A 42,246-nucleotide genomic window follows, 5' to 3' on the forward strand; every position below is an offset into this window, starting at 1 on the left:
TGGTGGCGTCCAGGGTGGCGGGGGTGCCTACCGGGACGGTGAGCTGGCCGGGGCCGTGACCGACGGGCAGGCCGCCGAGGACCGGCACGCCGAGGTCGCCCAGGCGGTCGGTGAGCACGTCGACGACAGTGGTGTCCCAGCCGTCCGCGCACTCGGTGAACTGGCCGACCGCCACCCCGGCGATCCCGTCCAGCGCGCCGCAGCGGCGCAGGTGGGTGAGCATCCGGTCGATCTTGTACGGCGGCTCCTGCACCTCCTCGACCAGCAGGATCGCCCCGGTCAGGTCGGGCATGTCCGGCGTGCCGATCGACGCGGTGATCAGGCACAGGTTGCCGCCGAGCAGCCGGCCCTCGGCCCGCCCGGGCACCCGCACCGGGTACGTCTCCTCCGCCTCCACCGCCGTCACCGTCACCGGCTCGGTGCTGGTCAGCGCCGCGTGCAGCGACTCCGCCGAGCGGATCGGCGTGCGCTCGTCCCGCCAGGCGGCGCCCGGCCCGTGCACCCCGGCCAGCCGGGCGCCCCGCCACAGCGCGAACTGCAGCGCGGTGATGTCGGAGAACCCGGCCACCACCTTCGGATCCCGGCGTACCGCCGCCATGTCGATCAGGTCGACCACCCGCTGCGCGCCGTAGCCGCCCCGGGTGCAGATCACCCCGCGGATCTCCGGGTCGGCGAACGCCGCGTTCAGGTCCGCGGCCCGCAGCGCGTCGTCGCCGGCCAGGTACCCCCGCCGGGCGTACGCGTTCGGCGCGGGCACCGGCCGCAGCCTCCAGCCGGTGAGCAGCTCGATGCCGCGGGCCACCCGTTCGGGACGGGTCGGCCCGGACGGGGACACCAGCATCACCGCGTCGCCGGGACGCAGGGCCGGTGGGCGCAGGCAGTCGTCAGGCACGAGCGCGAGCCTAGGGCCTGCCGGACCGTGCCCTGTCGGCCGCACCGGTTAGCCTCGACGTCGTGGCGACCGCGCTGGTGATCGAGAACGACCCGACCGACGACCTCCGCCGCCTGGGGGAGTGGCTCACCGAAGGGGGCCTGGAGCTGCGCGTGCTGCGTCCGCACGCCGGCGATCCACTCCCCGCCGACCTGGAGGGCTACGCCGCACTCGTGGTGCTCGGCGGCGACCAGCAGGCGTACCCGCTGTCCGACGGCGCCCCCGGCGCTCCCTGGTTCCCGGCGCTGGAGGGGCTGCTGCGCAAGGCGGTCCGCCGGCGGGTGCCCACGCTGGCGATCTGCCTCGGCGCGCAACTGCTCGCCACCGCGCACGCCGGCCGGGTTGAGCGCAGCCCGTCCGGGCCGGAGATCGGCCCGGCGCTCGTGGGCCGGCGCGACGCCGCCGAGGACGATCCGCTGTTCCGGTACGTGCCACTGATGCCCGACGTGCTCCAGTGGCACGCCGACGAGATCACCGAACTGCCGCACGGCGCGACGCTGCTGGCCGCGTCCACCCGCTACCCGCACCAGGCGTTCCGCCTCGGTGACCGGGCCTGGGGCCTGCAGTTCCACATCGAGTGCGACACCGCGATGATCGCCGAGTGGTCCCGCGACTCGGCCGTGCTGGCCGAGCTGGACTACGACCCGGAGCTGGTGGTGGCCGCCTGCGACCGGGTGATGGCCGACGTCGAGGAGGCGTGGCAGCCGTTCGCGATCCGGTTCGCCGCGCTCGCGCTCGGCGAACTCGGCGACGACAACCCGCGCCGCAGCCTGCCGCTGCTCGGGGCCTGACGGTGACCCGGCCGGCCCGCGGGCGCCTGGCCCGCTACGGATTCGCCGAGGGCGACGGCGCCACCCGCGCCGCCGACCTGCTCGGCCCGGACGGGCTCGCCCTGTGGCGGCCCGACACCCAGGAGCCCGCCGACGAGAACGCCGCCGAGCTGCTCGCCGCGCTGTCCCGGGCCGCCGACCCGGACCTGGCCCTGCGCCAGCTGCACCGGCTGGTCGAGTCCGAGCGGCGCTCCGGCGACGAGGTGGCCGTACGCGACGCCCTGGCCGCCGACCCCGGACTGCGCCGCCGGCTGATCGCGGTGCTCGGCGCGTCCTCCGCGCTCGGCGACCACCTGGTCGCCAACCCCGGGCAGTGGGCGGTGCTGGCGACCGAGCCGGACGGGCTCGCCCCCACCGCGGACGGGCGGCTCGACCTGAGCGTCGCCGCCCGGCTCACCACGATGACCGGCGCGGTCCCGCTGCTGCGGCAGGCGTACCGGCTCGCGCTGCTGCGGATCGCGGCGGCCGACCTGACCGGCGGGCGCGGCCTGGAGCAGACCATGGCGGCGCTGTCCGGGCTGGCCGACGCCACGCTGGCCGCCGCCTACGACATCGCCGCCGACGAGCTGCCCGACGGCACGCCGCGTCCCCGGCTCGCGGTGGTGGCGATGGGCAAGTGCGGTGGCGACGAGCTGAACTACGTCTCCGACGTCGACGTCATCTTCGTCTCCGCGACCGACGACGACCTGCCCGCCGCGACGCAGGTCGCCACCCGGCTGATCCAGATCTGCGGGCTGGTGGCCTGGCCGGTCGACGCGGCGTTGCGTCCCGAGGGCAACCGGGGGCCGCTGGTCCGCACGCTCGCCAGCCACCTCGCCTACTACAAGCGCTGGGCCCGCACCTGGGAGTTCCAGGCGCTGCTCAAGGCCCGCCCGGCGGCCGGCGACCTGGAGCTGGCCAAGGAGTGGATCGACGCGCTGGCCCCACTCGTGTGGACCGCCGCCGAACGCCCCGAGGCGGTCGAGGACGTCCGGTCCATGCGCCGCAAGATCCTCGACAACGTGCCGCCGAAGGAGCTGGAACGCGAGATCAAGCGCGGTCCGGGCGGGCTGCGCGACATCGAGTTCGCCGTCCAGCTGCTCCAGCTCGTGCACGGCCGGGGTGACGAGGCGCTGCGGGTGCCCGGCACCGTACCGGCGCTGCGCGCGCTCGTCGCCGGCGGCTACGTCGGCCGCGCCGACGGGGAGGCGCTGCTGCGCGGCTACCGCTTCCTGCGCGCCGTCGAGCACCGGCTCCAGCTCCAGGCCCTGCGCCGCACCCACACCGTGCCGACCGAACCGGCCGCGCTGCGCTGGCTCGCCGCCGCGCTCGGCTACGCGGCCACGCCGGGCCGCAGCGCCGTCGAGGAGTTCCGCGCCGAGTGGGTCACCCACGCCACCGAGGTACGCCGGCTGCACGCCAAGCTGCTCTACCGGCCGCTGCTGGAATCCGTGGCCCGGGTGCCGGCCGAAGGGCTGCGCCTCACGCCCGAGGCGGCCCGGCACCGGCTGGAGGTGCTCGGCTTCGCCGACCCGGCCGGCGCGCTGCGACACCTCCAGGCGCTCACCGGCGGGGTCAGCCGCACCGCCGCCATCCAGCGCACGCTGCTGCCGGTGCTGCTCGACGAGTTCGCCGACGCCCCCGAGCCGGACCGCGGTCTGCTCAACTACCGGCAGGTCTCCGACAAGCTCGGCAGCACCCCCTGGTACCTGCGCCTGCTACGTGACTCCGGCCCGGTCGCGCGCAGGCTGGCCCGGGTGCTGTCCTCGTCCCGGTACGCGGCCGACATGCTGGCCCGCGAACCGGAGGCGCTGCGGCTGCTCGCCGAGGACAGCGAACTGACCCCGCGTCCACGGGAGACGCTTGTCGAAGGCTTCGCCGCCGCTGCCGCCCGCCACGACGACCCGGTCGAGGCGATCCGGGCGGTCCGCGCGCTGCGCCGCCGGGAACTGGTCCGGATCGCCGCCGCCGACGTGCTCAGCCGCGCCGGTTCGCTCGCCCCGCTCACCCCCCGCCCGGTCGGCGGCGGGGAACGCCGGCCCACGGTGGTGGACGTGACGGCAGTCGGCACCGCGTTGTCGCACGTCGCCGACGCCACGCTGGCCGCCGCGCTGCGCGCCGCCCGTACCGTCCACCCCGGACCGCCCGGCCTGCGCTTCGCGGTGATCGGCATGGGGCGGCTCGGCGGGTACGAGTCGAACTACCTCTCCGACGCCGACGTGCTGTTCGTCTACGACCCGCCGCCCGGGGTGGAGGAGGGCGCGGCGAGCGCTGCCGCACAGGCGATCGCCGAGGAGTTGCGTCGGCTGCTGTCCGCGCCCGCCCCCGATCCGCCGCTGGGCGTCGACGCCGACCTGCGCCCCGAGGGCCGGCAGGGCCCGCTGGTCCGCAGCCTCGCCGCGTACGCCCAGTACTACGCGCGCTGGTCGCGGGTGTGGGAGGCGCAGGCGCTGCTGCGGGCGCGGTTCGTCTGCGGCGACGCCGACCTGGGCGCCGAGTTCGAGGCCATGATCGAGCCGGTGCGCTACCCGGCCGAAGGGCTGAGCCGCGAGCAGGTGGTCGAGATCCGCCGGATCAAGGCGCGGGTGGAGACCGAGCGGCTGCCCCGCGGCGCCGACCCGGCGACCCACACCAAGCTGGGCCGTGGCGGTCTCGCCGACGTCGAGTGGGCGGTGCAGTTGCTCCAGCTCCGGTACGCCGGTCAGGTGCCCGCGCTGCGCGGCACCCGTACGCTCGACGCCCTCGCCGCCGCCCGCGACGCCGGTCTGCTCGACCCCTCCGACGCTGCCGAGCTGGCCGCCGGCTGGACGCTCGCCGCCGAGGTGCGTGACGCGCTGATGCTGGTACGCGGCCGGGCCGGGGACCAGTTGCCCCGGCACGGGGTGGAGCTGGCCGGTGTGGTGCGGCTGCTGGGGCGCGAGGACCAGGGCGAGTTCCTCGACGAGTACCTGCGCACCGGCCGCCACTCCCGCACAGTCGTCCAGCGAATCCTGGAGTCCCCCCTCTAGCCCCCGCCGCCCCTCGGCGTCGATCTTGCACTTGTGGTCCCGACGAAAGGGGCATCTCCGGCTCCCGAGGGGCCGCAACTGCAAGATCGACGGGGATCACGGGGGCGGGTGGGTCAGCTTGTGAGGGTGTAGGTGCCCTCCCGGGGGACCGTTACGGTGGTCCACTTGCCGTCTCGGGTGACTTCGGCGCCGCCGTTGGCGGTGAGCCAGCGGTCGTGGCGTACCCGGATCGGGATCGGGCCGGCGGCGGGGGCGCGGAACGTGATCGAGGCGCCGTCCTGACGGACCAGCTCACCCGGGGCGCCGACGAGCGGGGTGGGCTCCGCCACCGCGTACAGCTTCCAGCGCCGGTCCGACCACACCTCGGTCAGGTACGGCTGGCCCATCTCCACCAGCTTCGCCTCCGACGATCCCACCCAGGAGAACTCGGCGTCGGGCACCGCCACGTACTGCACCGCGTTGTCGGCCAGCCAGTCCCGGTAGGTGATCGGGGTCAGCGGGACGCCGGTGCCGTCCGCGCCGGGCACAGTGGTGAAGAACAGCGCGTTGCGGTCGATGTCGGCCTGCCGCAGCCAGCCCCGGGCCAGCGGTACGTCCCCCATGTGGGCCGCCTCCCAGTAGTTGCGGGTCGGCGGCACCTCCACCCGCCCGGTGAGCCCGCGCCGGGCCAGTTCCACGCGCAGCGGCGTGAAGTACGCCGGGTCGGCCGTCGGATCGTCGGCGCTGCGCAGGTCGGCGGTGACCACCGGCGGCTGCCACCAGCAGACCACCGCCAGCAGAGCGGCCAGCCCGACCGCGCCGACGACCCGGGAGCGCCTACCGGTGGCGCGGAGCCGATCCGAGAGCGGAGCGGGGAGCGTCGCGGCGGCGGCCAGCACCGGCAGCGCGAACATCACCACCAGGCGGGTGGCGTTCAGGCCGACCGGCGTGTGCAGCAGCGCCGACGCGAGCACCCCGGCCGCGGACAGCAGCGCCCCCACCCGCACCGGCCGGTACGCCACGAGCGCCGCCACCACCAGGCCCGTCACCACGGCGTGCACGGTGTCGGCCGTGCTGATGTTCATCCAGCCGCCCTCGCCGAACAACAGCCCGGTCACGGCGAGCGGCGCGGCGGCCGGTACGGCGAGCAGCAGGCCGTCGGCGTACCGGCGGGTCAGCAGCAGCGCGACGCCGGCGAGCCCGACGAAAAGCCCGGCCACCGGGCTGGCCGCCGAAGCGAGCAGCGCGGCGGCACCGGCGGCGACGGCCGCCCAGACGCTCCGGCCACGACCGGGAGCGCCGGGCCCGACCGGCCCGGCACCGGCAACGCCGGGATCGGCCGGCTCGCCGGCGGCATCAGCGTCGGCGGCGAGGCGTGTGCGGCGGGCGGGGATCGTGAGCGCGAGCAGCGCGGCCAAGCCGAACGCGACGCCGAGGGCGTAGGTGACCCGGCCGGAGACCAGGTTGCCGGCGATCGTGACGACGCCCACCAGGCTGCCCAGCAGCGGGCGGGGCACCCGGGTCCGCACCAGCAGGGCGGCGAACGCGGTGGCGGAGGCGAGCAGGGCGAGCGCGCCGGTGACGCGTACCCCGAGCAGCGCCATCAGCGGCGGCGAGACGAGGCTGTAGCCCCACGGGTGCACGCCGCCGTACCAGCGCAGGTCGACCAGGGCGGCCCCGTGCTCGGCGAAGAAGCCGGCGCGGGCGACCTGCGCGGACAGATCCGAGCCGGTCGCCGGCAGGGTGAGGTAGAGCACGGCGAGGACGAGCGCCGACACGGCGGAGACCGCCACCACCCGACCGCCCCGCATGCCCACCTCCTGATCGCGAACCACCGTACTGGCAGCATGTCGGACGTGCCTCACCACCTCTCGCGCTGGATCGGCCTGGCGGGTTCGGTGCTGCTCGCCGTGGCCGCGTTCCTCGGTGGCGCCCTGCCCGACGGCGAGTTGCGTCCCACCCCGGTCAGCATCTGGCAGGGGCCGGACGGGCCGCTGATCATCGGGTTGTGGCTGGTCGGCACCGCGCTGCTGGCGTGGGCCTGGTGGTCGCTGCGGGACCGGGTGCCGTCGTCCCGCTGGGTGCTGGTCACAGTCGCGCTCTGGCTGCTGCCGATGCTGGTCGCGCCGCCGCTGGGCAGCCGCGACGTGTACGCGTACGCCTGCCAGGGCGCCAGCTTCTCGGGCGGGATCAACCCCTACGAGCAGGGCGTGTCAGCGCTGCCCTGCCCCTGGCTGGACACCATCTCCTACATCTGGCGGGACACGCCGGCGCCGTACGGGCCGCTGTTCGTGCTGCTCGCCGGCGCGGTGGTGGAGGCGACCGGCTCGCTGCTCGCCGCCGTCGCGCTGTTCCGGGTGCTCGCCGTGGCCGGGGTGGCGCTCACCGCGTGGGCGCTGCCGGTGCTGGCCCGTCGCTGCGGGGTGCCCCCGCGGCGGGCGCTCTGGCTGGCGCTGGCGAGCCCGCTGGTGCCCGTGCACCTGGTCTCCGGCGCGCACAACGACGCGCTGATGATCGGCTTACTGGTCGCCGGGCTGGCGGTGGTGGCGGCCCGTCCGGGGCGGCCCGGACCACTGCTCGCCGGTGGGGCGCTGCTCGGACTCGCCGCCGCCGTCAAGGTCACCGCGCTGGTCGTGATGCCGTTCGCCGCGCTGGCCGCGATCGTCGGGGCGTACCGGATCAGGACGCTGGTGCGCGACGGGGGGTGGGTCGTCGGCGGCTCGCTCGCGGCGCTCGCCGCGGTGACGGTCGCCTCCGGCCTGGGGCTGGGGTTCATCAGCGGGCTGGAACAGGGCGGGCTGGTGGTGGCCTGGACCTCGCCGCCGACGGCGGTGGGGCAGACCGTCGGCTACCTGCTGGCGCCGTTCGGCGTGCACGTCGACGCGCTGCCGGTGACCCGGGCGATCGGCATGGTCGTGCTGATCGCCGTGCTGATCTGGCTCTGGTTCCGGTCGTTCCGTCGCGGTGAGCCGTTCTGGCACGCCGGGCTGGCGCTGACCGCCACCGTCGCGCTCTCCCCGCTGTTCCACCCCTGGTACTGGCTGTGGCCGCTCGCGGTGCTCGCCGCCACCGCACGCCGCACGCTGTGGTTCTCGATCGTCACGGTGGTGTCGTCGTTCCTGGTGCTGGCCGACGGAACCGGGCTGGCCCGGTACTCCAAGATGCCCGGTGCGCCGCTGATGACCCTGTTCGTGATCGGGCTGGTCGTGTGGTTGGTACGGTCGGCTCGCAAGGGCCGGCAGCCGGTTCCCGTGGACTGAGGAGTGTGCCGGTGAGCGAGCCCGACGGACCCGTCCGGCCGATCGCCGCCGGTCTCGCCCGCTACACCGGCCTCGCCGGGGCCGTGCTGCTCACCGTCGCCGGATGGCTCGGCGGCGCGCTGCCCGGCACGCCCCCGCGCGGCACGCTCGCCACGATCTGGCACGCACCGTACGGGCCGGTGACGCTTGCCTGCTGGCTGGCCGGGACGCTGCTGCTGGTGGGCGCCTGGTGGTCGCTGCGGTGGGGCGCCCCGTCCGGCCGGTGGGCCTACCTGACCGCCGGGCTCTGGTCGCTGCCGCTGCTCGCCGCGCCGCCGATCGGCAGCCGCGACGTCTACTCGTACGCCTGCCAGGGCTGGACCTGGACGCAGGGGCTCAGCCCGTACCGGGTGGGGGTCGCGGCGGCCGGCTGCCCGTGGACCGACTCGGTGTCGCCGATCTGGCGGGACACCCCCGCGCCTTACGGACCGTTCTTCGTGCTGCTGGCCGGGCTCGCAGTCCTCGCCGGTGGCGGCCTGATCGGGACGATCGTGGCGCTGCGGCTGGTCGCGGTGGCCGGCGTGCTCCTGACCGCGCTCTGCCTGCCCGGTCTGGCCCGTGCCGCCGGGGTGCCCACCCGCCGGGCCGCCTGGCTGGTGCTCGCCTGCCCGCTGGTCGGCGTACACCTGGTGGCGGGCGCGCACAACGACGCGCTCGCGCTCGGGCTGCTCCTGCTCGGCCTGCTGGTGCTGGTCCGCCTGCCGGGCAAGCCGCGCGCGCTGCTGGTGGCCGGGGTGCTGCTGGGCCTGGCCGTGGCGGTGAAGGCGGTCGCGGTCGTGGCGCTGCCGTTCGCGGCGCTCGCCGCCGTGCTCGGCCGCTACACCTGGCGGGCGCTGCTGCGCGACGGCGGGCAGCTGGCCGCGTCGGTGCTCGGCACGCTGCTCCTCGTGTCGCTCGCCACCGGCCTCGGGCTGGGCTGGGTCGGAGGGCTCGGCCACAGCGGCGACTCGCAGCAGTGGACCTCCCCGCCGACCGCGATCGGGTTCGTCGTCGACTACGCCGGTGAGCTGGCCGGGCAGCGGCCGGCGGCGGTACCGGTGGTCCGGGCGGTCGCGCTGGTGCTGCTGGCCGGGACGCTCGTCGCGCTCTGGTGGTGGGCGTGGACGACGCTGCGCCGGCTCAACGACACCCGGCAGCGGGTGGCCCGGCTGACGTCGGCCCGGCCCCGGGTGGCGCTGCTCGGCGCGGGCCTGGCGCTCGCCGCCACAGTGCTGCTCGCCCCGGTCTTCCACCCCTGGTACGCGATCTGGCCGCTGACAGTGCTCGCGGTCGCGGCGGTGCCGCTGGCCCGGCAGGTCTGGTTCGTGGCCCCCTGCGCGGTGGCCTCGCTGCTCACGCTGCCGGACGGATCCAACCTGGCCCGGTTCAGCAAGGCGCCGGGCGCGGTGCTGATGACGGTGCTGGTGGTGGTCGTCGCGATCGTCGGTGTCCGGGCCGCGTTGCGTCGCCGCACTGCGTGAAACGGCCGGGGCCGGCTCCGCTATCGCGGAGCCGGCCCCGGCCGGTGCTGACGTACGTGCTCAGCAGTCGAAGTACATCGCGAACTCGTGCGGGGTCGGGCGCAGACGCACCGGGTCGACCTCGTTGGCCCGCTTCCAGTCGACCCAGGTGGAGATCAGGTCGGGCGTGAACACGCCGCCGTCGAGCAGGTAGTCGTGGTCGGCCTCCAGCGCGTTGAGCACCTCCGGCAGCGAACCCGGAACCTGCTTGACGTCGCCCCACTCCTCCGGCGGGAGGTCGTAGAGGTCCTTGTCGATCGGCGCCGGCGGCTCGATCTTGTTCTTGATGCCGTCCAGGCCGGCCATCATCATGGCCGAGAACGCCAGGTACGGGTTGCTCGACGGGTCCGGCACCCGGAACTCGACGCGCTTGGCCTTCGGGTTGCTGCCGGTGACCGGGATGCGGGTGCAGGCGGAGCGGTTGCGCTGCGAGTAGACCAGGTTCACCGGGGCCTCGAAGCCCGGCACCAGACGACGGTAGGAGTTCACCGTCGGGTTGGTGAAGGCGAGCAGCGACGGGGCGTGGTGCAGCAGGCCGCCGATGTACCAGCGGGCGGTGTCGGACAGCCCGGCGTAGCCGGTCTCGTCGTAGAACAGCGGCTCGCCGCCACGCCACAGGCTCTGGTGGGTGTGCATGCCGGAACCGTTGTCACCGAACAGCGGCTTGGGCATGAACGTGGCGGTCTTGCCGGCGGCCCAGGTCTCGTTCTTGACGATGTACTTGAACAGCTGGAGCTGGTCGGCGGCGTGCAGCAGCGTCGAGAACTTGTAGTTGATCTCCGACTGGCCGGCGGTGCCGACCTCGTGGTGCGAGCGCTCGACGGTGAAGCCGCCGTCGACGAGGCGCCGCACGATCCGGTCGCGCAGGTCGGCGTAGTGGTCCACCGGCGGCACCGGGAAGTAGCCGCCCTTGTAGGCGGTCTTGTAACCGCGGTTGCCGCCCTCCTCGATCCGGCCGCTGTTCCAGGCGCCCTCGATCGAGTCGATGTAGTAGAACGACTGGTGCGCCGACGTCTCGTGGCGGATGGAGTCGAAGATGTAGAACTCCGCCTCCGCGCCGAAGTACGCGGTGTCCGCGATGCCGCTGGCGGCGAGGTACGCCTCGGCCTTCTTCGCGACGTTGCGCGGGTCGCGGGAGTAGGCCTCGCGGGTGAACGGGTCGTGGATGAAGAAGTTCAGCGCGAGCGTCTTCTGGGCCCGGAACGGGTCGATGAAGGCGGTGGCGACGTCCGGCAGCAGGAGCATGTCGGACTCGTGGATGGCCTGGAAGCCGCGGATCGAGGATCCGTCGAAGGCGAGGCCGTCGGTGAAGACGCTGTCGTCGAACGACTCGACCGGCAGGTTGAAGTGCTGCATCACGCCGGGCAGGTCACAGAAACGTACGTCGACGAACTTCACGTCCTCGTTGGCGAGGTATCGCAGGAGTTCCTCGGAATTGGCGAACACACGTCCTCCTGGCAGGTCCACTCCGGTAGCTGGCTACTGGCGACGCTATGGCCGGGGGGTTGCCCGGCCGTGTCTCGTCTGTTTCCGCCGTGTTACGTCGCTTGCGGAGCGTCATCCCGGCACGCTCTGATGCTGAATGTCGTATTTTTCGTCAGGGGTCGCGGCGGCGCTACCCTGGCCGCTGTGACCGATACCGCCGCCACACCGGTGCCGCCCGCCACCGACCCCGCCTTCACCCCGCCCAGTCTCGGCCGCCGCTTCGGCGCCCTGATCATCGACTGGGTGCTGTGCCTGATGGTCGCCCGGGCCTTCTCCGACCCGGTCCGCGACGGCTGGCCGCCGGTCCTGGTGCTGATCCTGGAGTACGGCTTCTTCATCGGCCTGTTCGCCCAGACCCCCGGCATGTACCTGACCCGGCTGCGCTGCGTGTCCTGGGCCGACGGCGGCCGGATCGGGCTGCTCCGGGGCCTGCTGCGCGGCCTCCTGCTGGCCCTCGTGGTGCCGGCCCTGCTGATGGACGAGCATCGGCGCGGCCTGCACGACCGGCTCTCCGGGTCGGTCGTCACCGACGCCCCGCGCCGCTGACCCGCACGAAGAAGGAGCCGGCCCCGCACGGGAACCGGCTCCTTCTCGCGTACGCCGAAGGTCAGCGACCCCGGGTCTGCCGGAACGCGCCGCGCGCCGGCCGCATGTTCTTCGGGATCGCGCCCTTGGGCATCTGCGGCCGCGCGGTGAGCGCCTTGAGCCGCTTGTCGAGCGCGTTGACGTCCTTCGGGGACAGGGCGCGGGGCAGCCGCATCAACGTCATCCGCAGCTTGCGGACCGGCAGCTCACCCTCGCCCTGCCCGATCACGTAGTCGTGCAGCGGAGCGGTGCCGATCACCTTCGCCAGGCGGCGCTTCTCCTGGCCGAGCAGGCCGCGTACGCGCTGCGGGTTGCCCTCGGCCAGCAGGATCACGCCCTGCCGGCCCACCACCAGGTGCACCATGTCCATCTGGGTGGTGGAGCTGACCGCCGGGGTGACCCGCCAGTCGCCGCGCATGCTCTCCATGATCTGCGCCGCCGCGCCCGGCTGCCCCTCGGCGGCGTTCATCATCGCCTTGTTGGAGCGCAGGTTGAGCACGATCAGCACGGCGAGCAGGGCGAGCAGGATGCCGATCGGCAGCCAGATCCAGCCCCAGGCGATCACCGCGACCACGGTGAGCGCGAGCGGGATCAGCACCGCCGCCGCGGTCAGCGGCGCGAACCACTTGTCCTGCTTGGCGGTGAACCGGAACACCATCCCGATCTGCTTCAGCCGCTGGCCGAACGAGACCTTCTCCTGGGGCTTTGCCATACCGCAGAGTCTAGTGGTCGGCGCACATCACGTTGATCCGTGGCCGCCTCTTCCGCCGAGGGCTGAGTACCTTACGGCCGCGCCGCCCCGAACCGGCCCGCCGGTAAGGAGGCCGGACGGGCGAAGATCAGGCGGCGTACCCATGCCCCGGGGGCACCTTCGCTTGGAGAGTCGATCTCGACAGGGAACGACACCGCACGACAAGGGAGATCCGAGATGTTCGGTAACGACGCTGACTTCATCCTCAGCATCCACCGCAGCCACGCCGCCGAGTTGCAGGCCGACGCCGCACAGGACCGGCTCGCCCGGTCGCTGCCACGCCGGCACCCGCGCGGCTGGCTCAGCCGCCGGCAGCACAGCGCCCGCACCACCGACGCCCGCCGGTGACCGCACCGGCGGCCGTCGCCGGACTCGCCGGTGCGGCCGGTGCCGGGTTCGTTGGCACAGCCGGTGCCCTGGGGGGACTCGCCGGTCCGGCCGTCCCCGGGATCGTGGGCGCGGCCGGTGCCGCAGGGGAACTCGCCGGTCCGGCCGTCACGGGGGCGGCCGGACCGGCGGCAACGCGCCGCCCGATCGGCCCGGTCGGGCCGTCGGGGGCGCGTGGCATGCTCGACGGCGTGACCGTACGCGCCGCCAGCACCGTCCTCGTCGGCCGCCGGACCGAGCTGACCGCACTCGGCGACGCGCTGACCCGGTCCCGGTCCGGCGAGCCGGCGACGGTGCTCGTCGGCGGCGAGGCGGGTGTCGGCAAGACCCGGCTGCTGGAGGAGTTCGGCACGCAGGTGGACGCCGCCGGCGCGCGCCTGCTCGTCGGCCAGTGCCTGGAGCTGGGCGAGGCCGGCCTGCCGTTCGCCCCGTTCGCCGCCGCGCTGCGCGACGTGCTGCGCCACGACGGGCCGGCCGCCTTCGCCGGCTACGAGGCGGAGTTCGCCCGGCTGCTGCCGGAACTGGCCCGGATGCCGGCAGGCGTCGCCGCGCCCGCCGGGCCGGCCCTCGCCGACACCCCGCGCGGCTACCTGTTCGACCTGGTCGCCGACCTGTTCCGGCGGATCGCCGAGGAACGCCCGCTGGTGCTGGTGATCGAGGACCTGCACTGGGCCGACCGGTCCACCCGCGATCTGATCGGCTTCCTGGTGCGGGCCGCCCGCGCCACCCGCCTGCTCGTGGTCTGCACGTACCGCACCGACGAGCTGCACCGCGGGCACCCGCTGCGGCCGTTCCTCGCCGAGCTGGACCGGGTCCGCGGCGTGGACCGGATCGAGCTGGGCCGCCTCGACCGCGACGGCACCGCCGCCGTGCTGGCCGACCTCCTCGGCGCCGAGCAGTTCGCCCGGACCGTCGACGACGTGCACGAACGCACCCAGGGCAATCCGTTCTTCATCGAGGAGCTGGCCGCCGCCGGTGGCCCGGTCGGCTGCGCGACCATCCCGGAGACGCTGCGCGACCTGCTGCTGGCCCGCGTCGACCGGCTGCCCGAGCCGGCCCAGCGGGTGCTGCGGATCGCCGCCGCCGGGGGCACCCGCTTCGCCCATCAGCTCCTCGCCGAGGTGGCCGGCCTGCCCGAGGCCGAACTGGAGGACGCGCTGCGCGCCGCCGTCGCCGGGCAGCTCGTGGTGGCCGACCCGGACGGCGACTACGAGTTCCGGCACGCGCTGGTCCGCGAGGCCGTGCACGACGACCTGCTGCCCGGCGAGCACGCGCGGCTGCACGCCCGGTACGCCGCCGCGATCGAGGCCCAACCCCACCTGGTCGCCGCCGGTCGCGCGCCGGCCGAGATCGCCCACCACTGGTACGCGGCGCACGACCACCCGCGCGCGCTCACCACGGCCCGGGTTGCCGCCGAGGCGGCGGCCGAACGGTACGCGTACGCCGAGCAGAGCCGCCTGCTGGAGCGCGTCCTCGAACTGTGGGAGCAGGTGCCCGACGCCGCCGACCGGCTCGGCATGGACCACCTGCGGGTGCTGGAGGACACGCTCACCGCCGCGGTCACCGCCGGTGACCTCAGCCGGGCGCTCACGCTCACCCGGGCCGCGCTGGCCGAGGTCGACCCCGGCGCCGAGCCGCTGCGCGCCGCCCGCCTGCTCGACCATCGCGGCCGGCTGTTCGCGCTGCTCGGCAAGAGCGACGGCGCGGCCGAGCTGCGCGAGGCGTACCGGCTGGCGGCCGGCGCCCCCGACGGCCCGGAACGGTTCGCCGTGCTGGCCGACATCGCGTCGCACCTGATGAAGGTCGACCCGCGTGAGGCCGCCTCGGTCGCCGCCGAAGCCGCGGCCGGCGCGTCCGAGGTCGGCACCGACCTGGTGCTGCTGCCCACCCGGATCGCCCTGCTGCACCGCCTCGACGGCACCCCGGAGCGCGGGCTGGCCGAGCTGCGCGGGGTCGAGGCGCGGGCCCGCGCCGCCGGTGACTCGTGGGCCCTGGTCAGCGCGCTGGTGTTCATCTCCGACGTGCTCTACGAACTGGGCCGCTACGACGAGTCCGAACAGGCAGCCGCGGCCGGGGTGAGCGAGGCGCGCCGGGTCGGCATCAGCCGCTCGATCGGGGCGTACCTGCTGTCGAACCGGGCCGAGGCGCTGATCGCGCTGGGCCGCTGGGACGAGGCGGACGCCACCTGCGCCGAGGCGGCCCGGATCGACCCGCCCGGCGTGTCCGGGCTGCACTGGCTGCAACTGCGCGCCGGGCTCCACCTGGCCCGCGCCCACCCCGGCGCCGACGAGGTCGTCGGGCGGGCGCTGGCGTTCCTCAGCCGGCCCTACCTCTGGCCGAACCACCGGCTGCCGCTGCACGAGCTGCGCGTGGAGGCCGCGCTCGCCGCCGACGACAAGCTGGAGGCGGTACGCGCGGCGCGCGCCGCCCTGGCCGACGCGCACCTGGCCGACCTGCCGCGCGAGGGCTGGCCGGTGCTGAACGCGCTGGCGCGTACCGCCGCGACGACCGGGGACGCGACGCTGGCCGCCGAGGTGTCGGCGGTTGCCGCCGCGCTGCCCGCCCGGTACCCGGCGGAGCGCGCCCACGCGGCGCACGTCACCGCCGTCCTGACCGGGCTCGGGCCCGCCGGTCCCGCCGAGGCGCTCGCCGGGTGGCGGGAGGCCGTGGCGGCGTGGCGGGCAGCCGGGCAGCCGTACCCGCTGGGCCGGGCGCTGCTCGGGCTGGCCGAGGCGGCCGCCGCGGCGGGCGAGCGGGACGAGGTCGCCGCCGCGGTACGCGAGACGGCCGAGCTGGCCGCTCGGCTGGGCGCCACCCGGCTGGGCGAGCAGGCGGCGACGCTGGCCCGCCGGGTCGGGCTGCGGGGCACCGGGCGACCCGGGCCGGACCTGCTGACCAGCCGGGAGCAGGAGGTGTTGCGGCTGGTCGCCGAGGGGCACAGCAACAGCCGGATCGCCGAGCGGCTGTTCATCTCGCCGAAGACGGCGAGCGTGCACGTGTCCCGGATCATCGCCAAGCTCGACGTGACCAACCGGGTGGAGGCCGCCGCGCTGGCCCACCGCCTCGGCCTGCTCGACGCTTCGCCGCCCGCCCCGGCACAGCGCCGCGCCCGGTAGCTCGCCGCGCCGCGTCTGCGTCAGCGGCGCGGCAGGTAGATCTGCCAGCCGGCCACCGTGACCACGTCGAGCGCACCGGATTCGGTGCCGAGGCGTTCGTCCAGCCGCGCGGCCAGCGGCGAATCGGCCGGTGCCACCCACGCCGCGTCCGGGTCGGCCGCCACCGCCCGCCGGTACGCGGGCAGCCTGTCGAAACCCGGCGTCAGGTCGTCGTCGACCACAGCACAGACCACGTTCTCGCCGGTCGCGTAGGTGAGCCGGTTGCACGTCCAGTAGCCGCCGCGTACGTGCCGGACGTCGAGCGCGCCGAGCGTGTCCACGAGCGATCGGTGCCGGTCGGCCTCGGCATGCACGGCGGGCGCCGCCCGGATCAGGTCCACAGTGGCCGCCGCGCCGGTGCCGAGCACGCCCGCGAGCACCACCACCGCCGCGATCCCCGCCACCCGGGCCGTCGGCCGGCGAGCGGCCCGCCACAGTGGCCAGAGCAGGGCCGGTACGGCGACCGCCAGGCACGACAGGTAACGGCTGCTCTCGATCGGCGTCTGCCCGGCCGCGTTGCTCACCGCGTACGCGGCCAGCACCCCCGTCGCGCCGCCGAGCAGCGCCAGCCGCACCCCGGCCGACACCCGCTCCGCCGAACCCGGACGGCCGGAAGCGCGGCGCAGGGTGTGCCACGCGGCGAGCGCGGCGAGCACCAGCAGCACCGGGAACGCGACGGCCCACCAGAGCTGCCAGGTGGCACACCGGCCGGGGGAGCAGAAACCCATTGCCAGCGGCGGTCCGAGGACCAGCCCGCCGTGCAGCCGGTCCGCCCAGTCCGCGGCAGCGCCGGAGCCACCCGCCGCCAGCACCGCGGTGACCGGGTTGCGGCCGTGCCGGATGCTGTCCACGAGCATCGGCGCCGCGCCCAGCAGCAGCGCGCCGGCCAGCACGAACCCGGCCCGGCCGGCCAGTTCCCGCCGGCGCCACGCCACGAGCAGCGCGCCGAGCGTCAGCACGTACGGCAGGATCAGCGGGTCAACCCACAGCAGCACCCCGGCGATCAGTCCCCAGGCCGCCCAGCGGGGCAGCCGCGTGCCCGGCCCGGTCACGCAGAGCCCGATCGTGAGCAGCGCCAGCGCCGTGCCGGCCGGGTTCAGCTCCGGATAGCCGCCGCCGGCGATGAGCTGGTTCTTCACCACCCGGTCGGAGCCGAGCGCCAGCACGGCGACGACGAGCAGGGCGTACCAGCGGTCACCGCCGAGCCGCCGGGTCAGCCGCCAGGACAGCAGCAGGAACAACGCGTACAGCGCCAGCGTGGGCAGCCGCAGCACGAGCACCGACGGCCCGGCGAGCGCGACCAGCGGCGCGGCCAGGTACGCCTCCAGCGTGCCCATGTACGCCTGGCCGTAGAACCAGACCGGGAAGCCGTCGCCGCGGACGATGTGCAGGGCGGCCAGCCCCATCGTCGCCTCGTCGCTGTTGGTGGGCGGGACGTCGGCGAACAGCAGCGCCAGCCGGTAGCCCACCCCGGCGAACCCGACGAGCAGGGCGAGCAGCGTCGGCAACGGCAGCCGCCGGGGCGTACGAGGGCGCACGGCTTCGCGTGGCTCCTCGCGTACCCCGGCGGTCATGCCTGTGATCATGGCATCCGGCGGGCGGCCGGCGGCGGGTGACGCGGTGGTCGGCCGGCCTCAGCCGGCGACGGTGACCTCCCGGCGGGCGTCGAGCGCCTGCTGGTAGAGACGGCCCGCGCGGTACGACGAGCGGACCAGCGGGCCGCTCATCACGCCCGCGAAGCCGATCTCCTCGGCCTCCTCGCGCAGCTCGACGAACTCCTCCGGCTTGACCCAGCGGGTCACCGGGTGGTGCCGGGGGGAGGGACGCAGGTACTGCGTGATGGTGATCAGTTCGCAGCCGGCCTCGTGCAGGTCGCGCAGCGCCTGGGACACCTCGGCGCGCTCCTCGCCCATGCCCAGGATCAGGTTGCTCTTGGTGACCAGGCCGTCGGCCCGCGCCTGGCGGATCACGTCCAGCGAACGCTCGTAGCGGAACGCCGGGCGGATCCGCTTGAAGATGCGCGGCACGGTCTCCACGTTGTGCGCCAGCACCTCGGGCCGCGAGCCGAAGACCTCGGCGAGCTGCTCCGGCACGGCGTTGAAGTCGGGGATCAGCAGCTCGACACCGCAGCCGGACTGCAGCGCGTGGATCTGCCGGACCGTCTCGGCGTAGAGCCAGGCCCCGCCGTCGGGCAGGTCGTCGCGGGCGACACCGGTGATGGTCGCGTAGCGCAGGCCCATCGCGGCGACGGACTCGGCGACGCGCCGCGGCTCGTCGGCGTCGAACTCGGCCGGCTTGCCGGTGTCGATCTGACAGAAGTCGCAGCGCCGGGTGCACTGGTCACCACCGATGAGGAAGGTGGCCTCCCGGTCCTCCCAGCACTCGTAGATGTTGGGGCAGCCGGCCTCCTGGCACACGGTGTGCAGCCCTTCGCGCGAGACGAGCCCGCGCAACTGGGTGTACTCCGGGCCCATCTTGGCCTTGACCTTGATCCACGGCGGCTTGCGCTCGATCGGCGTCTCGGCGTTGCGCGCCTCGATCCGCAGCATCCGCCGCCCCTCCGGGGCGACAGTCGCGGTGCGCGCTGCCTGCTCAGTCGTCGGCGCGGATTGCTCGATCGTCACAAAACCGAGCGTACGCCGGTCGGCGGCGGTCGATGAACGGCGGGCGACGGCCGTCACGCCGGAATCGCTGTGACACCGGACACCAGGGGCGAAAAAACCCGGTCACAGTGCGGCACGCGCGGTGCTAGCGTGCCGGGCAGAGCTGTGACGGAGCCGAGTAACGGACCGATCCCGCCAGTCGAGAGAGCCGCCGGTTGCTGCGAGGCGGTCTGGCGCCGGTTCGTGAAGACCCTCCCGAGCTGCGGGAAGAACGGCGTGTCGCGCCCAGTAGAGCCCGCCCGGCCGGCCCCGGTGAAAAGGCGTCGAACGAGGCTCCCGCCCTGGCGGGGGCGAAGGTGTGGTGGCACCGCGAGGTTCCCGCTCGCCCACACCTCCCTGGGGATCGCGTTGCGATTGGTCAAGGAGGTAGTCGTCGTGCAACGCATCCTGTCCACCCAACTCCCCGCCCATGTGGGCGCCACCGTGCGGCTCGCCGGCTGGGTCCACCGCCGCCGGCTGCTCAAGTCGGTGGCCTTCCTGATCCTCCGTGACGCCGCCGGGCTCGCCCAGGTGGTGGTCGCCGTGCCCGCCGTGCGGGAGCAGGTCGAGGCGCTCACCGAGGAGACGGTCGTCGAGGTGGTCGGCACGGTGGTCGCGAACCCCACCGCGCCCGCCGGGGTCGAGGTCGTCGAGCCGACGGTACGTCCGCTCGGGCCACCCGCCGTCGCGCCCCCGTTCGACCTGTACCGGCCGGCGCTCACCGCCACCCTGCCCACTCAGCTCGACCACGCGGCGACCGCGTTGCGGCACCCGAGCCGATCCGCCGCGCTGCGGATCTCGGCGGCGGCCGTGTCCGGCTTCCGGGCCACCCTCGACGAGCAGGGGTTCGTCGAGGTGCACACGCCGAAGGTGGTCGCCTCGTCGACCGAGAGCGGGGCGAACGTGTTCGCGCTGGACTGGTTCGGGCGGCCCGCCTACCTGGCCCAGTCGCCGCAGTTCTACAAGCAGCTCATGGTCGGCGTCTTCGAACGGGTCTACGAGGTGGGGCCGGTGTTTCGCGCTGAGCCGCACGACACGGTGCGCCACCTGGCCCAGTACACGTCGCTCGACGTCGAGCTGGGCTTCGTGACCGACCACCGGGACGTGATGGCGGTGCTGCGGGGCACCCTGGCCGGGATGGTGGCGACAGTCGCCGAGCGGGTCGGCGGTGCGCTGGCCACGCTCGGCGTGACGGTGCCGGAGGTGCCGGCCGAGATTCCGGCGGTGCACTTCACCGACGCGCTGAAGATCGCCGGAGCGCCGGCCGACGAACCCGACCTGGCGCCGGCGCACGAGCGGGCGCTGGGGGAGTGGGCGCTTCGGGAGCACGACAGCGACTTCCTCTTCGTCACCGGCTACCCGATGGCGAAGCGCCCCTTCTACACCCACCCGGACCCGGCCCGGCCCGCGTACTCGAACGGTTTCGACCTGCTGTTCCGGGGCGTGGAGCTGGTGACCGGCGGGCAGCGGCTGCACCGGCACGCCGACTACCTGGCCGCCCTGGCGGCGCGGGGCGAGCCGGTCGAGCCGTACGCCGGGTACGTGGACGCGTTCCGGCACGGCATGCCGCCGCACGGCGGTTTCGCGATCGGGCTGGAGCGGTTCGTCGCGCGGCTCACGGGCGCGGCGAACGTCCGGGAGGTGACCGCCTTCCCGCGCGACCTGCACCGCCTCACGCCCTGACGGCTGCGGCCGGTACGGCTTGCTCCGTGCCGGCCCGCGGCGGCGGACTTCCTCTCTGCCGGTCCCGGTCCCGGTCCCGGCGTCGGGCACGGGCTCGCCAGAGCCGTCGGTCGAGCCGCCGCCCTCCGCAGCCGACCCAGGTTGGCCACTGAGAGTTATGAGGAGCCCTGCAGCCTTGTGATCACGATCGGTGATGGGGCATCCGGAGTCGTCGAGATGCCCTTTACGCCGACGAATCTCGCTGAGCAGGGGTTATGGCGTATGGCCCTCGGTGGGGAGAGAAGGGTGTCTGCGCACTTTGCTCTGCAGCCACGAGCGCAACGATCAACCGGGAGTGACCGTCGCGGATCCGGCTGCAGAGCAAAGTCGGCATGAGGTCACATGCCACGGACACGGCTCTGTTACTTACCGTGACCGATGGCGAGGCGGTTCCGGGCGGGCGACGACCCGCACCGGTCGGCCACCGCGCACCGAGCGGATGCGCGGTGGCCGGGGGCGGGAGGCGAGGGGACGAGGAGCGGTCAGGCCGGACCGAGCAGATCCCAGGGGTTGCCGGCGATGTCGCGGAAGACCGCGACCCGGCCGTACGGCTCGGTGCGGGGCGGCCGGACGAACTCGACGCCCGCGTCGGCCATCCGCCGATACACCGCCTCGAAGTCGTCGACCTGGAGGAAGAAGCCCACCCGGCCGTGGGTCTGGTCGCCCACCGCACCTGCCTGGTGCTCGCCGTCGGCGCGGGCCAGCAGCAGGCCCGTGCCTCCACCCGGTGGGCGTACCACGACCCAGCGCTTGGGACGGCCGTCGTTGGTCAGCGACGGGCTGTCCTCCGCCAGCTCGAAGCCGAGCACCTCGGTGAAGAACGCGACGGCCGGGTCGTACTCGGCCACGACGAGTGTGACCAGGTCGAGCCGCACCGGCCTCAGACCCGCGTCAGCGTCGGCAGGTGCCGCTCGACCACGGGCAGCACGTCGGCGACTGAAATCGGCTGGCCCAGCTCGGCGGTCAGCGAGGTGACCCCGGCGTCGCGGATGCCGCAGGGCACGATCCGGTCGAAGAAGCCCAGGTCGCAGTCGCAGTTGATGGAGAAGCCGTGCAGCGTGACGCCGCGGGCCACCCGGATGCCGATCGCGGCCACCTTGCAGGCCGGGCCCCGGTCGTCCTCCGGCACCCACACGCCGCTGCGCCCCTCGACCCGGCCGGCGGCCAGCCCGAACTCGGCGCAGACGTCGATCAGAAGCTGCTCGGTGCGCCGGACGTACGCGACCACGTCGACCGGGTCGGTCAGCCGGACGATCGGGTAGCCGACGAGCTGCCCCGGGCCGTGCCAGGTGATCTTGCCGCCGCGGTCCACGTCCACCACCGGGGTGCCGTCCATCGGCCGGTCCCACGGCTCGGTGCGCTTGCCGGCGGTGTAGACGCTGGGGTGCTCCAGCAGCAGCACGGTATCGCCCTGCTCGCCGGCCACCACCGCCTCGTGCAGCCGGCGCTGCTCGTCCCAGGCGGCCTGGTAGTCGAGCAGGCCGGCGCGGACGGCGGTCAGCCCGGAAGTCGTCACGCTCACCCGTCCAGCCTAGTCCCGCCCTCCGGGAACCGGACCCGTGAGCCTCGTCGCCATCGCACCGCTGCGACGATCACTCCGGCACCCGCCACAGCCAGACGTCCTCGACCCGCTCGGGCGGGCCGAGCAACGCGGTGGCGGTGCGACGCAGCGCCTCCTCGTCGACGTCGAACTTGGCGCCGTGCACGCGGTCCGGCAGTACGACCGCCTGCACCCCCCAGTAGCGGAGGTCCGCCCGGGACTCGCGGATGCTGCCGTCGGTGATGATCGGCACCAGCCCGGTCCGGCCGGCCTGGTCCATCAGCGAGTCGAAGGTGCGCGGCACCGGGCCGATCCGGCCCCGGCCCTCCGGGCCGCCCGGCCCGAGGAAGAACCCGGAGGGGATCCGGAACTCGCCCTGCCGGTTCGCCAGCGCGTACGCCTGCCAGCGCTGCCCGTCCGGGTAGACGTCAACGGTCAGCGGCAGCGGGGTCAGCACCCCGTCGGGCGGGACGTAGCGCTGCCAGGCACCGCTGGTGATGAACGCCGGGATCGGCTCGCGGACGCTGGTCAGCAGCGGGGTCGGCACCAGCGGCAGCAACGCGGCGACGAAGCCGAGCGTCCAGGCGAGCCCGGTCACCCGGTGCCGTGGCGGCCGGGCGCGCAGCGTGTCGATCGCGTACGCCAGCAGCAGGCCGATGACCGGCGCGACGACGAGCGCCAGCCGGGACGGCAGCGCCGCGTTGATCACCGGCAGGTTGTCCAGCACCCCGAACGGCAGCGTCTGGTCGAAGCGGCGGCCGTTCCACTTGACAGTCGGCCCCCACGACAGCACCGCGAAGACCACGGCGGTCACCCCGAGCGCCGCGAGCGTGGCCCGGAACGCGCGGTCCGCGCGCCACCACAGCAGCGCGAAGCACGCGACGGCGAGCAGGAGCAGCGGTACGCCGAAGAACGAGTTCTCCTCGGTCGGGTTGGGCGCCAGGGAGGTGCCCCAGCCGGCCCAGCCGGCCAGCGACCGGCGCGGGTACGACCCGTACGCGGCGATGTCCTCGGAGTGGATCAGCGGGTCGAACCCGGTGCCGTGGAACCGTTGCGGTCCGAGGAAGTGCAGCCAGAGCGGGTACGCCAGCAGCACCCCGGCGACGAGCGCTGTCACGCCCAGCCCGGCCGCCATCCGGGGCAGCGCGGCACGCACCTCGGACCGGCGGGCCGGATGCAGCGCCCACACCGCGAGGAACACGCCCAGCGCCAGCGCGGTGAAGAAGAGCCCTTCGGCGGCGATCGAGAACGCGACCGCCACCAGCAGGCCGAGCACGATCCCGCCGGTGACGGCCCGGCCGGGACGCCGCAGCCGGAACACGCCCCAGATCAGCAGCGGCACCAGCCAGCCGGCGGTCCAGTTCAGGTGCGCGTTCGCGTGCGACACCATCGCCGGGCAGAAGGCGATGAACAGCGCGCCCACACCGGCGGCCAGCCGGCTGCGCACCAGGTGCCGGCTGAGCAGCCAGTACCAGGCGACAGCCGTCGCGGCCAGGTTGAGCGTGAGGATCACCAGGAACGTCGCGGGCGGCCCGATCAGGTACGTCAGCGGCGCGAAGACCGCCGCGTACACGGTGATCGACGTGTTGACCGCGAGGTTCACCCCGTCCGGGACGTTGATCAACGTGGTGAACAGCGGGTTCTGCCCGTGTGTCAGCGCGTGCCCGCCGAACGCCAGCAGCCACTCGAACAGCGCCTGGTCGCTGGAGTTGACGGTGATCGCGCGGCTGTTGGGATCCCGCCACAGGCCACTCGTCACCCAGAGGGCCAGGGCCAGCGCGGCGAGCGTGACCAGCAGGTCGGCGCGCCGGTCACGGACGCGGCTCGGCGACGGCCCGGTGGCCGGGAACGGGGAGGACGGCACGCAGCGGACGTTACCAACCTGACCTGGGCAGACCGCCCGGACACGAAACTCGCCCGCACACTTCGGCGGTCGTGAATGTGTGAGTGGCGGCCATTCCGGTGTGACGAAACGCGGCCGTAACGTCGCGGCAACTCGGAGGTGACTCAGTTCACATTCCACGATCGGGAGGTCCCGTGCCCCGCTCCTCATCCCTCATCGCCCGCGTCGCCGGGGCGGCGGCCGGGGTCGTGCTGGCCGCGGCCACCGCCCTGGTCGCCGCCCTCCCCGCCCAGGCCGCCTCGCTGACCCAGGTCACCGGGTTCGGCTCCAACCCCGGCAACCTGGCCATGTACGCGTACCGCCCGGACGGCCTGCCCGCCGGCGCGCCCGCCGTGGTGCTGCTGCACGGCTGCGTGCAGAACGCCTCGACGTACGTCGCCAACTCCGGCTGGCAGAAGTACGCCGACCAGTGGAAGTTCACGCTCATCGCGCCGCAGCAGCCCAGCGGCAACAACGCCAACTCCTGCTTCAACTGGTTCGAGACCGGCGACACCGCACGCGGCCAGGGCGAGGCGCTGTCGATCAAGCAGATGGTCGACTACGCCAAGACCAACTACGGCACCGACGGAGCCCGGGTCTACGTCAGCGGCCTCTCCGCCGGCGGGGCGATGAGCGCGGCCATGCTCGCCGCCTACCCGGACGTCTTCGCCGCCGGCTCGATCATCGCCGGCATCCCGTACCGCTGCGCCACCAGCACCGTCACCGCGTTCAGCTGCATGAACCCGGGCGTGGACAAGACCCCGGCACAGTGGGGCGACCTCGTCCGCGGCGCGTACGCCGGCTACACCGGCAAGCGCCCCCGCGTGGCGATCTGGCACGGCACCAGCGACACCACGGTGGCCACCGCGAACGCCGCCGAGTCGCGGGACCAGTGGACGAACGTGCTGGGCGTGTCGACTACCCCGACCAGCACGTCCACGCTGCCTGCCGGTACGGGCCTGGAGGTCTACGGCAGCGACCAGGTCCGCCTCTACCGGGTCTCCGGGATGGGCCACGGCACCCCCGTCGACCCGGGTACGGGCGCGGACCAGTGCGGCACCGCCGGGGCGTACTTCCTCGACACCATCTGTTCGACGTACCGGGACGCGGTCTTCTTCGGGCTCGGCGGTGGCGGCGCCTCGCCGAGCCCGACCCCGACGGCGACCGCGTCGCCCACCCCGACCGCCTCGCCCTCGCCGACCCCGACCGCGTCGCCGACCGGCGCGCCGGTCTGCGTCACCGCCAGCAACTACGCGCACGTGGTGGCCGGGCGGGCCTACCAGTCCGGCGGGTACGCCTACGCGCTCGGCAGCGGGCAGCGGATGGGCCTCTACAACACCTTCTACACGAGCACGCTGAAGCAGACCGGGCCCGCGTACTGGGTGATCGGCTGCTGATCCGTCACGTCGCGCCGCCCTCGCTCACCCGGTGAGGGCGGCGCGCAGCGCGCCCGGCAGGTCCGGATGCGCCCAGGAGAAGCCGGCCTTGTCGAGCACACCGGGCAGCACCCGCGTGCTGGTGAGCGCCTCCTGCGCGAAACCGCCGAGCGCGACCTTCAGCGCCACTGCCGGGATCGGCATGATCGCGGGGCGGTGCAGCTGCCGGGCCAGTTCCCGGGTGAACTCCGCGTTGGTGACCGGCGCCGGGCCGACGACGTTCACCGGGCCGGCCACGTCGTCGCGAGCCAGCAGGAACTTCGCGGCGTCGAGCCAGTCCCGCATCGAGATCCACGGCAGCCACTGCCGCCCGTTGCCCAGCTTGCCGCCGACACCGAGCCGGAACGGCAGGAGCTGCGGTTTGAGCAGGCCGCCGTCGCGGTGCAGCGGCAGTCCGGTACGCAGGCGCACCACCCGTACGCCGGCGTCCTCGGCCGGGCGGCTCGCGGCCTCCCAGACCCGGCAGACGTCGGCGAGGAACCCCTCACCGGCCGGCGCCTCCTCGGTGACCGCCCGGTCGCCGGTGTTGCCGTACCAGCCGACGGCGGAGGAGTTCAGCAGCACCGCGGGCCGGTCGGCGGCGGGCAGGCCGGCGATCGTGATGGCGAGCGTGGTGGTGCTGTCCACCCGACTGGTCCGGATCACCTTCCGGTACTCGTCGTTCCAGCGCTTGTCGCCCACCCCGGCGCCGGCCAGGTTCACCACCGCGTCGGCGTCGGCGACGCACTGCGGATCGAGCTGCGCGGCGGACGGGTTCCACTGCCGTTCGACGGGGGTGCGCGGCGGGCGGCGGACCAGGCGGGTGACCTGGTGGCCGTCCGCGGTGAGGCAGTCGACCAGTCGGGTGCCGAGGAAACCGGACGCGCCGGCCATGAGGATCCGCATGCTCACATCTTCGAGTACGGAGCGCGATTCGGATGCGTTGAGCGAAATCACTCACTCGTCACGCCCGCCGCGCATTCGAGCCCGAGCCGTCGCTCAAGTCCTTCGACATCGTGGCGGTGCACCCGGACGGCCCCGCGGCGGGACCGGGCGGTCAGGCGTCGGCCGGGGCGGTACGCAGGTCGGCGAGCAGTCGTTCCACCTCGGCGAACGCGTCCTGCGGCAGTGGCCCGTACGCCAGCGCGCCGAGGTTCTCCTCGGCCTGCGCGACGGTCCGGCAGCCGGGGATGGGCAGGGTGTGCGGGCTGCGGGCGAGCAGCCAGCCCAGCGCGCCCTGGGCGAGGGTGCGGCCGTCGGCGGTCAGCGCCTCGCGGACCCGGGCCACCCGCTGCGCCCACTCGGCGCGCGGTACGCCGCCGGTGAACCAGTCCAGCCACTCCGGGGCCACGCCGCGCACGTCGTCGTCGCCCCGGGCGGTCGGTGCGTCCTGATACTTCGCGGTGAGCAGGCCCATCGCCAGCGGCCCCCGGTTCAGGGCGGCCAGGTCGAACTCCGCGCAGACCGCGAGCATCGCGGCGTTGTCCCGCAGCACCGACTGGTCGTGCTGGATCGCCGCGCAGTGCGGTCCGGCCTCCGCGAAGGCGCGCGCCGAGGCGGGATCGTCGGTGCTCCAGCCGTACGCCCGGATCTTCCCCTCCGCGACCAGGTCCTCCAGGGTGCCGACGAGGTCCAGCGCCTGCGGCACCGGCAGGCCGCCCAGGTGGAGCTGGTACAGGTCGACGTGCTCGGTGCCGAGCCGGCGCAGCGAACCCTCCAGGCTGCGCCGGGCGTAGTCCGCTGTGGCGTCCTCGCCCAGGGCCTGCCGGGTCGCCTCGTCGGTGGGGTAGCCGAACTTGGTGGCGATGACGGCTCGGTCCCGGCGGCCGGCCAGCGCGCGCCCGAGCACCCGCTCGCTGTGCCCGGCGCCGTAGTTGCTGGACGTGTCGAACAGCGTCGCGCCCAGGTCGAGGGCCCGGTGGACGGTACGCACCGACTCGTCGTCGTCCACCTCGCCCCAGCCGAGTGGTTGGGTGCCGTCCCAGAGCGGGCCGCCGATCGCCCAGCAGCCCATGCCGATCGCGCTGACCTCGATGCCGCTGCGGCCCAGCCGTCGTGTCGTCGTCATGCGCACAGTGTTCACTTTCGAGTGTGCTCGAAGTCCAGCTCTTTTCCGGCCAGCCGCGGCAGGAGCGGGGCGAGCGCGTCGACGGCCCCGGCGCGTACCACGAAGCGGGTGACGCCCCACCGGCGCTCGTGCCCGGCCACCGCCGAGACGATCTCGTCGGGCGTGCCGATCAGCACGAACGGGGTGGCCAGCACCTCCGTCGGCGTGAGTCCGGTCTCGGCGGCCGTCACGGCGGCGGCCGCTTCGGCGTCGTCGGTCACGGCGACGTGCTGGACCAGCGCCTCCAGGACCGGCGGGGTGTCCCGGCCGGCCGCGCCGGCCGCCACCTGCGCGAGCTGCGCCTCGATCTGTTCGGCCCGCCACCGGACGGTGTGCTGGTGACCGTCGGGCAGGGTACGGCCGAAGCCGGTCAGGCCGACCACGTCGGCGTGCGCCCCGGCCCAGCGCAGCAAGGTCGAGTTGGCGGTACCGACGGTGAGCGGGATCCGGTCCTGGACCGGCCGGGGCTCCTTGAGGCGTGCGGAGTGCGCGGTCAGCTCCTCGGTGTCCACAGTGACCTCGTGGCCGGCAAGCAGCGACCGGACCGCCTCGGCCACCGCGACGCAGCGGCGGACCCGACCGGCGACGTCCGGGCGCTCGCGCCCGACGGCCCGCCACTCGGCCGGCGTGTGGCCGGCGCCGAGGCCGAGCCGGGCCCGCCCGCCGGAGACCACGTCCAGGGTGGCCACGTCGGCGGCGAGCAGGATCGGCTCCCGGACGCCGGCGTTGGAGACGTACGAGCCGAGGCCCAGCGTGCTGGTCACCGCCGCAGCGGCGGCGAGCGCGACGAACGGCGACGCGCAGTCACCGGGGTGGTCGGCCGCGAACAGCGCGTCGAAACCGGCTGCCTCGGCGGTACGGGCCAGCTCGGTCCAGCTCGCCGCGTCGGTGGGATGGGCCTGTACGGAGAAGGTCGCCATCGCCTCAGCATCGGCGCGCCCCGGACCGCCGGCCACCCCGTACGCGCCGATTCTGCCGACGGCCGAACGTCACACCGCGTCGAGGCGGGCCAGGTCGGCGGGGGAGAGGCGCAGCGCGGTTCACCCGTTCTCGTCGCGGTCCTCGGGTTGCTCGTGCCAGCGGGCCCGCCAGGCGGCCTCGTGCGCCTCGTGGCTGGTGCGTTCCTCGAAGACCAGCTTGCGCAGCGCCTGCCGGCCCTCGGCGAAGACGATCACCTCGACGGCCACCATGCCCACTGTGATCGCGGTCAGCATGCCCAGCGCGGCCAGCCCCGGCACCCGCTCCGCGACCGGGATGGTCACGCCGAGCAGCAGCACCGTGCCGACCCGGGTCCAGCTCACCGTGTGCAGGGTGCGGAGCTGGAACAGCATGTTGCCGCAGAGGTAGCAGATCACGCCGCCGAACAGCAGCGGCACGCCCGGTCCGTGCGCCGGTTCGCTCGGCGGCACGTTCGGGTCGGCGATGCCGTGCACGATCGTCTCGGCGCCGAGCGCGAACAGGATGATGCCCGCGATCATCGGCAGGAACAGGTACGCGTACGCGTCCCGGGCCATCGCCACCCGGGGACCGTCCTGCGCGGCGTGCAACGCGATCCGGGCGGCCGGGCCGACCATGTCGTAGTGCGCCCACCAGAGCGCGGCGGTGAAGAAGATGCCGAGCACCGCCGCCGCCACGGCCGGCCAGGTGGGCGGCTGGCCGAGCAGGTTGCTGCCCACGCCGACCGAGATGACCGACTCGCCCAGCGCGATGATCAGGATGAGGTCGTACCGCTCGGTCCAGTGTTCGGCGGACGCGACGCCCCAGCCCCAGGTGCCGGCGAGGATGCCGGTGCCGTACTGGAGCAGGATGACCCCGGCCCACAGCACGTCCCGGAGCACCGCGGCGGAGAACAGGTCGTCGATCCTCGGCGGCAGCAGTGCGGCGACGAGCAGCAGCGCGGTGCTGCCGATCGCCTCGGGGGCGAACCGGATCAGTTGCCGGCGCTCGTTCGGGCTGTCCCGGACGGCGTGCCGGTAGAGCAGCAGGTGCACCAGCCGCAGGACGGTGTAGCTGAGCGCCGCGACCATCGGGCCGGCCGCGTTGCCGCGCGGGTCGCGGAACGCGTGCGGCAGGGACAGCGCGAACGTGAACAGCGCGGCCATGCCGACCGTCATGAGCACCGGGACGAAGCCCTCGCCGAGGCGTACCCGGGTGGCGACCACGCTGTGCACCACCCACGACCACCAGAGCACGGCGAGGACCAGCAGCGCGTGCAGCAGCGCGCCGCCGGTCACCTGGAGCGCGGTGGCCCGGGTGATGATGAAGAACGAGAAGACGAAGACCAGGTCGAAGAAGATCTCGAACCGGTCGACCCGCGCGCCCGGAGCCACCGGCACGGCCGGCCCCAGGCGTCCTCGCCACCCGTACGAGCCCACCGGCCGAGTCTGTCAGCGCCGGTCCGGGCCGCGGGCCGATTCCGGTCAGCCCGGCCGGTGACGCAACCCGTCCATCAGCAGGTCGAGCAGGCGTCCGGCCTGGGCGCGCTGGTCCGGCTCGCCCGCCACGAGGGAGACCCCGCTGAGGCTGGCGAGCACGTCGGCGGCGGCCACGTCGGCGCGTACGACGCCCGCGGCGGCACCGGCCGCGAGCAGTTCGCCGAGCGCCGCGAGCAGCCGGTCGCGGCTCTGCGCGTACGGGTTGGTGCCGGAGGCGATGACCAGCCGTAGCGCGTCGGCCATGCCCCGCTTGGTGGCGAGGTAGTCGACGAACCGGTCCATCCAGGCCCGCAGTGCCGCGTCGGCGGGCTGGGCCGCGAGCAGCGCCGGCGCCGCGTCGCAGAGCTTCTCCAGCTCGTTGCGGTACGCCGCCTCGATCAGCGCCTCCCGGCTGGGGAAGTGGCGGTAGAGCGTGCCGATGCCGACGCCGGCCTCCTTGGCGACCCGGTCCAGCGTTACCTCCGGGCCGTCCTGGGAAAACGCGTGGACCGCGGCGTCCAGCAGCCGCTGCCGGTTGCGCAGCGCGTCCGCGCGCAGCGGTCGGTCGGGCACGGGCCCTCCTCCCTCGACCGGGTCGCCGGCCCGGCACCGTGGTAACCGGAGCCCCCTCCGGTTATGCTGGCGGAGTAACGGAGGATCCTCCGCTTCTCATCGTAGCGGGCGGACATCGGTCCGCGTCGCCGTCGACAAGGATGGACCATGACAACCCCGACACCAGTCACCACCCCGTTCTCCGCCGAGACCACAGCCCTGGAGGTGGTCCGCGACCTGGACCTGACCGGCCGCCGGGCCGTCGTCACCGGCGGCGCCTCCGGGATCGGCGTGGAGACCGCCCGCGCGCTCGCCGCCGCCGGAGCGGACGTCACACTCGCCGTACGCAACACCGAGGCCGGGCAGCGCGCCGCCGACGACATCACCGGCACCACCGGCAGCGACCGGATCCTGGTCGCCCCGCTCGACCTCGCCGACCTCGCCTCGGTGGCCGCGTTCGTCCGCACCTGGGACGGGCCGCTGCACATGCTCGTCGACAACGCCGGGATCATGGCCTCACCCGAGATGCGCACCGAGCAGGGCTGGGAGATGCAGTTCGCGACCAACCACCTCGGCCACTTCGCGCTCGCCACCGGGCTGCGCCCGGCGCTCGCCGCGGCCGACGGCGCACGGATCGTCTCGGTCAGCTCGGCGGCCCACCTGCGCTCACCGGTGGTGTTCTCCGACATCCACTTCCGGCAGCGCCCGTACGACCCGTGGCTGGCGTACGGGCAGTCCAAGACCGCGAACGTGCTGTTCGCGGTGGAGGCGACCCGCCGCTGGGCCGACGACGGCATCTACACGAACGCGCTGATGCCGGGCGCGATCCGGACCAACCTCCAGCGCTACATCAGCGAGGAGGAACTGGCGCGGATGCGCAGCGGCAACGCGGCCGCCTTCAAGACCCCCGAGCAGGGCGCGGCGACCTCGGTCCTGGTCGCCACCTCGCCCCTGCTCGACGGCGTCGGCGGCCGGTACTTCGAGGACTGCCAGGAGGCCGGCCCGAACCAGCCGGGCACCCGCACCGGCTGGGCCGCGTACGCCCGGGACCCGGAGGCCGCCGAGCAGCTCTGGACCGTCTCCGAGGAGCACCTGCGCGGCTGACCCGCGGAAACGACGAAGGGGGCGCGCGGCATGTCGCCGCGCGCCCCCTCGCCGTCTCGGATCTACAGACCCAGTTCGGCCTCGAAGTTGCCGCCCTCCAGCCGCTCCTTCACCGCGGTGAGGAAGCGGGCCGCGTCGGCGCCGTCGATCAACCGGTGGTCGTACGACATGGCCAGGTAGACCATCGACCGGATCGCGACGACCTCACCCAGCTCCGGGTCGTTGACCACGACCGGACGCTTCACCACGGCACCCGTGCCGAGCATCGCCGACTGCGGCGACGGCACGATCGGGGTGTCGAACAGCGCGCCCCGGCTGCCGGTGTTGGTGAGCGTGAACGTCGCCCCGGCCATCTCGTCCGGGGTGATCTTGTTGGCCCGGGTGCGCTCGGCAAGGTCGGCGATCCGCTTGGCGATGCCGCCCATGTTGAGGTCACCGGCGTTGTGGATGACCGGCACGAGCAGCCCGCGCTCGGTGTCCACCGCGATACCCAGGTGCTCCGCGGCCGGGTAGGTGATCGTCCCGCCGTCCAGGTCCATGCTGGCCTGGATGATCGGGTACGTCTGGAGCGCCTCGATCGCGGCCAGCGCGAAGAACGGCAGGAAGGACAGCTTCACGCCGTGCTTGGCCTGGAACGAGTCCTTGGCCCGCGCCCGCAGCCTGGCGACCTTGGTGACGTCGACCTCGACGACGGTGGTCAGCTGCGCCGTCTCGTGCAGCGACTGCTGCATCCGCTTGGCGATGGTGGCCCGGATCCGCGGCAGCTTCTCCGTGGTGCCCCGCTTGGCGCTCGGCTCCGGCTTGGCGGCCGGCTTGGCCGGGGCCTCGGCCTTGGCGGCCGGCGCGGCCGCGGCCGGCTCCGGCTTGGCGGCCTTCGCCTTCTCGGCCGCCTCCAGCACGTCCTGCTTGCGGATGCGGCCACCCACGCCGGTGCCCTTGATCGAGCCCAGGTCCACGCCGTGCTCGGCGGCGAGCTTGCGCACCAGCGGCGTCACGTACCCGGCGGCGTCCTCGCCGTACTCGGCCGGAACGCTCTGGCGCTGCGTGGCGGCCGGCGCGGCCGGCTGGGCCGCCGCCTCGGCCTTGGCCGGCTGCGCGGCCTGCTCCGTCTCGGCGGCCGGCTCGTTGTATGACGCGCCCGGGGTCGGCTCCTCGACCTTCGGCTCCGGCTTCGGCTCGGCCTTGGGCTCCGGCTTCGCCTCGGCCTTGGGCTCCGGCTTGGGCTCGGGCTTCGGCTCCGCCTTCGCGGGCGCGGCGCCGGCCACCCCGACGATCGCCAGCACGGCGCCGACGTCGGCGGTCTCGTCCTCGGCGACCTTGATCTCCTGAAGCGTGCCGGCGACCGGCGACGGGATCTCGGTGTCGACCTTGTCGGTGGAGACCTCCAGCAGCGGCTCGTCGACCTCGACGGTCTCGCCGACCTGCTTGAGCCAGCGGGTGACGGTGCCCTCGGTGACGCTCTCGCCCAGGGCCGGCATGGTCACCGGCGTGCCCTCGCCCGACGACGCGGCGGGCTGGGCCGGCTCCTCGACGGCCGGCTGCTCGGCCTCGGCGCCCGGCTCGGCGGCGGCCGTCGGCTCGGTGGCCGGCTCGGCCTCCTCGGTGGGAGCCGCGCCGGCGTCCTCCCCCTCGCCGGCGATGACCGCCAGCTCACTGCCGACCTCGGCGGTCTCGTCCTCGCCGACCACGATCCGGCTCAGCACGCCCGCCGCGGGGGACGGGATCTCGGTGTCGACCTTGTCGGTCGACACCTCGAGCAGGGGCTCGTCGACCTCGACGGTGTCACCCTCCTGCTTGAGCCAGCGCGTGACGGTGCCCTCGGTGACGCTCTCGCCGAGCCGGGGCATGGTGACCGATACCGGCATGTTCTCCAGACTCCTTCATTCCCCTGGTGGGATCATCGCCCGTCGCCGGACGCCGCGGTTGTCGTGTCAGGCGTGCGCGTGCAGCGGCTTGCCGGCCAGGGCCAGGTGCGCCTCGCCCAGAGCCTCGTTCTGCGTCGGGTGGGCGTGCACGAGCTGCGCCACCTCGGCCGGGTACGCCTCCCAGTTGTAGATGAGCTGCGCCTCGCCGATCAGCTCACCGACCCGGGCGCCGACCATGTGCACGCCGACCACCGGGCCGTCGTCCACCCGGACCAGCTTCACGTGGCCGGCGGTCTTGAGGATCTGGCTCTTGCCGTTGCCGCCCAGGTTGTAGTTGTAGGTCTTGATCTTGTCGGCGCCGTACTGCTCCTTGGCCTTCGCCTCGGTCAGGCCAACCGACGCCAGCTCCGGGTCGCAGTAGGTGACGCGCGGGATGCCGGCCTCGTCGATCACGGCCGGGGTCTTCCCGGCGATCTCCTCGGCGACGAAGATGCCCTGCTGGAAGCCACGGTGCGCGAGCTGCAGGCCGGGCACGATGTCGCCGACGGCGTAGACGTTCGGCACGCTGGTGCGCAGCCGCTCGTCGGTCAGCACGTAGCCGCGGTCCATCTTGACGCCCTGCTCCTCGTAGCCGAGGCCGGCGGTGTTCGGGCCGCGGCCCACGGCGACCAGCAGCAGCTCGGCCTCGACCGTGTCACCGCCGGAGATGGTCAGCTTCACGCCCTTGTCGGTCTTCTCGACCTTCTCGAACGGCTTGCCGACCTTGAAGTTGATCTTCCGCTTGCGGAACGCCCGCTCCAGCGCCTTCGACGACTCCTCGTCCTCGGCGGCGACCAGGCGGGGCAGCGCCTCGACGATGGTCACGTCCACGCCGAAGGACTTCCAGACGCTGGCGAACTCGACGCCGATCACGCCGCCGCCGAGCACGATCGCCGACGACGGGATCCGGTCCAGCGTCAGCGCGTGGTCGCTGGTGATGATCCGCTCGCCGTCGACGTCCAGGCCGGGCAGGCTCTTGGCGTACGAGCCGGAGGCCAGCACGACGTTGCGGCCGGTGTAGCGCTTGCCGTCCACCTCGACGACGTTCTTGCCGACCAGCTTGCCGGCGCCCGCCACGAAGGTGATCTTCTTGCTGCTGCCCACCAGGCCCTGGAGGCCCTTGTACAGGCGGGAGACCACGCCGTCCTTGTACGAGTTGACCGCCGTGATGTCGATGCCGACCAGCTCGGCCTTCACACCGAACTGCTCGGACTCGCGGGTCTGGTCGGCGATCTCGGCGGCGTGCAGCAGCGCCTTGGTCGGGATGCAGCCGTTGTGCAGGCAGGTTCCGCCCAGCTTGCCCTTCTCGATGAGCGCGACGGAGAGGTCCAGCTGGGCGGCACGCAGCGCCGCCGCGTAGCCGCCGCTACCACCTCCGAGGATGACGATGTCGAAGGTCGTGTCGTTCGGCTCGCTCACATCCAACTCCCAGGTCGCGTCACTGCATCGGGGGTTACGGCGGAGTAACAGACACACCCCACCTCGGTCATCTTGTCACCACCACGGACCGGGCGCGTACCGAGGTGCCCAACGACACGTCGGTGACACGTACCCTTGGCACCGTTCTCGATGACGGCCGTGGGGGAGGAGTGGATTCGGTGGGGCTGTTCCGACGACGCAAGCGGGCGGTCCCGGCGAGCCGCGACCGCGCCGCCGACCGTGCCGATCTGGACCATCTGGAGAACTTCGTCCGGACCCGGAAGGGCGTCGAGGCGTACATCGAGCCCCGCACGACGGTCACCGAGACCACGATCATGCTGATCGCCGACGACGGCGAGTGGACCCGGCGGCGCGTCGGCGGACCGGACGAGGCCCGCCGCTGGGCGCACCGGATCGCCATTCCGATCTACGACGTGCGGCTGATGGGCTATCCGCAGCGCATGCGCGACTACAACGAGCGCCGCAAGCGCCGCCCCGAGCTGTACTGAGAGCACGGAAAAGGGCTCCCGGCGACGCCGGGAGCCCTTTTCTCGTACGAGTCGGTCAGCCGTTGGCGGCGACGTCCTCGACCAGGTGCACGAGCGTGCGCACCGGCACGCCGGTGCCGCCCTTGGTCCAGTAGCCGGTCGCCTCGCCCGAGTGGTAGCCCGGACCGGCGATGTCGATGTGCGCCCACGCCACGTCGTCGGTCACGAACTCGCGCAGGAACACCCCGCCCTGGAGCATGTGCCCGGCCCGGTCCATCCCGGCGTTGACCTGCGAGATGTCGGCCACCTCCGACTCCATGCCCTTGCGCACGTCGTCCGGCAGCGGCATCGGCCAGGCCGGCTCGCCGGTCGCGTCACCGGCCACCCGCACCCGCTCGCACAGCTCCTGGGTGCCCATCACACCGGCGATCCGCTTGCCCAGCGCGATCACCTGCCCGCCGGTCAGCGTCGAGGTCTCGAACAGGTAGTCCGCGCCGTCCGCGCAGGCCCGCGCCATCGCGTCGGCCAGCACCATCCGGCCCTCGGCGTCGGTGTTGAGCACCTCCACCTTCTTGCCGTTGAACATGCTGATCACGTCACCCGGGCGGTAGCTGGTGCCCGACGGCATGTTCTCCGCCATCGGCAGGTAGCCGGTGACGGTCACCGACGGCTTGAGCGCCGCGACCGCCAGCATGGCCGCGCCGACCGCCGCCGCGCCCGCCATGTCCGACTTCATCTCCCACATGCCCTGCGCCGGCTTGATCGAGATGCCGCCGGTGTCGAACGTGATGCCCTTGCCGACCAGCGCGACCCGCTTGCCGTTGCCGCCACCGTCCGGCGTGTAGGTGAGCTTCACCAGCCGCGGCGGGGCCTCGGAGCCCTGGCCGACGGCGAGGATGCCGCCGTAACCACCGGCCGCCAGCGCCGCCTCGTCCAGCACCTCGACCTCCAGCCCCGCCTCGCGGGCGGCGGCGGAGACGACGTCGGCGAACGCCGGGGGACGCAGCTCGTTCGGCGCGGTGTTGACCCAGTCCCGGCTGGTCCGCACCGCACCGGCCACCGCCTGCGCCCGCGCGATCTCGGCCTGGGCGGTCGCGTCGGCCGCGTCCGGCACCGCCACCAGCACCTCGGCCACCGGCTCGCGCCGGGCCGGCTGCGGCTTGGTCTTGTAGCCGGCGAACCGGTAGCCGCCCAGCAGCGCGCCCTCGGCGACCGCGCGCAGCGCGGCCGGGGCGTCGGCGTCGTCGGGCAGCGGCAGGGCCAGCGCGACGCGCGGGGCACCGGCCAGCGCCCGCACCGCGGCGCCGGCGGCCCGGCGCAGCGACTCCGGCGCCGGAGCGGCGCCCGAGGGCTCCGGGCCGAGGCCGACGGCCACGACCAGCGGCGCGGTCACCGTGCCCAGCGTGGCCAGCTTGATCACCTCGCCCGGGCCACCGGTCGCGCCGAGCAGGGCCAGCGTCTCGGTCAGCTTTCCGTCGAACGCGGCGGCGATGCTCTCCCCGCCGGTCGCCAGCAGCAGGGCGTGGGCGGGTGCGCCGCTGCCCGGCTCGGTGGTCTGGCTGTGCACGCCGATCACGATCGCGTCGACGGCGAGTTCGGCGGGGTCGGTGTCGACCAGGCTGAGGGTGGTGCGGGGCGATGTCACGAAAGCTACTCCGGGCGGGCCGGGCCGGCCGCGTCGTCGCGTACCGGCGATGAAGGTGTCTCCGGCGGCAACCTACCCGCCGGGAGGCGTGGCTGTCCCGCCGATGCGTGCCGACGGGATCCCGCCGATGCTAACCACAGCGGGCCGGGCCGGTAAGTTGCCACCCATGACCGAGGTGACCTCCGACGCTGCCGAGACCCGGCTGCGCCGATCCCCGCTGCACGAGCGGCACACCGCGCTCGGCGCGAAGTTCGCCCCCTTCGGGGGCTGGCAGATGCCGCTGGAGTACGCCGGTGGCGGCGTGCTCAAGGAGCACACGGCCGTCCGTGAGGGCGTCGGCGTGTTCGACGTCTCGCACCTGGGCAAGATCCGGGTCACCGGGCCGGGCGCGGCGGACTTCGTCAACGCCTGCCTCACCAACGACCTCGGCCGGATCACCCCCGGCCAGGCGCAGTACACGCTCTGCTGCGACGACGCCACCGGCGGCGTGGTGGACGACATCATCGCCTACCTGCACGCCGACGACCACGTCTTCCTGGTGCCCAACGCGGCCAACACCGCCGAGGTGGCCCGCCGCCTGCGCGCCGCCGCGCCCGAGGGCGTCACCGTCACCGACGAGCACGAGGCGTACGCGGTGCTCGCGGTCCAGGGCCCGCGTTCGGCGGAGCTGCTGGACGCCCTGGGACTGCCCACCGGGCACGACTACATGAGCTTCTCCACCGCCGGCCTGGACGGGGTGGAGCTGACCGTGTGCCGCACCGGCTACACCGGCGAGCTGGGCTACGAGCTGGTCGTGGCGTCCGAGCACGCGGTCGCCGTCTGGGACGCGATCTTCGCCGCGGCCGACCACGTACGGGCCTGCGGCCTGGCCGCCCGGGACACGCTGCGCACCGAGATGGGCTACCCGCTGCACGGGCAGGACCTGTCCCCGGAGATCACCCCGGTGCAGGGCCGCTCCGGCTGGGCGGTGGGCTGGGACAAGGCGGCGTTCTGGGGCCGCGACGCGCTGCGCGCCGAGAAGGCCGCCGGCCCGGCCCGTACGCTGCGCGGCCTGACCGCCGTCGACCGGGCCATCCCGCGCCCGGGCATGGCCGTGTACGCGGGCGACCGGCAGGTCGGCACCGTCACCAGCGGCACGTTCAGCCCGACGCTCAAGCAGGGCGTCGCGCTGGCGCTGGTCGACACCGACCCGAAGCTGCCCGACGGCGAGGAGCTGGAGGTGGACATCCGTGGCCGCCGTGCCCGGATGCGCCTGACCAGGCCGCCGTTCGTCAAGCCCTCGGTGCGCTGAGCCGCGCGGGTCAGTCCTCGCCGCGTTCCCCGGCGTCGAGGACTGCCTGCGTCCAGCCGCCCTCCAGCACGCCGGTGCCGTCCAGCACGGCCCAGTCGACCACGTCCGACGCCTCCACCACCACGGGGGAGCCGATCCGCACGCTCGGGTCGGTGTTGGCGTCGCTGGCGCTGGCGGCGACGATCCGTTCCGGGGTGTCCCACGAGGTCACCCCGGCCCAGACGTACTCGGGGCCGTCGTCGCCCGGCAGGCCGTACTTGACCACGAGCTGGCTCTCCTCGGGCAGCCGCCCGGCCAGGAAACGGGCCCGGATGTCGCCCAGCGCGGCGCGGGCGGTCTCCACCGCGCGGCTCATCGCGTCACCGGTGCGGGTGTAGCGCACGTCCGGCTGGATGCCGTTGAACAGCGTGGCGCAGGCGGCGGCGAAGTAGCGGCCGGGCGGGCCCGGGTGCCCGGGCGGCGGGTTGAGGCTCAGGAACGAGTCGGCGTCCGGGTCGGTGGCCGGGTCCAGCTCCAGCCGCAGCAGCACCGGCGCGGTCGCGCCGTGCTGCTCCGGATTGCCGTACGCCACGGCGATGTCGTGCCCGGTCACCGTGGCGAGCACCGGCAGCTGCACGAACGCCGGCACCTCCTCGCCGGTGAGCCCGTCGGTCCAGTCCCGCAGCAGCCGCCGGGCCGCGCCGGTCATCACCGCGCCCCACGCCCGGGTCAGGTGGTCCGGTACGCCCTGGGCCTGCAACTCCAGCAGCCCGAACCGGCGCAGCCCTTTCGTGGTGAACCAGAGCCCGTCGGAGTCCGAGGAGTAGGGCACCAGCACCCAGTCGACGAGCCGGATCCGGCCCTGCTCGTCCGGCAGCGAGCGCAACGCCGCCGCCGGGTCCAGGAACTGGAGCCCGAAGACGTCCACCACGTCCCCGCCCACCGTCTCGGCGACCGCCGCGGCCACCGCGCGGGCGGCCCACTCGTGCGCGGGCGGCCAGCCGGGCCGGTACTCGGCCTGCACCACCACCAGGTGGGTGGCGGCGGCCAGCCGGGCCAGTTGCTCCTCGGTGGCGCCGAACGCGGTGAGCAGGTCCGGCGGCAACTCGGGGAACTCGTCGACGGTACGGGTGTCCACGGTCATCAGCGGGCTGTCGAGCATCTGCCGGGCCAGCCCGTGCACCGGCTCGGCGAGCCGGCCGGCCAGCCTCTCCACTGCGGTCTTCGGGCTCACCTTCGGCAGCCCGGTGATCGGCACCAGGTAGGTCGCGTCGAGCGACTCGGGCACCGGTACCGGCAGGAAGTCGTCCGTGATGAGCATGCCGTCCCCCTCGACCGTGCCGGTGCACTCGCCCCGAACGCTACCCGCCCGGACCGCCGGCGCTCAGCCGGTCAGCGCCAGTCCCAGGTAGGACAGCGTGGTGACGATCTCCACGAGCGCGCCGAGCACGTCGCCGGTGATGCCGCCGAAGCGGCGTACCAGGTGCCGGAGGAGCCCGGCCGCGACGGCGAGCGCGCCGAGCACGGCGAGCGGCCCCTGCCACGGACGGTCCGGCACCGCGGGCACCGCCGCCAGCGCGACGGCGAGCGCGCCGAGCGCCAGTGCCGCCCGGCCCACCGTGCCGGCGACGAGCGCGCCCAGGCCCTCCGGCCGGGCCGCGGGCACGCCGCGCCGGCAGGCCAGGCCGACGGCGAGCCGCCCGGCCGCGGTGGCCGCGACCACGGCGGCGAACGCGGCGAGGGCGTCCCGGCCGGCCAGCTCCGCGAGCACCGCGCTCTGGAGCAGGAGTACGACCACGAGCGCGACCACCCCGAACGGGCCGACGTCCGGCTGCTTCATGATCTCCAGCGCGGCCGGTCCGCGCCGGTACGAGCCGAGCGCGTCCACGGTGTCGGCCAGCCCGTCGAGGTGCAGGCCCCGGGTGAGCAGCGCGCCCAGCCCCACGGTGACCACTGCGGCGACGAAGGGTGGCGCGAGCGCGCCGGTGAGCAGGAGCACCCCGCCGAGTACGGCGCCGAGCAGCGCGCCGACCAGCGGTGCGAGCGCCATCGCGGTGCCGGCGGCGGCCCGGTCGACCCGGCCGGCGCGTACCGGGGCGGTGGTGAACGTGGTGAGCGCCAGCCGGATGCCGTCGGCGAGCCGCGCCTCAGTCGGCACGTCGGCCGGGGTAAACCGGCTCGTCGGCCCCGACGGTGGTCGGTCCCGGACCGGCCGGCTCCGGCTCGGTGAAGTCCGGTTCGTCCTCGGTCCGGTCGGCGTCGCGGCCGTCGTCGGTGCCGCCCTCGTCGTCGGTGCCGCCCAGCGACGGGTGCACCGGCAGCGTGGCGGCGAGCGTCAGCGCGGAGCGCAGCAGCGGCAGCGCGGCCAGCGCGGTCGCCCCCTCGCCCAGGTCGAGCCGCAGGTCCACCAGCGGGGTCAGGCCGAGCACGTCGGCGGCGAGCCGCACGCCCGGACGGCCGCCGTGGTCGGGCAGCAGGCACCAGTGCCGGGCCTGACCGGCCAGGTCGCGGCTGACCATGGCGGCGGCGGTGCCGACCGGCCCGTCCAGCAGCACCGGCACCTTGCGGGCGGTGGCGCCCAGCAGCACGCCGGTGGCCAGCGCGATGTCGCCGCCGCCCAGCTCGGCCAGGACGTCCTTGGCCTCCCGGGCGGAGCGCCGGGTGCGGTGCAGCGCGTCCCGCACCGCCGCGCAGCGGACCATCCAGGCGGTGTCGTCGATCTCGCCCTGCTCGGTGACCACCCGGCCGAGCACAGTCGGCGGCTCCGCGCCCGCGGTGGCCGCGAGCACCGCCGCGGCGGCGGCCTCGGCGCCCGCACCGCACGCGGCCAGCACCAGCAGCTGCACCCCCGCGTCGGCGGCCTGCTCGGCGAGCCGCCAGCCGTAGCGCAGCGCCGCCTCGACCTCGTCGGCGGCCAGGGCCGGGCCGTCCTCCATCGGCGCCGAGGCGGGCGCCTCGACGATCTGGAGACCGGCCCGGTTCTCGGCGGCGAGCCGGGCCAGCGCGCCCCGGCCGGCGCGGGCCTGCCGGGCGCGGCGGGCCGACTCACCGGGCGTCGCGCCGGCCGACGCGCCGCCCGCGTGGTCGCCCTGGATCAGCAGTACGCGCACCGAGTCCCACGGACGCGGCGTCGAGGTGCCCTGGGTGGCGGCGGCGAAACCGACCACCTGCTCCAGCACGCCGAGTCCGGCGCCCGGGACGTCGAGGGTGGCGAGCCGGTCGACGGCCTGCGGTCCGGTGTAGTCGTCCGGCATCGGCAGTTCCATGCCCGGCTGGATGACCAGACCGGTGGCGATCATCGGCAGCGCCATCGTGGGCGCGGCCCAGTCGCCCGCACCGGGCTCGCTGGACGTGGCCGGGGCGGGTACCGGAGCGGCGGCCGGGGTGAGCACCTCGGGCAGCGTCACGTCCCCGGCGCCGAGGTCGGCCGGCACGGTGTGGGTCGGCGCGGCCTGGTTGTGCGTGGTGCGGGGTGCCGCGGCGCGGCCCGGCACGGTCTCGGGCGACGTGGCCGCGGGCGGCACGGCGTGCGCGGGGGCCGGGGTGGCCGGCTTGAGCCACGCGGTCTGACCTGCGACCACGAGCGCTACCGCGTCGCAGGCGTCGGCGACCGCGCGGTTGGTGGCGCCGAGCGCGTCGGTGAACGCCCGGCCCAGCGGCGTGGTGGGCACCAGGGACAGACCCACCTCGGGGCTGACCAGCACCAGCCGGGCCGTGCTGGAGCGCACCGCCGCGGCCAGCTCGGCGATCGTCGCGGTGTCGTCGGCGGGCTGGTGGGCCGGGTCGAGCAGCACAGTCACCCAGCCGCCCAGGTCGTCCACGAGCAGCGTCTCGTTCGGCCCGGCGGCGGCGATGACCTCGACCAGCCGGCCTGGGTCCGCCGCGGTCTCCTCGGTGCTCCAGCTCCCCGGCCGGCGGGCGCGGTGCGCCGCGAGGCGGATCGCCCACTCGGTGTCCTCCGGGTCCCCGGCCGGGGCGGTGGCCACGTACCGGACCGTGGGCGCGTCGGCGACCAGTGACTCGGCGAACTCGGACTTGCCGGAGCGGATACCGCCGAGCACCAGGAGGGTGTGCCACCCGTCAACGGACATGCCCGTACCTTAGTTCGCCCGCCCCCGTTCCGGGCAGCAGCGTGGCGGCGAGCGTCAGCGCGGAGCGCAGCAGCGGCAGCGCGGCCAGCGCGGTCGCCCCCTCGCCCAGGTCGAGCCGCAGGTCCACCAGCGGGGTCAGGCCGAGCACGTCGGCGGCGAGCCG

33 protein-coding genes are annotated in these 42,246 nt (G+C 74.3%); 12 read left to right on the forward strand and 21 right to left on the reverse strand.

Annotation, left to right across the window (positions count from 1 at the left end; all coding sequences use genetic code 11):
* Positions 1-841, reverse strand: an 841-nt coding sequence (locus F8279_RS13020; protein ID WP_151500075.1) for an LD-carboxypeptidase, incomplete at its 3' end; no start/stop codon positions are given.
* A 113-nt stretch (positions 842-954) separates the two neighbouring features.
* Here F8279_RS13020 and F8279_RS13025 point away from each other — a divergent pair.
* A complete protein-coding gene (locus F8279_RS13025; RefSeq protein WP_151500054.1) occupies positions 955-1,722 on the forward strand; it encodes a type 1 glutamine amidotransferase in 768 nt (255 codons plus the stop codon).
* A gap of 2 nt (positions 1,723-1,724) precedes the next feature.
* Positions 1,725-4,748, forward strand: coding sequence for a bifunctional [glutamine synthetase] adenylyltransferase/[glutamine synthetase]-adenylyl-L-tyrosine phosphorylase (locus F8279_RS13030; RefSeq protein ID WP_151500055.1), 3,024 nt, complete (start codon positions 1,725-1,727; stop codon positions 4,746-4,748).
* Positions 4,749-4,861: 113 nt separating this feature from the next.
* Here the strand turns inward: F8279_RS13030 and F8279_RS13035 are convergent, their stop codons facing one another.
* Positions 4,862-6,538 carry a hypothetical protein gene (locus tag F8279_RS13035; protein WP_151500056.1) on the reverse strand — a complete coding sequence of 559 codons (1,677 nt, stop codon included), beginning with the start codon at positions 6,536-6,538 and terminating at the stop codon, positions 4,862-4,864.
* A 45-nt stretch (positions 6,539-6,583) separates the two neighbouring features.
* On the opposite strand from F8279_RS13035, the gene mptB (F8279_RS13040) reads away from it, so the two are divergent.
* Both mptB (F8279_RS13040) and mptB (F8279_RS13045) read left to right on the forward strand, forming a co-directional pair.
* Positions 6,584-7,987 (forward strand): polyprenol phosphomannose-dependent alpha 1,6 mannosyltransferase MptB, encoded by a 1,404-nt coding sequence (gene mptB / locus F8279_RS13040; protein WP_192580688.1) that lies wholly within the window; start codon positions 6,584-6,586, stop codon positions 7,985-7,987.
* Between the two features lie 11 nt (positions 7,988-7,998).
* A complete protein-coding gene (gene mptB / locus F8279_RS13045) occupies positions 7,999-9,486 on the forward strand; it encodes a polyprenol phosphomannose-dependent alpha 1,6 mannosyltransferase MptB (protein WP_151500058.1) in 1,488 nt (495 codons plus the stop codon).
* 60 nt (positions 9,487-9,546) lie between these two features.
* On the opposite strand, the gene glnA is transcribed toward mptB (F8279_RS13045), so the two are convergent.
* Positions 9,547-10,971, reverse strand: coding sequence for a type I glutamate--ammonia ligase (gene glnA / locus F8279_RS13050; RefSeq protein WP_013287749.1), 1,425 nt, complete (start codon positions 10,969-10,971; stop codon positions 9,547-9,549).
* Positions 10,972-11,100: 129 nt separating this feature from the next.
* Here glnA and F8279_RS13055 point away from each other — a divergent pair, with 129 nt between their 5' ends.
* Positions 11,101-11,556, forward strand: a complete 456-nt coding sequence (locus F8279_RS13055) for an RDD family protein (RefSeq protein WP_091421189.1) — start codon at positions 11,101-11,103, stop codon at positions 11,554-11,556.
* A gap of 61 nt (positions 11,557-11,617) precedes the next feature.
* On the opposite strand, the gene F8279_RS13060 is transcribed toward F8279_RS13055, so the two are convergent.
* The gene (locus tag F8279_RS13060) at positions 11,618-12,307 is read right to left on the reverse strand and encodes a DUF4191 domain-containing protein (RefSeq protein WP_013287747.1); all 690 of its coding nucleotides are present in this window, start codon (positions 12,305-12,307) and stop codon (positions 11,618-11,620) included.
* Positions 12,308-12,523: 216 nt separating this feature from the next.
* Here F8279_RS13060 and F8279_RS30280 point away from each other — a divergent pair, with 216 nt between their 5' ends.
* Together F8279_RS30280 and F8279_RS13065 are read left to right on the forward strand one after the other, a co-directional pair.
* Positions 12,524-12,694 (forward strand): hypothetical protein, encoded by a 171-nt coding sequence (locus tag F8279_RS30280; RefSeq protein WP_175438738.1) that lies wholly within the window; start codon positions 12,524-12,526, stop codon positions 12,692-12,694.
* A gap of 230 nt (positions 12,695-12,924) precedes the next feature.
* Positions 12,925-15,849 (forward strand): AAA family ATPase, encoded by a 2,925-nt coding sequence (locus F8279_RS13065; RefSeq protein WP_225853255.1) that lies wholly within the window; start codon positions 12,925-12,927, stop codon positions 15,847-15,849.
* 20 nt (positions 15,850-15,869) lie between these two features.
* On the opposite strand, the gene F8279_RS13070 is transcribed toward F8279_RS13065, so the two are convergent.
* A complete protein-coding gene (locus F8279_RS13070) occupies positions 15,870-17,462 on the reverse strand; it encodes a DUF423 domain-containing protein (RefSeq protein WP_225853256.1) in 1,593 nt (530 codons plus the stop codon).
* A 60-nt stretch (positions 17,463-17,522) separates the two neighbouring features.
* Positions 17,523-18,569 carry a lipoyl synthase gene (gene lipA / locus F8279_RS13075; protein WP_175438737.1) on the reverse strand — a complete coding sequence of 349 codons (1,047 nt, stop codon included), beginning with the start codon at positions 18,567-18,569 and terminating at the stop codon, positions 17,523-17,525.
* Between the two features lie 357 nt (positions 18,570-18,926).
* On the opposite strand from lipA, the gene aspS reads away from it, so the two are divergent.
* Positions 18,927-20,213, forward strand: a complete 1,287-nt coding sequence (aspS, locus tag F8279_RS13080) for an aspartate--tRNA(Asn) ligase (protein WP_151500061.1) — start codon at positions 18,927-18,929, stop codon at positions 20,211-20,213.
* Positions 20,214-20,734: 521 nt separating this feature from the next.
* On the opposite strand, the gene F8279_RS13085 is transcribed toward aspS, so the two are convergent.
* The 3 genes from F8279_RS13085 to F8279_RS13095 all read right to left on the reverse strand — a co-directional run bounded on the left by F8279_RS13085 (position 20,735) and on the right by F8279_RS13095 (position 23,656).
* Positions 20,735-21,127 carry a VOC family protein gene (locus tag F8279_RS13085; RefSeq protein WP_091421178.1) on the reverse strand — a complete coding sequence of 131 codons (393 nt, stop codon included), beginning with the start codon at positions 21,125-21,127 and terminating at the stop codon, positions 20,735-20,737.
* Between the two features lie 5 nt (positions 21,128-21,132).
* Entirely contained in the window at positions 21,133-21,774 is a 642-nt protein-coding gene (gene lipB, locus F8279_RS13090) for a lipoyl(octanoyl) transferase LipB (protein WP_151500062.1), read from the reverse strand.
* Between the two features lie 70 nt (positions 21,775-21,844).
* A complete protein-coding gene (locus F8279_RS13095; RefSeq protein ID WP_151500063.1) occupies positions 21,845-23,656 on the reverse strand; it encodes a DUF2079 domain-containing protein in 1,812 nt (603 codons plus the stop codon).
* Positions 23,657-23,829: 173 nt separating this feature from the next.
* Here F8279_RS13095 and F8279_RS13100 point away from each other — a divergent pair, with 173 nt between their 5' ends.
* Positions 23,830-25,071: a PHB depolymerase family esterase gene (locus tag F8279_RS13100; protein WP_151500064.1), complete on the forward strand. Its 1,242-nt coding sequence runs from the start codon at positions 23,830-23,832 to the stop codon at positions 25,069-25,071.
* A gap of 24 nt (positions 25,072-25,095) precedes the next feature.
* Here the strand turns inward: F8279_RS13100 and F8279_RS13105 are convergent, their stop codons facing one another.
* The 5 genes from F8279_RS13105 to F8279_RS13125 all read right to left on the reverse strand — a co-directional run bounded on the left by F8279_RS13105 (position 25,096) and on the right by F8279_RS13125 (position 30,183).
* Positions 25,096-25,995: a TIGR01777 family oxidoreductase gene (locus F8279_RS13105; protein ID WP_091421166.1), complete on the reverse strand. Its 900-nt coding sequence runs from the start codon at positions 25,993-25,995 to the stop codon at positions 25,096-25,098.
* Between the two features lie 151 nt (positions 25,996-26,146).
* The gene (locus tag F8279_RS13110; protein ID WP_151500065.1) at positions 26,147-27,157 is read right to left on the reverse strand and encodes an aldo/keto reductase; all 1,011 of its coding nucleotides are present in this window, start codon (positions 27,155-27,157) and stop codon (positions 26,147-26,149) included.
* Positions 27,158-27,168: 11 nt separating this feature from the next.
* Positions 27,169-28,116 carry an LLM class flavin-dependent oxidoreductase gene (locus F8279_RS13115; RefSeq protein ID WP_151500066.1) on the reverse strand — a complete coding sequence of 316 codons (948 nt, stop codon included), beginning with the start codon at positions 28,114-28,116 and terminating at the stop codon, positions 27,169-27,171.
* Positions 28,117-28,236: 120 nt separating this feature from the next.
* The gene (locus tag F8279_RS13120) at positions 28,237-29,571 is read right to left on the reverse strand and encodes a low temperature requirement protein A (protein WP_151500067.1); all 1,335 of its coding nucleotides are present in this window, start codon (positions 29,569-29,571) and stop codon (positions 28,237-28,239) included.
* A gap of 45 nt (positions 29,572-29,616) precedes the next feature.
* Positions 29,617-30,183 carry a TetR/AcrR family transcriptional regulator gene (locus F8279_RS13125; RefSeq protein WP_151500068.1) on the reverse strand — a complete coding sequence of 189 codons (567 nt, stop codon included), beginning with the start codon at positions 30,181-30,183 and terminating at the stop codon, positions 29,617-29,619.
* A gap of 147 nt (positions 30,184-30,330) precedes the next feature.
* On the opposite strand from F8279_RS13125, the gene F8279_RS13130 reads away from it, so the two are divergent.
* A complete protein-coding gene (locus tag F8279_RS13130) occupies positions 30,331-31,266 on the forward strand; it encodes an SDR family NAD(P)-dependent oxidoreductase (protein ID WP_151500069.1) in 936 nt (311 codons plus the stop codon).
* Between the two features lie 62 nt (positions 31,267-31,328).
* Here the strand turns inward: F8279_RS13130 and sucB are convergent, their stop codons facing one another.
* A complete protein-coding gene (gene sucB / locus F8279_RS13135; RefSeq protein ID WP_151500070.1) occupies positions 31,329-33,131 on the reverse strand; it encodes a 2-oxoglutarate dehydrogenase, E2 component, dihydrolipoamide succinyltransferase in 1,803 nt (600 codons plus the stop codon).
* A 66-nt stretch (positions 33,132-33,197) separates the two neighbouring features.
* Entirely contained in the window at positions 33,198-34,589 is a 1,392-nt protein-coding gene (gene lpdA / locus F8279_RS13140; RefSeq protein ID WP_151500071.1) for a dihydrolipoyl dehydrogenase, read from the reverse strand.
* Between the two features lie 179 nt (positions 34,590-34,768).
* Here lpdA and F8279_RS13145 point away from each other — a divergent pair, with 179 nt between their 5' ends.
* Positions 34,769-35,098 carry a hypothetical protein gene (locus tag F8279_RS13145; RefSeq protein WP_091421137.1) on the forward strand — a complete coding sequence of 110 codons (330 nt, stop codon included), beginning with the start codon at positions 34,769-34,771 and terminating at the stop codon, positions 35,096-35,098.
* 55 nt (positions 35,099-35,153) lie between these two features.
* Here F8279_RS13145 and F8279_RS13150 read toward each other — a convergent pair whose 3' ends face one another.
* A complete protein-coding gene (locus F8279_RS13150) occupies positions 35,154-36,722 on the reverse strand; it encodes a leucyl aminopeptidase (protein WP_091421134.1) in 1,569 nt (522 codons plus the stop codon).
* A 166-nt stretch (positions 36,723-36,888) separates the two neighbouring features.
* On the opposite strand from F8279_RS13150, the gene gcvT reads away from it, so the two are divergent.
* Complete coding sequence (gcvT, locus tag F8279_RS13155; RefSeq protein ID WP_192580689.1) at positions 36,889-38,013, forward strand: glycine cleavage system aminomethyltransferase GcvT; 1,125 nt, start codon at positions 36,889-36,891, stop codon at positions 38,011-38,013.
* A 10-nt stretch (positions 38,014-38,023) separates the two neighbouring features.
* On the opposite strand, the gene F8279_RS13160 is transcribed toward gcvT, so the two are convergent.
* From F8279_RS13160 to F8279_RS30960, 4 genes are all read right to left on the reverse strand, one after another.
* Positions 38,024-39,313, reverse strand: a complete 1,290-nt coding sequence (locus F8279_RS13160; RefSeq protein ID WP_091421131.1) for a DUF2314 domain-containing protein — start codon at positions 39,311-39,313, stop codon at positions 38,024-38,026.
* 63 nt (positions 39,314-39,376) lie between these two features.
* Positions 39,377-40,150 carry an adenosylcobinamide-GDP ribazoletransferase gene (gene cobS, locus F8279_RS13165; protein ID WP_091421129.1) on the reverse strand — a complete coding sequence of 258 codons (774 nt, stop codon included), beginning with the start codon at positions 40,148-40,150 and terminating at the stop codon, positions 39,377-39,379.
* Complete coding sequence (locus tag F8279_RS13170; protein WP_151500073.1) at positions 40,140-42,083, reverse strand: bifunctional adenosylcobinamide kinase/adenosylcobinamide-phosphate guanylyltransferase; 1,944 nt, start codon at positions 42,081-42,083, stop codon at positions 40,140-40,142. The genes cobS and F8279_RS13170 overlap by 11 nt, the downstream gene beginning before the upstream one ends.
* Entirely contained in the window at positions 42,073-42,231 is a 159-nt protein-coding gene (locus F8279_RS30960) for a nicotinate-nucleotide--dimethylbenzimidazole phosphoribosyltransferase (protein ID WP_225853257.1), read from the reverse strand. Before F8279_RS30960 ends, F8279_RS13170 begins: the two co-directional genes overlap by 11 nt.
* Between the last annotated feature and the right edge of the window lie 15 nt (positions 42,232-42,246).

It is taken from the genome of Micromonospora sp. AMSO1212t (assembly GCF_008868145.1).
Lineage (GTDB): Bacteria > Actinomycetota > Actinomycetes > Mycobacteriales > Micromonosporaceae > Micromonospora > Micromonospora tulbaghiae.

Excerpts from the sequence above, each read along its gene's own strand:
- F8279_RS13115 (WP_151500066.1), bottom strand. The coding sequence starts at position 28,116 with ATGGCGACCTTCTCCGTACAGGCCCATCCCACCGACGCGGCGAGCTGG.
- F8279_RS13170 (WP_151500073.1), bottom strand. The coding sequence starts at position 42,083 with ATGTCCGTTGACGGGTGGCACACCCTCCTGGTGCTCGGCGGTATCCGC.
- F8279_RS13035 (WP_151500056.1), bottom strand. The coding sequence starts at position 6,538 with ATGCGGGGCGGTCGGGTGGTGGCGGTCTCCGCCGTGTCGGCGCTCGTC.
- F8279_RS13060 (WP_013287747.1), bottom strand. The coding sequence starts at position 12,307 with ATGGCAAAGCCCCAGGAGAAGGTCTCGTTCGGCCAGCGGCTGAAGCAG.
- F8279_RS13110 (WP_151500065.1), bottom strand. The coding sequence starts at position 27,157 with ATGACGACGACACGACGGCTGGGCCGCAGCGGCATCGAGGTCAGCGCG.
- F8279_RS13055 (WP_091421189.1), top strand. The coding sequence starts at position 11,101 with ATGCTGAATGTCGTATTTTTCGTCAGGGGTCGCGGCGGCGCTACCCTG.
- F8279_RS13160 (WP_091421131.1), bottom strand. The coding sequence starts at position 39,313 with ATGCTCATCACGGACGACTTCCTGCCGGTACCGGTGCCCGAGTCGCTC.
- F8279_RS13070 (WP_225853256.1), bottom strand. The coding sequence starts at position 17,462 with ATGACCGCCGGGGTACGCGAGGAGCCACGCGAAGCCGTGCGCCCTCGT.
- F8279_RS13105 (WP_091421166.1), bottom strand. The coding sequence starts at position 25,995 with ATGCGGATCCTCATGGCCGGCGCGTCCGGTTTCCTCGGCACCCGACTG.
- sucB (WP_151500070.1), bottom strand. The coding sequence starts at position 33,131 with ATGCCGGTATCGGTCACCATGCCCCGGCTCGGCGAGAGCGTCACCGAG.
- gcvT (WP_192580689.1), top strand. The coding sequence starts at position 36,889 with ATGACCGAGGTGACCTCCGACGCTGCCGAGACCCGGCTGCGCCGATCC.
- F8279_RS13130 (WP_151500069.1), top strand. The coding sequence starts at position 30,331 with ATGACAACCCCGACACCAGTCACCACCCCGTTCTCCGCCGAGACCACA.
- F8279_RS30280 (WP_175438738.1), top strand. The coding sequence starts at position 12,524 with ATGTTCGGTAACGACGCTGACTTCATCCTCAGCATCCACCGCAGCCAC.